The organism is Steroidobacter sp. (genome assembly GCF_036402275.1).
Classification (GTDB): Bacteria; Pseudomonadota; Gammaproteobacteria; order Steroidobacterales; family Steroidobacteraceae; genus Steroidobacter.
Map to the genome: position 1 here is coordinate 57,672 of NZ_DASWTF010000005.1, position 56,478 is coordinate 114,149.

The window sequence follows — 56,478 nt, forward strand, 5'->3', positions numbered from 1 at the left end:
GGTTCCAGATTCACGCCTATCAGTTCAGCGACGACCTTTCGACAGTCATCGTCGAGACGCGCGAAGAAACCTGGCAGGCGCACGGCCTCGATCGGGCGACCACCCAGCAGAGCATCGACTTTTGCGAGCGGCTGTTCGGTCGTTATCTCGACGGCCACGGCCTGATGAGCAATGCGAACCACCTGCGCGGCTCGGCCTGGCTCAACTTCAATCGGGTGCTCTGCAAGCGATGGCACACCGGCAACATCGTGTTGATCGGCGATGCCGCGCACACTGCGCACTTCAGCATCGGCTCCGGCACGAAGCTCGCGATGGAAGATGCCGCTTCGCTGGTCAAGCACGTGGCGCATGCCATCGACGTGCAGGCGGGGCTCGAGTCGTATCAAGCCGAGCGCAGCCTCGAAGCGCTGAAGCTGCAGAGCGCGGCACGCAATCGCATGGAGTGGTTCGAGAACGTCGCGCGCTATGTGCATCTCGAGCCGCTGCAGTTTGCCTATAGCTTGCTCACGGGGAGTCAGCGCATCGGGCATGACAATCTGCGCTTGCGCGACGGCAAGTTCGTCGATGTTATAGAGCGGGATCTCGCGCGCCGCGCCGGTGTAAGCGAGCCGCGGCCGCCGATGTTTCTCCCGTTCAAACTTCGCGGCATGGAGCTGATGAACCGGGTGGTCGTGTCGCCCATGGCGCAATATCTCGCCGTGGACGGCGTGCCCGGCGATTGGCACCTGATGCACTACGGATCGCGCGCCGCAGGCGGCGCGGGCCTGGTTGTGACGGAGATGACTTGTGTATCGCCGACCGGTCGTATCAGCCCGGGCTGCACCGGGCTATGGAACGAGACGCAGCGGGACGCGTGGAAGCGCATCGTCGATTTCGTTCACACGCACTCGGCGGCGAAGTTCTCTTTGCAACTCGGGCATTCGGGCCGCAAAGGCTCGACGCAACTCGGTTGGGAGCGCGCCGATCATCCGCTGCCCGACGGCAATTGGGAGATCATGTCGGCGTCGGCGTTGCCGTATCTCGAAGGCATCAGTCAGACGCCGCGCGCAATGACGCATCGAGACATCGAAGACGTCACGCGGCAGTTCGTCCATGCCGCGCAACTCGGGGTGGAAGCGGGCTTCGACATGCTCGAATTGCACATGGCTCACGGCTATCTATTAGCCAGCTTTCTGTCGCCGCTGACCAATCGTCGTAACGACGAGTTCGGGGGCGACATCGAGAATCGGATGCGCTTCCCTTTGATGGTGTTCGAGGCTGCGCGTGCTGTGTGGCCCGCGGACAAGCCCATGTCGGTGCGTATCTCCGCCCACGACTGGGCCGAAGGTGGATTAACCGAGCAGGATCTAGTGACGTTCGCGCGCGCACTTCGCGAGGCGGGCGCCGATCTGATCGACGTGTCGACCGGCCAGACCGTGCCGTGGCAGAAGCCCGTGTACGGTCGCATGTATCAAACTCCATTCTCGGATCTGCTGCGCAACTCGGTGGATATCGCCACCATCGCCGTCGGCAACATCTTCGAAGCGGATCACGTGAACTCGATCATCGCCGCCGGCCGCGCGGATTTGTGCGCGCTTGCTCGACCGCATCTGGCCGATCCGTCATGGACGCTGCATGCCGCTGCGGCTCAGAACTGGACCGAGCAGCACTGGCCGAAGGCTTATCTGTCCGGCAAGAGCCAGTTGGAACGAAACCTCGCGCGAGCCGCGCAAATGATTGGTGCAGTTTGAGTACGAATGCTCAACCTCTCGGGGGCAAGCACGCTTTGGTCACTGGTGCGAGCCGCGGCATCGGGGCTGCCATCGCTCAACGTTTGCTCGCCGAGGGCGCGCAAGTCACATTGCTCGGGCGGCAGCTTTCGACCGTCACAGAGATGGCCGCGAAGCTGAGCGACCGCAACGCTCATGCCGTCGCCGCCGACGTGAGTAACAGCGAGCAAATGCGCGCCGCCATCGAGGATGCGAGCAAGCGTTTCGGTCCCATCGACATTCTGGTCAACAACGCGGGCCAGGCCGCCAGCGCTCCCGTGCACAAAATGGAGGATGCGTTGTGGCACACGATGCTGTCCGTCAATCTCACCGGGACTTACTACGGCATTCGTCATGTCTTGCCGTCGATGATGCAACGAGACTTCGGTCGCATCGTGAACATTGCCAGTACCGCGGGACTGAAGGGCTATCCCTACGTGGCCGCATACAGCGCGGCGAAACACGGTGTCATCGGCCTCACTCGCTCGCTGGCACTGGAAGTGGCTGGGCGAAACATCACGGTCAATGCGGTGTGCCCTGGCTATACGGACACGGACATCGCTCGCGAAACGATTAGAAACATCCAGGCCAAGACCGGTCGCTCCGAGGTTGAAGCGATCTCTGTGCTGGTCGATCAGAACCCGCAGCGCCGCCTGATCCGTTGCGAGGAAGTGGCCAACGCGGTTGCGTGGTTGTGTCTGCCCGGCAGCGAGAGCATCACTGGCCAGAGCATTGCAATCGCCGGCGGCGAGGTCACGTAACACTGTTTTCGGCCGGCCCGGACGGCGGCCGATGGCGAGGACGCATGTCATTCACACAACTCAAGCTGTCCGGTTACCAGGCCAGGCATTTTCTGTGGCGGGTGGAGGAGAGCGTCGGATATGTCACGCTCAACATTCCTGAGCGCAAAAATCCTTTGACGTTCGAGTCGTATGCCGAGCTGCGCGATCTGTTTCGCGATCTGGTCTACGACAAGGACATTCGCGCGGTGGTGATCGACGGCGCGGGCGGCAACTTCTCCTCGGGCGGCGATGTGCACGACATCATCGGCCCGCTGACTCGCATGTCCATGCCCGAGCTGCTGACGTTCACTCGCATGACGGGCGATCTGGTCAAAGCAATTCGCGGCTGTCCTCAAGCGGTGATTGCGGCGGTGGACGGCGTCTGCGCTGGCGCCGGCGCGATCATCGCCATGGTGTCGGATCTGCGGATTGGGACGCCGGCAGCGAAGACTGCATTCTTGTTCACGCGCGTCGGGCTGGCCGGTTGTGACATGGGCGCGTGTGCCATTCTGCCGCGATTGATCGGGCAAGGCCGTGCGGCGGAGCTCATGTTCACCGGTCGGGCAATGACGGCGGAAGAAGGCGAACGCTGGGGATTCTTCAACCAGCTCGCGCCGGCCGATCAATTGCTCGCCGAAGCAACGCGCCTGGCGCGCAGCCTCGCGACCGGCCCGATGTTCGCGCATAGCATGACCAAGACCATGCTCAACCAGGAATGGAACATGAGCATCGAGCAGGCGCTGGAGGCGGAAGCGCAGGCGCAGGCCATCTGCATGCAAAGCGAAGATTTTCGCCGCGCCTTCGAGGCATTCTCGGCCAAGCGCAAGCCGGAGTTCGTGGGCAAATGAGCGTGCAGTTGGATCTGAGCGAACGACTCAGCTGGCCGTTCTTCGGGCCGGAGCATCACGCGCTGGCGAAGTTGGTCACGACGTGGAGTTCGAATCATTTGAGCGGCCCTGCGCATGGCGAGTCGCGCCCGGAAGTGGATGCGCAGGCTCGCAAGCTCGTCAGAGCGCTCGGTGAGGCGGGCATCACTCGTTACTGTGTGCGAGCCGAGCATGGCGGTGCGCTCGAGGATTTCGATTCGCGCGCTATCTGTTTGATTCGGGAAAGCCTGGCTTATCACGACGGCTTGGCGGATTTCGCCTTCGCCATGCAAGGGCTGGGGAGCGGCTCGCTGTCGTTGGCGGGTGAGGCGTCGCTTCAGCAGCAGTATCTGCCCAAGGTCGCCGCTGGCACGGCTATCTCGGCCTTCGCGTTGTCCGAGCGCGATGCCGGTTCCGACGTCGCAGCGATGCAAACATCGGCGCAGCTCGACGGTGAGCACTATGTGCTGAACGGCACGAAGACCTGGATTTCGAACGGCGGCATCGCGGATATCTACTGCGTGTTCGCACGGACCTCGCCTGGACAGAAGCGGGCCGATGGCACGGTAGGCGCGCAAGGCATCACTGCGTTTCTGGTCGAACCGACCGATCCCGGATTCAGCATCGAACAGCGCATCGATGTGATCGCGCCTCATCCGCTCGGAACGCTGCGATTCGATAATTGCCGTATTCCCGTGTCCCGTCGCATCGGCCTCGAGGGCGACGGGTTCAAGCTGGCGATGCGGACGTTGGATATTTTTCGGGCATCTGTCGCTGCGGCGGCGCTTGGGTTCGCACGGCGAGCGTTGGACGAGGCCGTGGCGTACTCGCGTCAGCGTGCGATGTTCGGTAAGACGCTCGCGGATTTTCAGCTGACTCAAGCCGCGATCGCGGAGATGGCGACTGCGATCGATGCTGCCGCCCTGCTCACCTATCGGGCCGCGTGGCAGAGAGACACGGGTCAGCCAGTAACCAAGAGCGCAGCTATGGCGAAGATGACTGCGACCGAGAGCGCGCAAATGGTGATCGATAGGGCTGTACAAATGTTTGGCGGTCGCGGCGTCGTTCATGGGGCGGTGGTCGAGCGGCTGTACCGCGATATCCGCGCGCTGCGCATCTACGAAGGCGCGACTGAAGTACAGAAGCTGATCATTGCGCGCGAGGTTTTGAAATGACCGTCGAAGTGCTGCAACCGGCGGGCTGGCCGCGCCCGAAGGGCTATGCGAATGGCATGGTCGCGGAAGGTCGCCAGGTGTTCGTCGCAGGGCAGGTCGGCTGGAATGAGCGGCAGGAGTTTCCGGCAACGCTGGCGGAACAAGTCCACCAGGCATTGAAGAATATCGTCGCTGTTCTAAACGAGGCCGGCGCGCGGCCGGAGCATCTCGTTCGCCTCACCTGGTTCATCACCAGTCGCGACGAGTACTACGCGGAGCTGCCACAGATTGGCGCGGCCTATCGCGAAATCCTGGGCCGTCACTTTCCGACCATGAGCGTCGTGCAAGTCGTCGCGCTGATGGAGCCAAAAGCCAAGGTCGAGATCGAAGCCACCGCTGTCATTGCATTATAAAAACTCGGGATCGGGCATCCTGCCACGACCCTCGTGCGATCGGCAAAAGGCGTGACTTTTGCCAATCGCTCGCCGCCTGTGGCGGCGGGGTACTTCCCTGTACCCGAATCTTTTGATGGCGGGTCAAGTTGCTACATGTCACAGGCGTCCGCTGTGCGGATCGCTTTGACGGTCAGCAAACGGGAACCCTATAGTCACTGCAGGTTCGAGCTGGCGAGTGACGACAATGAACACAAGAGTGAAGGTGGGGTCCCTGGAAGTCGCGGGTGTGCTGCACGGTTTCGTGCAGCAGGCGCTGGCGGGGACGGGCGTGCAGGAACAGACGTTCTGGAGCGGCCTGCAGCGCATCGTCAGCGAATTCTCACCTCGCAACGAGCGCCTGCTCGCCAGGCGAGACGAGTTGCAGGCGAGCATCGATGGTTGGTGGAAGGAGCAGCGGGGCAAGCCGCTGGACGTGGCCAGGCAGCGCCAGTTTCTCGAATCCATCGGCTATCTTGCCGCCGAGCCGGCCGCGTTCGAGGTCGACACCGATAAAGTCGATCGCGAGATCGCTCACATCGCCGGGCCGCAGCTGGTCGTACCGCTCAGCAATGCTCGATATGCATTGAATGCAGCGAATGCACGCTGGGGCAGCCTTTACGATGCGCTCTACGGGACCGATGCCCTGGAGGCGCCGCTGCCGGCGGGCTCGCCATACAACGCCGCGCGGGGCGCGAAAGTGATCGCTTATGCGCGGGCGTTCCTGGATCAAGTGGCGCCGCTCACCTCCGGCAAGCATGAGGACGCCACCAAATATGCGGTCGAAAGCGACAAGTTGGTGGTGTCGCTCAAAGATGGATCGCGATCGACGCTGGCCGTGCCCGCGACTCTCGAGGGCTGGCGTGGCGTGCCCGATCAGCCCCAGGCCATTCTGCTGCGTCATCACGGCCTGCACGTCGAGATTGTCATCGACCGCAAACATCCCATCGGTTCCACCGATGCGGCTGGCGTGGCTGACGTGATCCTGGAGTCAGCGATCACCACGATTCAGGACTGCGAGGATTCGGTCGCCGCGGTGGACGCGGAAGAGAAAGTGGCGATCTACAGCAACTGGCTGGGCCTGATGAAAGGCGATCTGCAGGCCACTTTCGCGAAGGGCAAAGGCACGATCAATAGAACGCTGAATGGCGATCGCGTGTACTCGACGCCCGGCCACAAGGAGCTGACGCTGCCGGGGCGCAGTCTCATGCTCGTGCGCAATGTCGGTCATCACATGCGCACCGACGCAGTTCTCCACGAGGGCAAGGAGATATTCGAGACGGTGCTGGACGCCATGGTCACGGTCGCCATTGCCTTGCATGACATTCGCGGTGCTGGCAGGAACAGTCGCACCGGATCGGTGTATGTCGTGAAGCCGAAGATGCACGGTCCGGACGAGGCCGCGCTAGCGAACGATCTGTTCGGTTGGGTCGAAGAAGCGCTGGGGCTGCCGCGGTACACGGTGAAGATCGGCGTCATGGACGAGGAGCGCCGCACGAGCCTCAATCTACGCGCCTGCATCGAGCAGGTGAAACATCGCATCGTGTTCATTAACACGGGCTTCCTCGATCGCACCGGCGATGAGATACACACGGCGATGCAGGGCGGCCCGGTGATGCGCAAGGAAGCGATCAAGACACAACCGTGGTTGGTTGCGTACGAGAAGCGCAACGTCGAAATTGGATTGCAGGCGGGCTTGCGGGGCAGGGCGCAGATCGGCAAGGGCATGTGGGCGATGCCGGACAAGATGGCCGCCATGCTGGCGGCGAAGTCGGGTCATCCACGCGCGGGCGCCAACACCGCGTGGGTGCCTTCGCCGACGGCCGCTACTCTGCACGCTTTGCATTATCATCAAGTCGACGTGCGAGCGGTTCAGAACGATCTGCAGCGGCATGTGCAGGCGGGGCAAACCACCGGCATCGACGATCTGTTGCGTGCGCCGCTCGCGGACTCGGGCTTTACTGCCGAAGAGATTCAGAAAGAGCTGGATAACAACATCCAGGGCATCCTTGGGTATGTGGTGCGCTGGATCGATCAGGGCGTCGGGTGCTCGAAAGTGCCGGATGTCCACGACGTCGGCCTCATGGAAGATCGCGCCACGCTGCGCATCTCCAGTCAGCACGTCGCGAACTGGCTGATGCACGGGGTTTGCACCGAAGCCAAAGTGAAAGAAACATTGGAACGGATGGCCGCGGTCGTGGACGAGCAGAATGCGGCCGATCCGTTATATCGGCCCATGTGCGCCAATTTGAAAGGCAGCATCGCCTTTCAAGCCGCCAGCGATTTGATCTTTCTCGGTCGCGAACAGCCAAATGGATATACCGAGTACATCCTGCATCGGCGTCGTCGCGAATTGAAAGCGAAGGGCTAGCTGAGCTTGGCGTCCAGCCACTCGACCCAGTGCCGCACCGGCGTCTGAGCGGCGCTGGCGAGGTGGGTGATGCAGCCGATGTTTGCTGAGAGGATCACGTCGGGCTGCTGAGCGTGTAAAGCTTCGAGCTTGCGATCGCGCAGTTGTTTGCTGAGCTCCGGCTGTAGCACCGAGTAGGTGCCGGCTGAGCCGCAGCATAAGTGGCTCTCGGCCAGAGGCAGCACCTCTGCGCCGAGGGTGCGGAGTAGTTGTTCCACCACGCCGCGGATCTTTTGACCGTGCTGCAGGGTGCAGGGCGGGTGGAACACCACGCGCTCGGCTGATCGCGAACCGAGTTTGTTAGCGAGCGTAGTGGCATGGGCGGGCAACAGTTCCGCCAGATCGCGAGTGAGCTCGACAATGCGGCGTGCCTTTTCCGCGTACGCCGGATCGTGGCGTAACAAGTGCGCGTACTCCTTCACCATCGCGCCACAACCGGATGCATTCATCACGATAGCTTCGACGCCCGCCTCGACGTGCGGCCACCAGGCGTCGACATTGCGACGAACCTCGACCAACGCCGCATCGTGATCGTTCAAGTGATGCTTGATAGCCCCACAGCAACTGGCCGGCGGCGTGATCACCTCGATCTCCAGCGCATCGAGCACGCGAGCCGTCGCTGCATCGATGCCGGGCGACATCGATGGCTGCACACACCCCAAAGGCAACAGCATCTTGCGCGCATGCGATCTGCGCGGCCAAACGCCCGCATCGCGACGTTCGGGAACCTTGGCTCGGATCGATTCGGGCAATAGCGATCGAACCGCCTGACCCGTCCTCATTGCCGGTCCAAACATCCTGCTGGTCAATCCGTGTTTCAGCGCCGAGCGAGTCACGCGCTCTCCGACAGGCCGTTCGATTTTCTCCTCGACGATGCCGCGCCCGATGTCGAGCAATCGCCCGTACTGCACGCCCGACGGACAGGTCGTCTCGCAAGCTCGACAGGTGAGGCACCGATCCAGATGTAATTGCGTGCTCGCCGTGGGCTCGACGCCTTCGAGCACTTGTTTGATCAGATAAATGCGTCCGCGCGGTCCATCCAACTCGTCGCCGAGCAGCTGATAAGTGGGGCACGTGGCAGTACAAAAGCCACAATGCACGCACCGGCGCACGATCTCCTCGGCCTCTTTGCCTTCGGGCGTGTCTTTGATGAAATCGGCGAGCTGCGTTCTCATGATGGCTCAGAGATCGGCGTACAGCCGACCGCGATTGAAAATGCCCGCAGGATCGAACTGCGCCTTCAAGCGCTGATGAATCGTGGCAAGAGAAGGCGACAAGGGCGTGAACACACCGGCCGACCGATCACCGCCGCGAAACAACGTCGCGTGGCCGCCAGCTTGTTTCGCACATCCGCGCACTTGCGCAGCGCTTTGATCCGTTCGCAACCACCGCAAAGCGCAGTTCCACTCCATGAGCTGCGGCGCGCGGATGGACAACGGCGCAGCGGTCGAAGGCACGGACACGCGCCACAGGGGCAGGTCGCCCGCAAAGAACGGATGCGCCTGCTCCCGAATGCTGATCCAAAACGCGTCCGCCTGCGCATTGTCGAGGTTCTCGCCGCCCAACAGATGACGTGCCGCTGAAACAGCTGCGGACGCGCCGGCGAGTCGCAAGTACAGAACACCTTCGTGCCAAGCCGATGCTGACAATGGCAAGGGCTTGCCCGCCCATGCATTCAGATTGTCGATGGCCTCTGGTTCCGTCATTTCAAAACGCAGCGTGTGATGCGACAGCGGCCGCGGCAGCACTTTGATCGACACTTCGACGATCACCCCGAGAATCCCCATCGAGCCGACGAGCAGTCGCGACACATCGTAACCAGCAACGTTTTTCATCACCGTGCCGCCAAACGTCAGCAACTCGCCGCGACCATCGATCAGCTTCGCCCCAAGCACGAAGTCACGAACGCCACCGTATGTCGGCCCTAAGGAAACACGACGCGGACCCGCGAGGCCCGCAGCGATACAGCCGCCAACGGTTGCGTCAGGACCGAAATGCGGTGGTTCGAAAGCCAGCATCTGTCCATTCTCGGCCAGCAATTGCTCGAGTTCCGCGAGCGGAGTCCCGGCGCGGGCCGTGAGTACCAACTCCGTCGGCTCGTAATCGACAATGCCAGCGACACTGCGCGGATCGAGCAATGTTCCCTGTGACACGTTGCCGTAGAAATCTTTGGTGCCACCCGCTCGGATTCGAATCGCAGTCCGCGACGCCGAAGCAGCGCGCACCGTGTCGCAAAGCTGGCTCAGTGCTGGATCCATCAGAAGCGTGGCAGCTCTGGAAAGGGCACATTGCCGCCGTGAACGCGCATGCGACCGTACTCGGCACAACGATGCAGGGTGGGCACAACCTTGCCGGGATTCAGCAGCCCCGGGGGATCGAACGCACTTTTCACTGCAAGGAACGCGTCCAGCGTGGGCCGGTCGAACTGTGAGCACATCTGATCCAGCTTCTCGACGCCGACGCCGTGCTCGCCCGTCACCGTGCCGCCCATCTGCACGCAAAGCTCCAGAATTTCGGCGCCGAACGCTTCGGCGCGCGCCACCGAATCCGGATCGGCATCGTCGAATAGGATCAACGGATGCAAGTTGCCATCGCCCGCATGAAACACATTCGGGCAACGCAGCCCATACTTCGGCTCCAGCGCCTGAATCGCCTTCAACACTTCGCCGAGCCGACGGCGAGGAATGGTGCCGTCCATGCAGTAGTAAGCAGGCGAGGCCCGACCGGCGGCGGGAAACGCATTCTTGCGGCCGGCCCAGAAGCGCAGTCGCTCGCTTTCGTTGTTCGACACTTGGATGCGAGTGGCGCGCGCCGCGAGCAACACGGCGATCATGCGTTCGATTTCTTCGGCGACTTCTTCGGGCGTGCCATCCGATTCGCACAACAACACCGCCGCGGCATCCAGGTCATAACCGGCATTCGCGAACGGCTCCACCAGCCGGCTGGCCGCTTGATCCAACATCTCCAGACCGGCGGGAATGATGCCATTGGCGATCAACGCGGCGACCGCATCGCCGGCCTCGCCGATGTCGGCGAAGCTGGCCATGATGCATCGGGCCGTTTGAGCGACAGGCACGAGCCGCACTGTTACTTCAGTCACTACCGCCAACATCCCCTCTGAGCCGATGACCAGCGCCAGCAGATCGAGGCCCGGCGCATCCGGTGCAAGACCGCCGAACTCGACGGCTTCGCCCTCAATGGTTAGACCCCGCACGCGCAGGACGTTGTGCACGGTCAGCCCATACTTCAAGCAGTGCACGCCGCCGGAATTCTCGGCGACGTTACCGCCGATGGTGCAGGCGATCTGGCTGGACGGATCGGGCGCGTAGTAAAGACGATGACGCGCGGCGGCTTCGCTGATTGCCAGATTGCGGACACCCGGCTGCACCGTGGCTGTGCGGGCCCGCGGGTCGATGGACAGGATTCGATTGAACTTGGCGAGCGACAGCAACAAGCCGGCATGGTGGGGCAGAGCACTGCCGGACAGGCCGGTTCCGGCGCCACGCGGCACGACCGGCACCTTGAGCTCGTGACACAGCTGAAGAGTGCGCCTGACCTGGTCCTCTGTTTCGGGCAGCGCGACGACCATGGGCAACTGCCGGAACAGTGTCAGGCCGTCGCACTCGTACGGGCGCGTCTCTTCCTCGCGAAACAGGACGGCGCTCTCGGGCAGGAAGGCGCGCAAGGCAGCGACGAGGCTGCGCTGTCGGTCGATATCCACCGGCAGCGAGCGCTCGGCTGGTGTCGATGTGGCTTGGGCGCTGGCCATGGCGCGAATCATAAAGGACTGGCGCTCCCGCCGCCCGCGTCCGATCGATCGGCTTATACTCCGGCGGCCCCTCGATCTACTCAGGCAAAAGGAAGCCGAGCATGACCACTCACAGCCGACGAGAAGTCCTCACCGCCGCTGCCGCGCTGGCCGGAGCGAGCGTAGCCGCCGAGAGCATTGCCGCCTCATCTTCAAGCAAGAGCCTGGCCGGCAAGGCCACGACGCCGCCGGTGGTCCATCACGTGTTCTTCTGGTTGAAGAACCCCAAGTCCAAGGAAGACCTCGATCGTCTGCTCGCGGGCCTGCGCACTCTGGCCGGCATCGAGACGGTGAAGGCGATTCATATCGGCGTGCCCGCCGAGACGGAGCAGCGCGGCGTGGTCGACGCCAGTTACAGCGCCTCGGAAATTTTGTTCTTCGACGACGTGGCCGGCCAGAACGCCTACCAGGTCCATCCCATCCACAAAAAATTCGTCGCCGACTGCGAGCATCTCTGGCAGCGCGTGGTCGTGTACGACGTGAAGCCTGCCCCGGCTTCATAGCCGAGGCTGGTGCGCCCCTCACACCCGCTGGCGCGCCTTAGGCAACCCCTTGGAGCGGCGGGATTTCATATAAACGGGGGATGACGGCAAATCGACGTGAGGCGCGACCGCGCTCGTTGACGATGGGTGTGGTGCTGCTGGCAGCGAGCGCAGCCGTGACGGCTGAGCCCGTCGTCGACGCCGCTTTCACCGTCAGCGAAGGCACATGGATGAGCGTGGATGTCAGCCCGGATGGCAACACGCTCGTATTCGATCTGCTCGGCGACATCTACGCGCTGCCCGCCTCCGGAGGCGATGCACGGCTGATCCATGGCGGGCCAGCCATGCAGGTCTTTCCCAGCTTCAGCTCGGATGGCGGCACGCTGCTGTATCAGAGCGACGCCGGCGGCTTCCATAACGCGTGGATATCGAATCTCGATGGTTCGAACGCGCGGCAGATTACTCACGAAGCCGCGAACACGCTGGGCGCACCGACCTGGGGACCGCACGACGATTCCATTGCCGCCGTGAAGGCGTCCGAGATTCGTCTGTTTGATCTGCGCGGCGGCGCTGGCGCAGTGCTGGTGGAGGCTGCAGCCAATCGACGCGATGTGCAGGAGCCGAGCTTCACGCCCGATGGTCGGTTCGTCTACTACACGCAGCGAATCACCGAGCCCAACATTTATATCAACGCCAATCACCCCAACTACGTGATCAAGCGACGCGAGCTGGCGTCGGGCGCGACTGAACAGCTGATGGGTGGATGGGGTAGCGCGACGTCGCCGCAGGTGTCGCGCGATGGTCGGAAGGTCGCGTTCGTCAGGCGCGTCAAGGAAAAGACGGTGCTGTTCGTCTATGACGTGGCCGCGCGCGCGCAGACTCCCGTGTTCGATGATCTGGATCGCGATCTGCACGCGGACTTCGTGCAGCAGAACGCTTATTACCCGCGCTACGACTGGTTCCCAGACAATCGCCACATCGCGATCTGGGGCAAGGGCAAGCTCTACAAGATCGATACGCAGACCAGCAGCGCGACCGAGATTCCGTTTCGAGTGCACGCGAGGCATCGCATCGCTCGCGTCCCGCAAATCGAGCACGATCCTGCGCCTGAGACTGTTTCGGTGCAGTCGATTCGGCAGATTGCGCCGGCTGCTGATGGCAAGCGTTTCATGTTCACTGCGCTCGGTCATCTGTGGAGTCAAAGCGATTCGGCTGCGCCTGTCAGGCTGAGCAAGGCGACAGCATTCGAATTCGATCCCGTCTTTTCGCGCGACGGTCGATTGTTTGCTTACGTCGAGTGGGATGACGAGCGTGGCAGCACGTTGAAGGTCGCCAACTCGAACGGACGAAATGTGCGCGGCGTGGCAGCCAGTCGCGGCGTCATTCGGAATCCTTCGTTCTCGCCGGATGGCAAGCTGATCGTGTATCGCATAGCCGAGTCGGACAAGGCCATGGGCGGCTATGGCACGCGACCGGGCATCTACGTCGTGTCTGCTGCCGGCGGCGAGAGCCACTTCGTCGTCGCTGGCGATGATTGGCCGATGTTTTCGCCCGACGGCGAACGCATCTACTTGGTTGAAGTGGCGCGAGGCAAAGGTAAGTTGGTCCATTCGTTGGTCAGCGTGACGCTGGACGGTCTTGGTCGCCGTGAGCACGCACACGCCCTCGATGCCGAAACGATCGAGCTGCGCATCAGTCCCGATCTGCGTTGGATCGCCTTTCGCGAGGCACAGCAGTACTACGTGATGCCTTTCCACGAGATCGGCTCGCCGCTGGTTGTGAGTGCACGTAGCAACGAGGTTCCCGTTCGTGCGTTGACGGAACTCGGCGGCAATTCGCTGGTTTGGTCTGGCGATTCAGCGACAGTACATTGGATGCTCGGCTCGTCGCTGTATCGCGCGGATGTTTCTAAGCAAGCTCCTGTTCAGCCGTACGGAAAGATCGATCTCTCGGTTCCGGCGGATGTGCCCACGGGCAAGCTCGCCTTCAAGAACGCCCGCCTCATCACCATGAAGGGCGAGGAAGTGATCGAGCACGGCTCGGTCGTCGTCGATCGCAATCGCATCGTCGCGGTCGGTCCAAGCGACGCAGTGACGATTCCCGCCGATGCAACAGTCATCGACGCTTCCGGCAAGACCATCATGCCCGGCCTGATCGACATGCACGGCCGCATCGATTGCTGCTCTGAAAGCGTCGTGACGCCGCAGAAGCAGCCGGCGCGGTACGCGGCGCTGGCGTTCGGTGTGACCACGAATTTCGATGCGGACTCGGACGAACGGCCAAATCACGAAACACGGGAGACCGATCTGGTCGGCATCACCGTCGGTCCGCGCCGAATTGGTTGGGGCTACATGCAGCATCGCCAGCGGGACTTCTACAACAGCATTTCAACGGTGCTCAGCGGTCACATGAACCTGGAGCACAACCTGCCCGTCGCCAACTATTACGATGACGTGGTGCAACTCATGAGCCGCGCCAGCACCTCGCACACACCGACACTGGTGGTGGCGCTCGGTGAGCTCTACGGCGAGAACTTCCTCTATCAGCGCGATCGCGCCTGGGAAGATCCGAAAGTAAAGGCGTTTGCTCAGGAAGCGGCCGCAAGTCGCGCCGCTCTGGAAGTGCCCGGCGGCGCGCCCGTGCATTCTCGCAATATGACCAGCATTCATGTGGCGGATGAGCTGTGGGACATTGGGTTCCGCTCGGTGGCGCGTTCCATCAAGAAGCTCGATGACGCTGGCGTGTCGATCAACGTTGGCTCGCACGGTCAGATCGCCGGCCTCGCCATGCATTGGGAGATGCAACTGCTCGCTCAAGGCGGCATGAGCAATCATCAAGTGCTGCGAGCGGCCACCTTGAACGGCGCTAAGACGCTCGGCGTCGACCGGCACCTCGGCTCGCTGGAAGCAGGCAAGCTCGCGGATCTGATCGTGCTCGACCGCAATCCGCTGGAGGACATTCGTAACAGCAACTCGGTGCGCTACACGCTGCTCAATGGCCGACTTTATGACTCGGCCAGCATGAATGAGATCGGCAACCATCCCCGGTCTCGCCGCCGGTTCTATTGGGAGATGGATGACTACAAAGGTATCGATTGGAACTCGGCGTGGTCGGGGCGGTAAGCGATGAGAACTGGAATCAGCGCGGTTGCATGGGTGGTGCTCTCAGGACTTACGACGTCGGCGGCCGCGCACTCCAATTGGAACGTAGAGAACACCGGCCAGCCTTCCTACGACGTTGAGTTCGAGGTGAACGAAGGCACCTGGATGAGCGTCACCGTCAGTCCCGACGGCCGCATGCTTGCGTTCGATCTGCTCGGAGACATCTATGTGATGCCCGCCTCGGGTGGCGAAGCGAAGCTGCTTCATGGCGGAGCCGCCATGCAACGCAATCCGCGATTCAGCCCGGATGGCCGACAGTTGCTCTACATCAGCGACGGCGGCGGCAGCGATAACTTCTGGATCTCGAACTCCGACGGTTCGAACGCGCATCAAGCGACGCATGAGACAGTTAGGCTGCTGAGCACGCCCGCTTGGAATGGCGATGGCACGTTGATCGCGGGGGCTCTCCAGTTCGCGACCGAGGACAAACATCACGCCGCCGAGTTGCGCATCTACGATCCACAGGGCGGTAGTGGGCGAGTGCTGGTGCCGGCCCCGACCAACGATGAGCCGGTCAACGAGCCACAGTTCTCGCGCGACGGTCGCTATCTCTATTTCACGGAGAAGGTCACTCCGGCATCTCCATCCCGCGCCTATGTCGACGCGAATCACAGCAACCTCGCCGTCATGCGCCGGGATCTCGCCAGCGGCGAAACGCAGCAACTGATTCGCGGCTTCGGTAGTGCCATCGCGCCGCAGTTGTCACCCAACGATCAGCGCATCGCCTTCGTGCGTCGCGTGCGTGAGAAAACGGTGCTGTTCGTTTATGACTTCGCCACCGGCAAGGAGCTGCCGGTGTTCGACGGGCTGGATCGAGACGAGCAGGCCGATTACAGCTGGATCGATGGTTATTATCCGGGGTACGGCTGGTTCCCCGATAATCGTCATGTCGCCATCTGGGGCAAGGGCAAGCTCTGGAACATCGACATGGATACGGGCGCGGCGAAGCAGATTCCCTTCAATGTTCGCTCCCGTCACAAGATCACGCAGGCGCTGCGGTTCACTCACGACCTCGCGCCGAAGTCGATCACTGTGCGCGCGATTCGACAGCTCGCGTATTCTCCCGATGACCGCATCGTCGTCTTCAATGCGCTCGGTCGCCTGTGGCGCAAGGAAGGTGAGGGCAAGCCAACTCGCCTGACACGTGCAAGCACATTCGAGTTCGAGCCGGCGTTCTCCCGAGATGGCCGCCGGATCGCCTATGTGGATTGGAACGATGAGAGCGGCAGCCGGCTCATGGTGGTCGACTCTCGCAGCGGCACGCCGAAGGCTATCTATAGCAGTGCGGGCGTATTGCGTACGCCGTCGTTCTCGTCGGATGGCAGTCGCATCGTGTTCACGATCGATGAGGGCGATCGCTGTCTCGGCGGCCGCGAAGCGCGCGTTGGTCTGTATTGGATCGATGCGAAAGGCGGTGACGCTCACTACGTCGCGCCGCCCGGCGAAGCACCCATGTTTTCACCCGATGGGCAGCGCATCTATTACTCGACCAAGAACTACATCGATCACGCGATGGTGGCGACGCTCGAGAGCGTCAACCTCGACGGCTTCGACAAGCGCATTCACGCCAAGACCTTGGATGCGGACACTTCCGAACCGCGTGTCAGCCCCGATCTGAAATGGATCGCGTTCCGCCATCGACAGCAGTACTACGTGACTCGATATCGAGAGACCGGCGTGCCAGTGACGCTCACGGTGGACGCTGACAGCGCCAATCCGGTCACGCGCCTCAGCGACATCGGCGGATATGCGCTGGTGTGGTCAGCTGATTCGAGGCGCTTGCATTGGGCTGTGGGCGATCAGTTGGTCACTGCGCCGGTCGAGAATACGAAGCCGCAGTTGCAACGACTCGCTGTTGGATTGGAAGCGCCCGTCGATTCTCCATCGGGAGACGTGGCATTCACCAACGGGCGCGTCATCACGATGGCGGGCGAGCAGGTGATCGAGCGCGGCACCGTGGTCGTGCGTGGCAATCGCATCGTAGCTGTCGGTTCAGTGGATGCAGTCACGGTTCCAGCAGGCGCGAAGGTGATCGATGTCAGCGGCAAAACTGTGATGCCCGGTCTCTTCGACATGCACGGTCACATCAACAATTGTTATTACACCTCATCCGGCTTGATGCCGCAGCGACAGTCCGCGCGTTACGCCGACCTGGCGTTCGGCGTGACGACGAACTACGACCCATACAGTCTGGAACTGCCGTCGTACACACAGACAGAAATGACGTTGACCGGTGACATGGTCGGCCCGCGTTCCATCGAGTCGGGCCTGATCGCCTTCGGGCGCATCGCGAAAGTGGACAGCGGCTACGTTCCCATTTTCAGCTACCAGGACGCGCAGGATTTCATGGCGCGCAAGCGGGCGCTCGGCGGCACCATCGTGAAGAGCTACCGGCAGCCGATGCGAAGCCAGCGGCAAATGCTTATCAAAGCGGGTCGCCAGGCAGGCGTCATGGTGGACGTGGAAGGCGAGAGCAACTTCTATGTCGATCTCACCGCGATCCTCGACGGCAACACCAACCAGCAGCACAACCTGCCGGTGGCGAATTATTACGACGACGTCGTGCAACTGTTCAAGCACGGCCAGACGCCGCACACGCCGACGCTGATCATGCTCAACGGCGAGTTGCTGGGTGAGAACTTCATCTACGAGAACCAGCGTGTGTGGGAGGATTCGAAGGTGCGCACGTTCGTGCAGGTCGTGACCAGCGGTTACAGTCCGCTGAGCACGCCGCACTACGCGCCACCTCATGTGCGTGCGATGACATCCATCAACGTCGCGGACGAGCTGTGGGATATCGGATTCCGTTCCGTATCCCGTTCCGTGAAGCAGCTGGACGACGCGGGCGTCATCGTGAACGCGGGCTCGCACGGCCACGTCGTCGGCCTGGCCCTGCATTGGGAAATGTGGCTGCTCGCTCAAGGGGGCATGAGCAACATGAACGTGCTGCGCACGGCGACCTTGAACGGCGCGAAGACGTTAGGTTTCGACAAGCAGCTCGGCTCGCTCGAGACAGGCAAGCTCGCCGACCTCATCGTGCTCGACAAGAACCCGCTGGAGGACATCCTCAACAGCAACAGCGTGCGCTATACCATGGTCAATGGACGTCTGTATGACTCCAGCACCATGAACGAGATCGGCAACTACGACCGGCCGCGCGGCAAGTTCTTCTGGGAAGCCAATCGGCCGCCCAACGATATCGATTGGGAGAAATCCTGGGCCGAGCAGTGACCTCAGTTGCCCGAGGTCGCTGCTTCCGGTGGCTCGCTGGCAATCCGAGTGTCGCCACGTTTGATCAAGTCAACGGTGGCGCGGGCGATGATGTCCAACGCGTTCGCGATGTCACGGTGATAGCGCACGCCATCTTCGGTCAGGACGCTGCCAGCGGCGGTTCGCTGGATCAACTTAGTACCAGTCCAGGTTTCGATTGCGCGCAAATGGCGACTGATGACAGCGTGGTCACGGCACAAGTACTGAGCCGCCTTACGCACGCCGCCCAGCCGGGCGATGGCGTCGAAGGCTCGCAACGTTTCGAAAGGGGGCAGGGCCCGGCGCGATATCAGCTGTGAGCTCGGCCGGCGCGCACGTATCGGCGCTTCGATTAACGACAAGTCCTCGTCGGACAATTCATTCTGGGAAGGGACGGGAGCGATGGAATCGGGTCGCACGGATCACCTCACCTCTCAGGGGCAATGTTGAAACCTCCCTGAAGTCTCGCGAAGCGTAGCCGGCAGCTGCGTATCCGTCGCTGGGCATGGTGCACATTCGTCCTGTCGGGTGCAAGGCTGTTTTGCGTGCCCGAGACCGGTCGTGTGCTCCTGTTGTGATTGCAATACCGAAGTTAGCGGTCACTTCGCTCACTTGTAGAGGTCGTACACGGCCGAGCCCGCGAGCAGCAGCGCGCCGACGCCGTAGAACTGAGTGTCCGACTTCGACACTTCCTCCGGCCGATCGCTCACTTGTTGGACCCAGCCGAGGCGACCGTCGGGATCGACGGCTGCTTCGAGCGCGTGCCATCCGCGCGCGACCGTGGGCTCGTAGGTGTCGCGATCGAGCAGACCTGCGTTGATGCCCCACGCGAGTCCATACACGAAGAAGCCCGTGCCGCTGGACTCCGGCGGTGAATTTTCGGGGCCGAGCAGCGAGCTCGGCCAATAGCCGTCCGGCTTCTGCAGCGTTTTCAACTTCGCGGGCTGCGCGTTTCCTCCCGAAATACCTTGATGGTGTCGACGGGTTCGAGGTGAGCGAGCTGCCAGTCGGCAGCCTTTTCCATCAGGGCTAGCGTCTCTGTGGCGTCGATCTTCGGTGTCTCTGCGACGGTGGGCAGTGTCGGGGTGAGCAGCAGGGCGAACACAGCCAGCAGGGACAGCGAGCGAGCAGGAGGATTCATGCAGCAGTCCTTTACCTTTTAGAATGCAAAATAGTGCATCTCGACGCTCAGGCCAACATGGACACGATCAGCATCGCTATCGCCGGCTTCTCCGTAGTGAGCGCGCTATTGCTCTTGCTGATCTACGCGTGCTTCGTCGACGTGCCGGGCAAGTCGCCCCACTCCATCGTCTGGTGCGCCTCGTTGTTGCTCGGACTGGCCGTCGTTCAGAGCTACCAGCTGCGGTACTTCATGGGGGGAACGCCCCCGCTGGACGAGTTCGTGTACCGGCTCGCCTTGTTCGCGCTGCCGGCGTCGTTCTTTTTCTTCGGCCGCTGGGCCCTGCAGCCCACCGAGCCGTTCCGTCCCGTGGCGCTGTTTCATCTGCTGCCGGTCGTGTTGCTGTTCGTCGCTCCGATCGAGATTGCGCTGCCTGTGCTGTTGTCGTTCGGCGCGGGGTACTCGATCTGGCTCGGGTCCTTCGTCTATGGGCTGCGGGCGCAGCGCAAGCAGTTCCGATTCGAGTTCTTTTATTTCATCGTCATGGCAGCGCTGGCGGTGCTGGTGTTGATTCTCGGCTTTGCATTGCCGTTCATGGACGATGCGTTTTTCTATCACTTTTACAGCAGCGCCATTGCCGTGGGCCTGGCGATCATGATCGTGGCGCTGATTGCCAATCCGACCTTGATTGGCGACTTGTCCGAAGCGGCGCGCGCCCGATATGGCACTTCGACCTTGGGCGGCATCGATGTGGATGCTTGCCTGAAGAAGCTGCACGAGACCATGGTCGTCGCCAAGGCGTACCAGAACGAGGGACTCAGTCTTGCCTCACTGGCGGAGGAACTGGGCATTTCCGGTCATCAGCTGTCGGAGCTGGTGAACACGCGGCTGGGCATGGGGTTCTCGCGTTATGTCCGGGAGTGTCGCGTGGAGGCTGCGAAATCGCTGCTGGTCTCGGCACCTTCGCAATCCATTCTGTCCATCAGCATCGACACCGGATTTCGATCGCAGTCGGCGTTCTATGCCGCCTTCAAGGAAGTGACGGGACAGTCGCCCGGCGACTATCGGAAGCGCGCTCGGAACTCGTCCACTCCGGAATGATCCTTGCGGCCTTTACTTTGCTGACGATCGCCACGCAAGGCGGTACTCCATGACTGCCGCGGTGCATGCAGTGCGCATTCGCGCGGAAGTCAGAGAGCTTCAGAAGGCATCAGCGGTAATCCCGTGCATTGAATGCGGGGCTGAGTACGACAACGACGGCGATGGCGACTTAGCAGATGCTCTCGCGGTTGTTCGCGCGCTTGTCTCCGCGGTATGCGCGCGCATCGTGCGGCACTTCCAAGAGATTCAAAAGCAGAACTGAGGGTGAGGGACCGAATTGAAGGCGGTCAATGAAGGGCCGTCCCGACGCTGGGGTCGGGCCGCGGCGACAACGTTCCCAAGGCACAACCCCAGAAAAAGGAAAGGGGCCCACCCGAAGGTTTAGCCCCTTTTTCCGCCGTCCGCAGCCCAGCGGGATGACGGCTTAATTATAGCCCCACATTCGGGAATTACCAGACCATGGCAACGGTTTCGTTTTACGTCGACGGATTCAACTTGTATCACGCCATCAATGGCCTACACCGCCCGCAGCTCAAATGGCTCAACCTTCGGGAACTGGCGATCTCGTTTCTTGAGAAGGAGGACACGCTGGCCGGTGTGACGTATTTCACGGCTCGAATGGTCTGGAATCCGCAGAAGCTTCAGAGGCACCGTGAATACATCAATGCGCTTATCGCCCACGACGTTGCGGTGGTCGAGTCCAAATTCCTGAGAACGAACAAATACTGCAACGGTTATGAGCGGTACTGCGATTTCTACGAAGAGAAACAAACCGATGTCGCAATAGCAGTGCGCGTGCTGAGCGATGCGCATGCCGGTTTCATGGAGCGAGCGGTGCTCGTGACGGCGGACAGCGATCAAGTGCCGCTACTCCGCGAGCTCGCGAAAACGTTCCCTTCCTTGGAAGTCCACATCGCCGCGCCACCTCGCCGCATGCGCGAGGCTCGCGAACTATGCAGCATTGCAACTCGCCATTCAGAGATCTCCGCCGGTCGGTTGTCGGCCTGCCTAATGGCTCGTAGCGTCGTTGATCACAGCGGCCGCGTAGTTGCTCGATGTCCGGCGAGTTATCTACCCGCTGGCGATGCCGAGCCGTAATGGTTCACGCCGATCGCGCGGCTCGCTAGCGCGCCTCAAGAAGGTTGTCCAAGGAAAAGAATCGACGGCGTCGCCTCGATTGTGCCGTAATGGTCGAGTGCAAGAGCTGCGCAATAACCGGCGGCGTTCGTTGCGACATATCTGGCTCGCAGCTCTCATTGGAACTAGGCGGACATCGAACGCGCGGACTTGGTATCGATATTTTGCAGATTGTTTAGCGCCGGCGCATTGCTCGGGTCGAGCGAATATTCCCTGACGACGCGGGCATCGTCGTAATCCGTCTGCGTTGCAGGCATCCCCAAAGCAGCTTCCGACCAGGCAGAGCTGCGCAGCCAACGACCTGTGGTCCTGACGCATCACTCGGGCGCTGTCGCTTTTCTTCTCCGAACCGCTGTCCAGCGACGTATTCGGGAAACGCTGGCTCGGTGGCAGCGTGAGTTACAGGAACGCGGGTCCGTGCGTGTGATTTCAGGTACTAAGGGCGGCGACCGCGAGCTGTGCGACCGGTGCAGATCGAGCGAGCTCTGGCAGCGCTGAAAGTGCTCGACACTACTGGAAGTCAGGGGACTGCGTTATCTTTTGACGCGCGTCGATGGCGCCGTCTCGGGATTAGAACAGGCGAGTGGTGTTTATAGAAGAGTGTGCTATCGCGCCGGCATTCAAAGTCACTTGGCTCGTTATATGCATTCGCACATGAGCGCATGCGGGCTTCGCGAAGACGTTATAGCGAGCGAGAGGCGAGAGGGGCAACGTATTTAGAGGGTCGCGGCGACGGCGCGGGCGTTATGTCACGAGCGTTTATGCGCGCGGCGTTTGAGGAATCCGCTTCCTGAGCCCATGGGCATTTGCAGCTCTGAATCGCTGGCACAGCATCACGCTGCGGAAGTCTTGACGATTCGGTCGAGCTTACGGGAAGCTCCCTATCCTGGGCTTTGCTATCTATAAGATCGTGTTCTACGCGACAATACTTACAATAGAGGCACCGCGGGTCGGCGTGAATTACGTCACTTCGGTCGTCTATATCCGAATTCGACTTGAGAATACCGTAGGTGTTGAGATGAGCGAGGAGAAGCCACGGGCGGTAGTCGAGGAAACTGCAACATCGCTATTTCATCTTGCAGCGAATCTGCAAAGCAGAGCCAATGCTGGTGAGGCATTCCCGAAAGAGGAAATGCTCACCCTTGCGAAGCGTTTGCAAGACCACGCTGCCGACCTCCAGCTTGCTGCAAGTCGAATGACCGAAAAGTAGCAGAAATATAGAAATGGGGGGCTATGAGGAGTTCAGTCTTCGTCTTGGCGGTGTTCATCATTGGGGGTACCGTTAGTCTCGCTAACGGCCAGAACCTGACCTGTGGTTTGAAACCTCTCCCAAACTTGGGATGCCGCATCGGTCGTTGCGTAAACGGAGCTTGGGAACAGATCTGCGATCAGAATCCCGCACTGTCCTGCGGTCTTAAACCCCTTCCTGCCCTGGGGTGTCGCGTTGGCCGCTGTGTCGACGGTGTTTGGGAGCAAATCTGCGACCGGAATCCCGGGCTCTCTTGTGGTCTCAAGCCACTGCCTGCGCTTGGTTGCCGCATTGGGCGTTGTATTGACGGTGTCTGGGAGCAGGTATGCAACTAACGGCGCCCAACAAGGTAATCCACGCGTGCGCAGGCGCACGCGCGTGATGGCCGGCGCTGGGGCTTGGGAGACAATGTGAGAAAAGTTCTTCTGCTCGTTGCACTGGTGATGGTGCCCGTATCTATTGCCGCGCAGGTCGACACTTCCGTCGCTCCGGTGGTCAGCCATGCAACGGAAGAGCTGCAGGTCCTAAAGGTGCAACTTGCAACGATTCAAGATTATCAGGACCAGTTCGTTTCAATGGTACAGTGGTCTTTGGGGGCGGTGCTCGCAATGGCGCTCGGCCTGGCCGCCTTCAACTGGTATAGCAGTAAAGCTTCGTACGAACGAGACATCACATCGCTTCGACAAGAAAATAAGGCCCTGCACGCCGAACTTACTGCGATGATAAAGGCCGAAGCTGACGCATCCGCAAAGAGGCTAGTTGAGGCACTTTCTGAAAGACAGAAGGAGATTCAAGCAGCAGTCGCGAAATCGCTAGATCCGAAACTGCAGAAGCATTCCAGCGACATTGCAGACTTAGTAAATGATGTGCTTGAGTTGCAATACGAACGAACAAAACAGAACGCCGAGGAGGCTGCAAAGAACGAGCGCTACGCTTGGGCCATTTATGAGTACTGTGATCTTTTAGATCTATCGGTCAAAAATCACTCCGATCACTACCAAGTCGGCGATATTCTGGATGAGATTCAAAAACTTCTCGGAAACCCAAAGACCTCGCTGTCCGCTGACGATGTGACCCATGCCACGGAGAGTCTGAAACGCCTGCCCCAGCGATATCAAGCCGCCGCTCAGAACCTCATTCCAAAGATTAGTCGGGCTCACAAGTGACCACGATAAGCTCGGCCGGGGGTCGTTCCGATTCGCACCGCTGAGGCTCGGGTGCTCGCGGCACGGCGGCGGCTTTAGACAGCAAGAGAGACATGGAAATCAGAGACGCATTAGAAGTCGGTTCTGTGGTCATCGCTTCCTTGGGTGGCGGGGCTCTACTGATCTTTGCCATGTCCAACTGGCTGGGTCGCGTCTGGGCGGATAGATTGATGCAGGCTGAGCGCGCGAAGCACGACGCGGAACTCGAACAATTGCGTGCGCAACTTCATACCAAGACGTCCAACGAGATTGAGTTAGTAAAGCGGCGGCTGGATATCGCTACGACATCTCACTTGCGCGAAGTCCAGGAAAAGATCGCCATTTACCGGTCCGTCATTGATCTTGTCTCCGAAATCCTCGGAGACTTCGACCGTACCTATCTAGATGGGAAACTGTCCCCTGATGCACAGACGCGCTATGACCGATTCAACAGAGGCAGAATGAAAGCCTACGGATACATGGCCATGCTCGCTCCGCAGGCGGTGATGGACTCCTTCGATGCCGTCGTTGATCATTTGATGATGATATGGAACGGAAGTGAGCCCTATGAATGGACAAAGGTCCGGACGCTTGCCATCGCGATGATAAATGCAATACGTCAGGATATTGGCCTAGACAAAGCACCCATCGAGTATCGCGGTAAGCTGTGACCGCCGCTAACAAAACGCTTGCGCGCGACGCCCAGCGGGCGCACGGCAATGCTGTCGCTATGCATAGGAGGGGCAATGGAACTAAAAGAATTCATTCGAGAGACGCTCTCGCAAATCGTGTCCGGCGTGGAGGCGGCGCAGCTTGAAGTCAGGGAGGCTGGCGGATTCGTCAATCCCGCGCATCGTGCCGGAAAGCAGGAGGCCGAGAAGTCACACTTCGGTGTTCTCACGTCCGGTCAGAATATTTTCCTCGTCCATTTCGATGTGACCGTGTCGGTGGTCGAAGGAACTGAGACTGACGGCAGAGCGAGATTGAACGTAGCGGGCTTCTTGAACTTAGGCACAGGCGGACAGTCCACCGCTTCGAGTACCGCGACAAATAGGATCAGCTTCAAAGTGCCCCTGGCGATGCCGGTGGATACAGTCTCCGCTGAGGAACTGAAGAAGCAAGACGAGGAGACCGCCGAGAGGCGCCGTAGGCGGGCTGAAGCAGGCAGCCACGGTCAAAGATCCAGAAGGTGGATGGGTGCATAAAAGGCAGGTGGTTTTGACTCGCGCCGGCGATGCGCCGGCGTTCACGCCACAGCGGCGGCGTTGGGCAATGGAGTACAAGTGAACGAAGTCGCAACGCTACTCCAGGCGATCGCTGCACTACTGTGGCCGCTCTTTGCGTTTACAGCGCTGTTTGTCTTCCGGCCGCAGATTGCTGACCTCGCGCGGCGCCTCAAGAAAGGAAAGTTGTTAGGCCAAGAGATTGAGTTGGACGCGTCGTTGAAGCGGCTCGATCAATCTGCGGCATCGGTTGAGCAAGAAGTGGCCGCGCTCCCTCCGCCAGATCCGGTTGCCAGAGAGACACAAGAGGAGGCGGTTGTCGAAGAAGGTGCGGTGTCAAAGATCGTTTCAGAAGCTGGACGGTCACCCAAGGCTGCGCTCATCCTTCTTGCAAGCGAGCTTGAAAAGCTGGCCCGTCAGCTTCTGGCGAGCACAGGGCATCTGGAAGGCCGCAAGTTCGTCCCTTTGTCCCAAGCGATCGCGGAATTGGACAAGCAGTTCGGATTACCGAAACACGTGACAAGCTCGTTGAAGCATTTCTGGGAGGCTAGAAATCGCTTGATACATGGGGGAGAAGGCACTGATGCCGACATTCTTCGTGCAGTGGATTCTGGGTTGACGATCCTCAAAGCTCTTCAAGCCCTGCCGCGTGAAATCAACATTGTCTTTGCGCCACACACCGACCTATTTTCTGACGCCGAACTGAGAACGCCAATACCCAATGTGAAAGGGATAATCTTGGAAACGCACGCCCCTGGCGGAACATCCAAGACATTTCGGATATTCCCGACCACCCAGCAGCATTTCGTCAAGGGGCGACAGGTTGCGTGGGAGTGGAACATGCAAAAGATCTTTGGAGCGGCTTGGTATCGGTCGCCCGATACCGGGCAACCCGCGCAAGCATGGCTACAATCGGCCGAGTTCGTGGGTCGCCATCTGGACGATCTCTAGGAGTGTCACGTATGAGGACGCACATGATTGATGGCAGCCGCTGGGCTTGTGATTCTCATTCTGCTGGTCGTCTCGCGCGCGTGATGGCGGCGTCGGTGGCGTTAGTGCCGACTAGACGCAGAATCTGGCTGATCAGAAGCAACTACAACAACGAGGGCATGGAATGGCAATGCAACCGGTGTATCTGGTCTCGGTAAAGAATTTGGCGAGGTTCCTGGAGGCATTACGTCACGCGCAAGCACCTGAGAAAGTGGCCTTGCGTTTCGTCGAGGAACTGGGGTTCACCAGTACCAACGATCGGCTGTTCATACCGTTGTTGAAGGCCATGAAGTTTCTGGACGAGGGTGGGAAGCCGACCGCTCGCTATCACTCCTTCCTTGATGACACGCAGTGGAAGCAAGTTCTATCGGAAGGAATTAAGGACGCCTATCCAGATCTGTTTCGCGTCAATCGGAATGCGCACACACTTCCGAAGGAACAGATTTCAGGAAAGATTAAGAGCCTCGCCGAAGGCAAGTTGTCCCCTGCAGTTCTCGGAAACGTCACCAGGACCTTCATGGAGTTGGTCAAGCTTGCGGATTTCAGTGGTGCATCAAATGAGCAGGCGCGCGCTGAAGATGTTTCCGAAGAACATCCGGTGGCGGATTCAACCATCTCGCTCACTGAAAGCAGCCGTGACAATGGAGGCAGAGATCGCGAGCGGCTTATAAGCCAGGAGAGCGGCGGTGGACCTACACTGGTCTACAGAATCGAGATTGTACTGCCCGCGGTGCGAGATCAAGCGATCTATGACGCGATATTCAGAAGCGCAAAGGAGCACTTGCTCAAATGAGTGGACAACTCGACCTATATTCCTTCGTCTACAGAGGCGTCTTAGCAGAAGAATCGCTGCGCCGATCGATCCCTTCATCTGATAACGATCCGAACGAGCCCGAAGAGGACGTGCGTAGGCGCATGCCGCTGGAGTCAATAGACGATGGTCTCGTGCTTGCTGCTCGAAAGATGGCATGGATCTATGTCGCTATAGCCGCCTTTGAGAATTCGGTGCGTGTTTTTGTGGGAGAGCGGCTGCTAGAAAAGGTTGGAGAGGATTGGTGGGACTCTGTTGTTTCGAACGAGATCCGGACCCAAGCCGAGAAGCGGAAAAAGGACGAAGAGCAGATTCGGTGGCACGGAGCTCGCGGAACCTCGCCACTTTCATATGTTCAACTTGGGGATCTGGCATCGATCATCCAGAACAATCACATCGCCTTCAAGGAGCTTATCCCGAGTGTCGAATGGGCACGGGAGATCTTTCGAAGCCTTGAACGTTCTCGAAATGTGATCATGCATAGCGGTCAACTCAAGATGGGCGATGTCGAGCGAGTGGCCATGAACATTCGCGATTGGCTAAGACAGGTCGGCGGCTAGAGCTTCCATCGGCAGACGGATTGCGAGCGCGCGCAAATTGTGCGAGTCGGCGCGCGAGATGCATGCGGCTCAACAACGGCGCGCCTATAGATGAAGAACAAAATGAGAACGATGTTACTCGCTCTTGTATTTCAAGGTATTGTCCCGGCCCAGCGTATGGCGCTCATCGATTACGACCGCCCAAGTTTCGAGCGGCGGATTGATGCATTCTTGAGTGGACTGGGAATCGCTGAATAGGCATCTCATTCACCGCCCACGAGTCAAATGCGTGCGCTGACTCCAGCAACTTCGAGCGGTGTAGTTGCGAGCTGTATTGGATTCGATGCTGCGACACATCCAGCCGCTTCACTTCTTTCTGATGTCGTTTCAGTTCCCTGATTTCGAACCTTCGCAAGGGACAGCGAACGCTTATAGTGACGCCCGCCACGCAGCTCCATCGCAACCGATAGCGGATCATGCATACCCACGAAGGCAACCAATGACGGGGCCCACTATGACTGCAGCCATGATTTCGCCGGAGCCCGGCGTGCACGACGGGAGGTTCGCGGGCCACCGGTTCGCGCAGATTCGTTGCGCCTCGTTTGTTTTGCTGATGATGCCTCTTGCAGCCTGCGGCGCCGAATATCGGCGCCTGGACATCGCTCCGAGCAGTCCGGACTCGACGAAGAATTTCGTCGGCGGTCAGGGCCGAGTCAAAGTTCATTTTGAAAACTATAACGGGCGCGCGGACGTCGAGGTCTTCCCGGAGCCGCCGCTGACCATTCAAGCTGGCGATGGCCGCTGCGATGTCGATGGCGGCGTCTGGGTACGCAGCTCGGTGCATCTCAGCAGCAGCGGGCGGGTGTTGATGGTGCAGGAGTACAGCGGTTCGGCCGATGAGCTGGTCTTCTACTCAACGCAGACTTGCAAGCAAGAGCTGCGCATCGATGTGTCGGGAGCGAAGTGGGCGATGTCCGGCGAGCGGCTCCTCATCGGCAGGAGCTGTACTTCGGACGCCGTCGCAAGCTGTCCTAAGGTCGTGACGTACGAGCTGGACGAGAATGAGCTGCCTTCGCCGGCGAAGACTTCCAACGGAAATCCATAAAAGGGAATCAGCGACCGCGTGCGTCAGCAGCAGTTGCCGCCGCAGGTTCCTCAAGGCGCCGTATGCCTGACGCTGCCATATCTAACTAATTGTTTTTATAGGCAGCATTGCGCTGGTGCCGGTGGAGGGAATCGAACCCACACGCTTTTAAGGGCGGCGGATTTTGAGTCCGCTGCGTCTACCAGTTCCGCCACACCGGCCCGGGGAAGCGAAGGGCGGCGATTATAGCGGAATGTCGTTGGCCGGCCGCAACGTCTTTTTTTGCGACCTTTTTACCGGCCGGCGCATCAAACCAGCCGATGTCGCACTTTCAGGGTATCGAGGTCGCCGCTGAAGTGGTCCGGGCTGCCCAGGCGGGCGAGCCGCGGGCCCACGAGGCCATTTATCTGGCCTGTCGCCGGCCTATCTACACCCTGATCCGCCGCCTGGTGGTGCGGGCGGCCATTGCCGACGAGCTGTTCCAAGAGACCTTTGTCGAGGTGCTGCGGAACATCCGCGCTTACACGGGCGAGGGGGCGTTCGGCGGGTGGGTGCGCAGTATCGCGGTGAGCAAGTGCTTGATGTACCTGCGTTCGCCGTGGCACCGGAGCCTTCTGTACCTGGACAACGACGAGGAGTCGGCGACGCCGGTGGTGTTGCTGGACGGGGCCTCGCATCCGGATGCGCAGGCGATGGCGAGCGCGGATGTGGAGCGGGCGTTGGCCATGTTGCCCGCGCTCACGCGCAGCGTCGTGTGGCTGCACGACGTGGAAGGTTACACACACGCGGAGATTGGACGCCTGCTTGGACGCACGGCGAGTTTTTCGAAGTCGCAGTTGGCGCGGGCGCATGTCCGCTTGCGCGAGCTACTGGAGCAACCGGCGGGATCATCGTCATGCACGCACGCATCGAGCACTTGTTAGGTCTTCGGGACGGTGAGCCGGTCCCGGCGGAAGTGTCCACGCATGTCAGGGCATGCCCGATCTGCACGGGCGAATTGGAGCGCCTGTCCGCGGTCCGCGCCGAGATGCAGTCGCTGCCGCAGCTGGAACCAGCCGAAGGCGCGTGGGAGCGGATCCGCGACGCGATTCCGGAGCGCAGTCATGGGCTGCGGCCGCGCAAGGTCGGGCTAGCGGCTGCGGCCGCCGCACTGATCACGGTTTCAGTCATCGCCCTGATCGCGAGTCATGCGGATCGGCGCAGCACTGGAGCGGCCTCCGAGCTGGTCAACGCGGAGACGCCGGTGGAGCAGGTGATTCCGCACGTCGATGAGCTGGTCGCGCAGTCGCAGGAGCTCGAGCAGCTGCTGCGGAAGTTGCCGGAGCGTCCGCGGATCGAACGCGTGTCCACGGCCGCGACCATCGACACCATCGAGCAACGCATTCAGTGGCTGGATTTCCAGATCACGAACGTCCCCGAAGGGACGTTGAGCCAGGAACAGTCGCGCCAGTTGTGGCGCGAGCGGGTGGAATTGATGGATTCGCTGGTGAAGGTCCGATACGCCGAGGCCGGCGCGCTCTGGTTTTAAACATGGGAGTACAGGTTATGAACGGTAGGTTGCGTGCGGGACTGCACGTCGCGTTAGTCGCCGTTGCAGCGGCGGTCGCGACGGCGTCGGTTACCGCAGCCGAAGTGGAAAAGAAGTCCGCGGAATCGCAGGCTGAGATCGAGAAGAAGCTCGAAGACGCCCGGCGCAGGCTCGACGTCGCCGCGCGCGAAGTGGCGGAGCTGAGCATGTCCATGTCCGACCATGCAGTGCCGGCGATTCGGCACATCACCGGCTTCAGCTCGCCGCGTGCGATGTTGGGTATCAATCTGGGTCCGCGCGGCGAAGATCTGCCAGAAGGAGTCGCGGTGGTCAGCGTCAGTCCGGGTGGCGCGGCTGAAAGCGCGGGATTGAAGGCAGGCGACGTCTTATTGGCGATCGGTGAGAAGCAACTCAAGCGCACCGAAGACCTGTCTGCGCGCGAGGTCCTCATGCAGGAAATGGGGAATGTGAAGCCGGGCGAGAAAGTGAAGCTGCGCTATCGCCGAGACAACAAGGTCGCGACCGCGACGGTGACGGCGCAGGCGGCGGATCGCCTGTTCGCCGTACCGTCCGTAGCAGCAGTGCGCGGAAAATTCGCCGCGCCCGGATTCCCGTTTCCGCCGCTGGTGGCGCTGCGCGCCGCCGGTGTATTCGGTTCGGCTGAACTGGTGCCCCTGACGCCCAAGCTCGGGCAGTACTTCGGGACCGAGAAAGGGCTGTTGGTGGTGCGCGCTCCGGCGGACAGCCGCTTCAAGCTGGAGGACGGTGACGTCATCGTCGACATCGACGGGCGCACGCCGTCGAGTCCGTCGCATGCGTTCCGCATCCTCGGCTCCTATCAGGCCGGAGAGAAGCTGACACTGAACGTGTTGCGCCAGAAAAAGAAGATGTCGTTCGACATCACCGTCCCGGACGAGCCGTCCGCGGGGCGCACCGAGCCCTTCATGTTCCACGAGGAGTTCGAGGGGCCGGAACGGGGCTTCACGGACTTCGTGATCCGCCCCGCGCCCGGCGCGATGCCGGTGCCGCCGCCCCCGCCGGGTGGGCCGGAGCGGGTCATCAGCATCATGGACGAGCCGGCCTGATTCCCCTCTAGGGGCGCGACGGCGCCCCGATTCAGCCGCCGGCGCTTCTGCGCCGGCGGCGCTCTTCTGCTACCTTGCGCGCCGCATGCGGCGCACCGACTTCGCTTACGACCTCCCGGTCGACCTGATTGCTCAACATCCACCGCTTCACCGGGCGGGCGGCCGGCTGCTGCACGTCCCGAAGGCAGCGCCACTGCAGGACCTGAAATTCACCGACTTTCCGGAGCTGCTGCGCGCCGGCGACCTGCTGGTTTTCAACGACACCCGAGTCATCCCCGCACGTGTGCATGGGGTGAAGCCGACGGGTGGGCAGGTGGAAATCCTGCTCGAGCGGGTGCTCGATGGAAATCGGATCCTCGCGCATGTCCACGCCAGCAAGCCGTTGCGGCCCGAAGCGCCGGTCGCGCTGCCCGGCGGTGTCGAAGCGCGCTTCATTCAGCGACACGACGATCTGTTCGAGCTGCAGCTGAGCGCCGAGCCGCTCGCTTTCTTCGAGCAGTACGGCGCGATGCCGTTGCCGCCTTATATAGAGCGTAACGCCGAAGCAGACGACGCCACGCGCTATCAAACGATTTACGCACGCGAGCCGGGCGCGGTCGCCGCGCCGACAGCCGGGTTGCACTTCGATGACGAGACTCTCGCTCGTTGCCGGAGCAAGGGCATCGAGACGACGTTTGTGACCTTGCATGTCGGCGCCGGCACGTTTCAAAACGTTCGCGTCGATGATTTGCAACAGCACCGCATGCACGCCGAGCGCATCAGCGTGAGCCCTCAGGCATGCGAGTCGATCGCTGCAACCAAGGCGCGCGGCGGACGAGTGGTCGCGGTAGGAACGACGGTCGTGCGCACGCTCGAATCGGCAGTGCAGTCCGGAACGTTACAGCCCTATGAAGGCGAGACGCGTTTGTTCATCACGCCGGGCTATGACTTCCGTGTCATCGACGCGTTGCTCACGAACTTCCATTTGCCGGAGTCGACCTTATTGATGCTGGTGAGCGCCTTCGGTGGCTTCGACGAAGTCATGGCCGCGTACCGGCACGCCGTCGCGCAACGCTATCGTTTTTTCAGTTACGGTGATGCAATGTTTCTGGAGCGCCGCTAGCTCATGGCGATGAAGTTCGATCTGCTCACAACCGACGGCGGCGCTCGTCGCGGTCGTTTGACGTTTCCGCGCGGCGTGGTCGAGACGCCCATCTTCATGCCCGTGGGCACATACGGAACCGTGAAAGCGATGACGCCGGAAGAGCTCGTCGGCATGGGCGCGCAGATCGTCCTCGGCAACACTTTTCATCTGATGCTTCGCCCCGGCATGCCCGTGATCCGTGCTCACGACGGCTTGCATCGGTTTATGCATTGGGAAAAGCCGATCCTCACCGATTCCGGCGGCTTCCAGGTGTTCAGCCTGGCGACCATGCGCAAGATCACCGAAGAGGGCGTGAACTTCCGTTCGCCCATCAACGGCGACGCCGTGCTGTTGACGCCAGAGCGGTCGATGCAGGTCCAGCGCGATCTGGATTCTGACGTAGTGATGATCTTCGACGAGTGCACGCCGTATCCGGCGACGGAAGCCGAAGCGCGCCGCTCGATGGAGCTGTCCTTGCGCTGGGCGCTGCGCAGTCGCGCCGAGTTCGATCGGCTGCAGAATCCCAACGCGCTGTTCGGCATCGTCCAGGGCGGCATGTACACAGCGCTGCGCCAGGAGTCGGCGGCGGGCTTGCAGCAGATCGGTTTCGATGGCTACGCCGTCGGCGGTCTGGCGGTAGGCGAGCCGAAAGAGGAGCGCGAGCGCATGCTCGACGGCATCATTCCGCATCTACCGACCGACCGGCCGCGCTACCTGATGGGTGTGGGCACGCCGGAGGATCTGGTCGAAGCGGTGCGCCGGGGCGTGGACATGTTCGATTGCGTGATGCCGACGCGGAATGCACGCAACGGGCACTTGTTCACGAGTACCGGTGTCGTGCGGATCCGCAATGCTCAATACGAGACCGACACCCGGCCGCTCGATGAAGCATGTTCGTGTTACACCTGCACGAATTACAGCCGTGCTTATTTGCGACACCTGGATCGCTGCGGCGAAATTCTGGCCGCCCGGCTCGGCAGCATTCATAATCTGCACTTCTACCTGTCCCTGATGCAGTCCATGCGCGCTGCCATCGAGGAGCATCGCTTCGAGGCCTTCGTCGCGGATTTTTATGCCCGCCGGTCGCGGAGCGACGCGAGCGAATAAATGCGCCGACCGCGTCCGACCTAGCCACGCACCACCAGCATGCTCGCCGATCTGCCTACCGCGCCCTGGTTTCGCCGTCTGCTCGTTTCCGGACTGATCCTGGGCATTCTGCTGCTGACCTTCTCGGTCCTGCAGCCGTTCATCGTGCCGCTGATCTGGGGCGCAATCCTCGCGTACGTCGCATGGCCGATGCATCTGCGCATCTTGAAGGCGGTCGGCGGCCGCAGCCCGGTGGCGTCGCTGATCACCACTTTCATCGTCACCGTGATCATCGTGGTGCCGCTGGTCTGGCTGATCCTGATGTTGCGCGTGGAGGCGGTGGCCGCCTATGCCGAGATCCAGGATTTTCTGGCCACGAAACCGATGCTGCCGCAAGCAATTCGCGACTTGCCGTATGTGGGCGCCCAGGCGCAGGAGATACTGAATCAGATCGCCGCCGATCCCAAGGCGCTGCGCGGTCAGTTTCTGCTGATGATGGAACAGTCGTCGGTGGAGATGACACGGCTGATCGGCGGCGCGGGGCGCAACATCGCCAAGCTGTTTTTCGCCGTATTCTCCATGTACTTCCTGTTGCGCGACGGGCCGCGTCTGATGCGCGAAGCACGGGCCGTGCTCGAGGGAATATTGGGGCCGCGTGTGCATGATTACATCGATGCCGCCGGCTACACGACGCAGGCGGTCGTGTATGCGTTGATGCTGGGCGCGCTCGCACAGGGCGCGGCGGCGGGCATCGGCTACTGGATCTTCGGTGTCGAAGCGCCGGTGTTGATGGGCGCCGTCACCGTGATCATCGCGCTGATTCCCTTCGGCGCGCCGATGGTGTGGGGCAGCCTCGCCACGTGGGCGCTGGTCCGCGGCGAGATGGTCAACGGCGTCGGCCTGATCCTGTGGGGCCTGGTCCTGGTCAGCTGGGTGGACAACATCGTGCGTCCGCTGGTGATCTCGAACGCGACGCGCATGCCGTTCCTGCTGGTCGTGTTCGGCGTGCTCGGCGGCGTGCTGGCGTTCGGCCTGGTGGGTCTGTTCATCGGCCCGGTGTTGCTGGCGGTGTCGCTCGCCATCTGGCGCGAGTGGCTGGAAGAACATTCCACCAAGGATGAGCCGCTCATCGTGACGCCCGGCGCCGCCACACCCATATCAAAGAGGGCCGAGACGCCTTAAACGCCGGGCTGCTTGCGCAGCAGAATCTTATCGATGCGCACGCCGTCCATGTCGACGATCTCGATCTTCAGATCGCGCCAGGTGAGCGTGTCGCCGGCCTTCGGAATACGGCCGAGACGGCCGAGCACGAAGCCTGCGACGGTGTGATAGTCGCGCCCGCCCATGTCACGGCGGCCCAAGCGCTGCTGTAGCTCTTCGATGGGCATGTGCCCGTCAACGAGGTACGAACCGTCCTCGCGCTGAACCCATTCAGCGCGCTCGCGGCTGCCCAGGTCAGGCAACTCGCCGGCGATGGCTTTCAGAATGTCGATGGGCGTGGTGATGCCTTCGATCTCGCCATATTCGTCGGTGACCACCGCCAGGTGGGTGCTGGAGCGCTGGAACTGATCCAGCAGTTGCAGGACCGAGATCGAGTCGGGAATGTGCAGCGGCGGATCCAGATCCTTTTCCAGATCCAGCTCGCCCCGGTGCAGCGCCTCGCTGAGGTCCGCGAGCGTGATCATGCCGAGCAGGTTGTCGAACTTTCCGCGCGCCACCAGGAAGCGTGCGTGCCCGCTTTCCTTGGCCCGTTGCCAGAGCACCTCCATGGGCTCTTCCGCGTCCAGCCAGATCACGTCCTGTCGCGGAATCATGATGGAGCCGACCTTGCGGTCGGCCAGCGCCAGCACGCCTTCGAGCAATCGTCGCTCCGAAGCTAGAAATACGCCGGCGGTGGTGCCTTCAGCCACGAGGGCGCGCACATCGTCTTCAGTCACCGCAGCCTGAGGGGCGGAAGAGACCGGCAGCAACTTGAGTAGCGCGTTCACCGTCACGCGCAACAACCACACGAACGGCACCATGGCGATGGCGAACAGGCGCATGACGGGCGCGACGAAGGTCGCCAGCGATTCGGCGTGCAGGAGCGCAACGCGCTTGGGTATCAGCTCGCCGAGGACCAGCGATACGAAGGTCACCACCAGCACGACCACGACGTAAGCGGTTTCTTCGGCTAGCGAAGCGTGCAGGCCCAGGTCGACCAGCTGCCCGGCGAGCGGATCGGCGAATACATTGGTGCTGTAGACACCATTGACGATCGAGATGATGGTGATGCCGATCTGAATCGCCGACAGCAGCGAGGTCGGATCCTCCATCAGCGCCAGGGCCGATTTGGCGCCCGACCGGCCCTGGTCGGCGGCGGCCTGCAGGCGCACGCGCTTGGCGGCGACCAGCGCCATTTCCGACAGCGCGAAGAATCCGTTCAACAGAATCAGCAGCAGCAGGATCAGGACATCACGGGAAAGCATGCGGCGGTGTCGGCCTCGCCCAACAACCCAGGGGTCGCAGAGTGTACGGCAGCCAGCCCGCCTCTGGGTCGCCGGAAGGGCCGACGGGGCAGGCCGCCGGGCGTGTGGATAGTGGCCGGAAGGGCGGTGTGTATAATGCGCCGCTCTTTGCCGACCCCGGCGGCTGCCGGGCGGGCGCGTGCTGCGCCGGCAGATACGGTTCTATAGGTTTTTCCCAGGGTTTTTCCCAGTTTTCGGGGGCATTGCAAGATGGATTGGTTGATCTCCACCGCTGCCGCACAGGCGACCGGCGCCCCGGCCCAGCCCAGCGCGCTCATGCAATTTTTGCCGCTGGTGCTGATTTTCGTCGTGTTCTATTTCCTGCTGATCCGTCCGCAGACCAAGCGCGCCAAGGAACATCGCGCCATGGTGTCGGCCCTGGAAGTGGGCGCCGAGGTGGTCACCAACGGCGGCATCCTGGGCAAGGTCACCGAGGTGGGCGAGCAGTTCATCACCATCGAAGTCGCCGCCGGCGTCAATATCAAGCTGCAGCGGCATGCCGTGGCCCAAGTGCTGCCGAAAGGCACGTTGAAAAGCGTCTAACCAGGATGGTCGGCGTTCGGGCCCGGTCCGGACGCCCCGCCGCGAACCTTCCCCGACATTCCCATGTATCAATTCGCCAAGTGGAAATACTGGCTGGTCATCATCGTGATGGTGGTCGGCACGCTGTACGCGTTACCCAACGTGTTCGGCGAAGGGCCGGCGCTGCAGCTGTCGCGTAACGACCGGCAGGCCATGGATCAGGCCAACACGGACAAGGTCATCGGCCTGTTGACCGCCGACAGCGTGCCCGTCGAAGCCTCGTATATCGAAAAGGACCGGCTGGTCCTGCGCTTCGCCGACCCGGCCACGCAGACCAAGGCCCGTGAAACCATCGCCAAGAAAGGCGAGGGCGAATACCTGGTCGCGCTTTCCACGGCATCGCGCGCTCCGGACTGGATGCGAACGATCGGCCTGAAGCCCATGAGCCTCGGCCTCGATCTGCGCGGCGGCGTGCACTTCGTTTATGAAGTGGACACGGTAGGCGCGGTGGCGCAGGCCATCGACCGCCTGGAGCGCGATACCCGCGCCACGCTGCGTGACCAGCGCATTCCTTATGGCGCGGTCACGACGGTGAACGAGGTCGTGCGCGTCACGCTGCGTAGTTCCGAAGATCTGGACAAGGCGACCGAAGCCCTGCGCACGCCCGATGGCAGCATTCAGCTGACCACCTCGCAGAGCGCCGAAGGTCCGGTCATCGAAATGAGCATGACGCCGGCCGAAGTGAAACGGCGTCAGGACATCGCCGTTCAACAGAACATCACCACGCTGCGTAATCGCGTCGACGAGCTGGGTATCTCCGAGCCCATCGTGACCCGTCAGGCAGTGAACCGCATCGTCGTGCAGTTGCCCGGCGTGCAGGATCCGAACGAAGCGATCCGCGTGCTCGGCGCCACTGCGACGTTGGAGTTCCGGCTCGTGGACGAGAACAACAACCCCTACGAAGCCGAGCAGACCAAGCGCGTGCCCATCGGCTCGAAGCTGCTCAAGTCGCGCGATGGCCGCCCGATTCTGGTGAAGCGCGACATCATCGCCACCGGCGAGCAGTTGTCCGACGCCGCTTCCGGCTTCTCCGAAGGCGCCCCCGAAGTGAACATCACCCTCGACGCGCGTGGCGGTCAGGCGATGATGGAAGCCACTCGTGACAACGTCGGCAAGCGCATGGCCGTCGTCTACATCGAAAAGAAACAACTGGCCGAAGGCGAGCGCTGCGAAGGCGTGCGTAACGGCGCTGTCTGTACCGAAGAAGAAGTCATCAGCGACGCGACTATTCAAAGCGTGCTGTCGTCCCGCTTCCGTATCACTGGCTTGCAAGCGACCGAAGCGCGCGAGCTGGCGCTGTTACTGCGCTCCGGCGCATTGGCTGCCCCGCAGACCATCGTCGAGCAGCGTTCGGTCGGTCCGAGCCTGGGTCAGGACAACATCGATCGCGGGATTCGCGCCATGGCCATCGGCCTGTTGCTGACGTTCGCGTTCATGGCGGTGTACTACCGCGCGTTCGGCTGGATCGCCAACCTGGTGCTGCTGTCGAACCTGATCCTCACCGTCGGCTTGCTGTCGATGTTGCAGGCGTCGTTGTCCTTGCCGGGTATCGCGGCCGTCGTGTTCCACATGGGTATCGCGGTCGACGCGAACATCCTGATCTACGAACGCATCCGAGAAGAGCTGCGCAACGGCAACTCGCCGCTGCAGTCGATCAACGTGGGCTTCGAAAAAGCCTTCGCCACCATCGCCGACTCCAACGTCACCACGCTGATCGCCGGCGTGGTGCTGTTCGCGTTCGGCACCGGCACGATCCGCAGCTTCGCCATCGTGATGACCCTCGGCATCATCACCTCGCTGTTCACGTCGGTTGTCGGCAGCCGCGCCCTGGTCCATGCGATCTGGGGTACCCGCCGCAAGCTCGACCACCTGTCCATCTAAGGAAGTAACGCCATGGAGTTCTTCCATAAGGTCACCAAGTACCCGTTCATGCACACCCGCAAGGTGTGGTACGGGGTGTCGGGCGCGGCCATCATTGCGTCCATCGTTCTGCTGTTCGTGCACGGCCTGAATCTGGGCATCGACTTCACCGGCGGCGTGGTGCTGGAGTTCGCGTATCCGAAGACAGCGAATATCGAGCGCACCCGCGCGGCGCTGGGCGAAGCGGGCTTCCACGAAGCTCAAGTGCAGAATTTCGGCGACGATCGCAGCATCGCGGTGCGCCTGCTGCCCACCGAAGGGCAAGACGTGAACCAGGTCAGCAGGTCGGTGACCGAGGCCTTGCGGAAGATCGACCCGGACGTCGAGCTGCGTCGTGCCGAGGTGGTCGGTCCGCAGGTGGGCGAGGAGCTCACCAATCAGGGCGGCCTCGCGATTCTGTTCACCTTCGTGCTGATCGGCATCTACACGTGGTGGCGCTTCCAATGGAAGATGGGCGTCAGCGCCATCATCGCGACCCTGCACGATCCGTTGATCATCCTGGGCTTTTTCGCGGTCTCGGACATTCCTTTCGATCTCGCCGTGCTGGCCGCGATCCTGGCCGTCATTGGTTACTCGCTGAACGACACGGTCGTGGTGTTCGACCGCGTGCGTGAAAACTTCCAGTCCATGCGCCGGGCGTCGCCGGAAGAGGTCATGGACGCGTCCATCAACCAGACGCTGTCACGGACCATCATCACGTCGGGCGCCACCCTGCTGGTCGTGGTCGTGCTGCTGATCGAAGGCGGCGAGACGCTGCGCGGTTTCTCCTGGGCGCTGACCATCGGCATTCTGGTGGGTACGTATTCCTCGATTTACGTGGCCGGCGCGCTGGCGCTGGACATGAATCTGTCCGCGCAGGATCTGATCGAGCAGAAAAAGGACACTTCCGAGCTCGATGCCATTCCGTAACAAGAACTGGCCCTGACAGGAACTTGCAAGGCTCATGGCGGATACCGCAATAACAGCAGCAACAGCGGGAATGCCATGAGCTTGATGGTCTGGGTCGTCTTCTTCGCGCTCTATCTCGGCGTCCTGGCGCTGGACCTCGTGGTCCTGCACCGGGAGTCGAAGGCGATGAGCGTGAGCCAGGCGCTCGGCTGGACCGTCGTCTGGATTGTCGTCGCGCTGTCGTTCTCCGGCCTGGTGTACGGCGTTTACGAGCATCACTGGTTCGGCTGGCGCGTCACCCCGGACGCGCCGCGCGGCGCCGAGGCGATGATCCAGTACATCACCGGCTATCTGCTCGAGTGGACCCTGTCGGTCGACAACATCTTCGTGATCGCCATCATCTTCACTTACATGAAGATCCCGGCGCAGTTTCAGTATCGCGTGCTGTTCTGGGGCATCGTCGGGGCCATAGTGTTACGTGGCGCGATGATTGCGGCGGGCGCGGCGCTCATCCATGCGTTCGACTGGATGTTCTACGTGTTCGGCGCGATCCTGCTGCTGTCCGCGGCACGCATGTTGAAGAGCGAGGAAGAGCAGTTCGATCCCGGAAAGAGCGTGCTGGTGCGCCTGGCGCGTCGGGTCTATCCCGTCACCGACAAGCTCGACGGCGAACGTTTCTTCACGATGGTGAATGGCGCGCGCGCCGCCACGCCACTGTTCGTCACCTTGCTGCTGGTCGACTTCGCCGACGTGGTGTTCGCGGTCGACTCCATTCCCGCCATTTTCGCCGTGACCCAGGAACCGTTCATCGTGTTCACTTCGAACGCGTTCGCCATCCTGGGCCTGCGCTCGATGTACTTCGCCATCGCCGGGCTGATGATGATGTTCAAGTACATCAAGTTCAGCCTCATCTTCATCCTGGGCTTCGTCGGCGTGAAGATGATGCTGCATCATCATCTGGAAATTCCGCATGCCATTTCGCTGGGCGTGATCGTCGCGTTCCTGGCCATCGGCATCGTCGCGTCGCTGTGGGTGTCACGCCGCGAGAACGCGACCGGCGCCGTCGACCTGCGCAACGATTGAGCGACGGCAACTGAATATTCGTATGAGGAGTGAATCTTGGAATTCTTGACCGATCCCCAGGTATGGCTGGCGTTCGTGACGCTGACGGCCTTGGAGATCGTCCTCGGCATCGACAACATCATTTTCATTTCCATCCTGGTCGGGCGTCTGCCGCCCGAGCAGCGTTCCCGCGGTCGGACCTTCGGCCTGGCGCTGGCGATGATCACGCGCATCCTGCTGCTGCTGTCGATCACGTGGGTGATGGGGCTGTCGGAGGAATTGTTCTCGATCATGGGGCGCGGCGTTTCGGGACGCGACCTGATCCTGTTCGGCGGCGGTCTGTTCCTGATCGCCAAGAGCACGCTGGAGATTCATTCCAGCCTCGAAGGCGAAGGCGAGACCGGGCAGCGCGAAGCCAAGGGCAGCGCCACCTTCCTGTCGACCATCATTCAGATCTCCATCATCGACATCGTGTTCTCGCTGGACTCGGTGATCACGGCGGTAGGCATGGCCGATCACGTCGAAGTGATGATCGCGGCGGTGATCGTCGCGGTGCTGATGATGATGTTCCTGGCCGGCCCGATCGGCGACTTCGTCGATCGTCATCCAACCATCAAGATGCTGGCGCTGTCGTTCCTGATCCTGATCGGCGTGGCGCTGGTCGGCGAGGGCCTCGGCTTCCACATTCCGAAGGGTTACATCTACTTCGCGATGGCGTTCTCGGTCATCGTGGAGATGCTGAACATGCAGGTGCGCAAACGCATGAGCAGGGCTCCTGTCGAGGAGCCGCTCAAGCTGCGCAAGCGGGTCGAGGAAGAATAGGAGCGCGCGTCGCGCCGCGTTCAACCGAGCGCGGCGAGACGTTTCCGATTCTTGCTATCCAGATATAAGTTGTAGAGAGCGACGAACAGCGGGAAAAGGTTGGACATGACTCCGACCGAGTCGTTCTTGCCGAAGATGAAATAGCACAGCAGCAGCACGCTGCCGAGGGCGCTCATGTACCAGAACAGGGTGGGCATGACCGGCTTGCCGGAGGCCTTGGAGGCAGCCAGCTGCACGAACCAGCGGCCGGCGAACAGAAAGACGCCGGTGTAACCGATTAATTTCCACGGCGTCACCGTGACGCCGAACAACACGATCAGTACATCATTCATGGGCGCGACCAGACTCTGGACCAGCAAACGGGAAGCGGCACTTTACCGATATTGGCCCGGTTTTGGTGCTCGCCGTCGCTCTGGCGGGCCAGGGCAGTGCGGGCGCGCTCCTGCCACAGGTTGGATGACGTTCGCTAGCGGATGTGCCTATGATCCGCACCGCGCGGGCTACCTGCGGGTACCCAAGCGTGCGGCGAGCCCTTGATTGCGGTCTTAACACCAGCGGAATTGCAGACCCGAGGAAACCGACATAATGAATTGGCGTATCAAACCCCTCGCCGAAATTCTGGCGAGCGCCGAGAAAAAATCGCTGACGCGCACCCTGGGCGCGTTTCAGCTGACCATGCTCGGCATCGGCGCCGTGATCGGCACCGGTATTTTCGTGCTGACCGCCGAAGCCGCACAGAAGGCCGGTCCCGGCATGATGATGTCCTTCGTGATCGCCGGCTTCGTCTGCGCGGTGACCGCGCTGTGCTATGCCGAGCTGGCCGCCATGGTGCCGGTCTCGGGCTCCGCCTACACGTATTCGTACGCCGTGCTCGGTGAAGTAGTCGCATGGATGGTGGGCTGGGCCCTGATCCTCGAATACGCCGTCGCTGCGAGCGCGGTGTCGGTGGGATGGTCGAATTATTTCGTCGGATTGATGGAAAGGTCCTTCGACATAGACATACCGGCGGCCTTTACCAGCGGCATGCACGTCGGCGGCATCATGAACGTGCCAGCCGCCGTGATCGCATTGCTCGTCACCTCGTTGCTGGTGCTCGGTACGCGTGAGAGCGCGACCGTGAACGCTATCCTGGTCAGCATCAAAGTTGCGGCGCTGACGTTGTTCATCTTCCTGGCCGTGCCGGTGATGAACATGGAGAACTTCGAGCCATTCTCGCCCAACGGTTTCATCGGCGAGATTTCCGGCATGGGCATCGCGGGCGCCGCGGCTTCCATCTTCTTTGCTTACGTCGGCTTCGACGCGGTCTCGACGGCGGCGGAAGAAACCAAGAACCCTCAACGCAACATGCCCATCGGCCTGATCGGCAGCCTCGTGATCTGCACCATCTTCTACGTGCTGGTCGCCGCCGGCGCGGTGGGCTCCATCGGCGCGCAGCCGGTGATCGACCCGGCCACCAACCTCGCGTACGAGCCGGGCAGCGCCGATATCGCCATCGCCTGCCGTCAGCCGGACAATGACGACAAACTGGTGTGCAGCGGCGAGCCGCTGGCGCACGTGCTGGATCAGATCGGCTGGAAGAAAGTGTCGCAGCTGATCGGCCTGGCGGCGTTCCTCGCGCTGCCTTCCGTGATTCTAATGATGTTGTTCGGCCAGACGCGCATCTTCTTCGCCATGGCGCGTGACAAGCTATTGCCGTTCAACGAGTCGCTGACGCGCATTCATCCGAAGTTCCACACACCGCACGTCGTGACTATCGTCACTGGTTTGGCGGTGACCGTCTTCGCCGCGTTCTTCCCGGTCGGCGTGCTCGCCGATCTTTCCAACAGCGGCACGTTGTTCGCCTTCCTGACTGTGTCCGCCGGTGTGATGATCCTGCGCAAACGCGAACCCGAACGTCATCGCCCGTTCCGCGCCCCCGGCGTGTGGATCGTCGCGCCGCTCGCGATGGCCGGCTGCGCCTTCCTCATGTTCTCCCTGCCGCTGCGCACGCAGCTCACGTTCTTCTTGTGGGCGGGCTTGGGGTTGGTGGTGTACGCGCTGTACGGCTACCGCAAGAGCCCGATCGGCAACGGCGTAACCGAAAACCAGTAAGTTCGATTACGAACGCGGCGCTTCTCTTTAGGAGAGGCGCCGCGTTTTTATTTCAGGCCAGAAGACCTCGAGCGATCAAGTCAGCTCGGCGGGTACGTGAGGGGCGAGCAACTCCAGCAACGGTGCGTGGACCTTGGGGGTGCCGGCGAGGATGTTGCCGCCTTGTTTGTATTCCGTGCCCTGAAGCGAGCTCACCAGGCCGCCGGCTTCGGTGATGAGAAGGGTGCCGGCCGCGGTGTCCCAGGGGGAGAGGCCGAATTCCCAGAAGGCGTCGAGGCGGCCGGCGGCGACGTAGGCGAGATCCAGAGCGGCGGCCCCGGGGCGGCGGATGCCGGCGGTGGCTTGGGTGACGGCCTTGAACATGGCCATGTAGTTGTCGAGCCAATGCAGATTGGTGCGATAGGGAAAGCCCGTGCCGATCAGCGCGCGCTCCAGGCCGACGTGCGGGCTGACGCGAATGCGCCGTCCATCCAGCTGCGCGCCTTCGCCGCGCGAAGCTGTAAACAGTTCCTGCCGCATCGGATCGTAGACCACCGCATGTTCCATGCGACCACGCCGCTGCACGCCGATGGAAACGGCGAATTGCGGGAAGCCATGCAGGTAGTTGGTGGTGCCGTCGAGCGGATCGATGATCCACACGAACTCGCTATGGATCGAGCCGCCGTGCGAGCCGCTTTCCTCGGCTAGGAAGGCGTGATCGGGATAGCTCTTGCGCACCGTATCGATGATTTCCATCTCGGCCTGGGTGTCGATCTCCGAGACGAAATCGTTCTGCCCCTTCTGGCGGATATCGAGGCGATGCACGCGGTTCATGCCACGGACGATGACTTCACCGGCGCGACGGGCGGCACGGACGGCAATATTGAGCAAAGGCTGCATGTAACAACGACCTCGAAAAAATCGGCTCCCCCATAATCACAACTGGGGCGATCGGGGTGGGGCAGGAATGGTAAAGAGCGGGGCGGCGTTCCAAAGAAGGAACCAGGGGCCGGCCGGGGGGCGCTAGAATAGCGCATTACGATGAGTATTCGTGTCGTCCTGGTCGATCCCAAGCACCCCGGCAATATTGGCGCGGTGGCGCGCGCCATGAAAAACATGGGGCTCACTGAGCTGCACCTGGTCCGCCCTAAGGCTTTCCCGGATGCGGAGGCCACCGCTCGCGCCTCGGGCGCCGACGACGTGCTGGACGCCGCCCGGGTGCATGAGGAATTCGAGGACGCCATCGCCGATTGCGGTCTGGTGGTGGGCACCAGCGCGCGCCAGCGCTACCTCACGTTCGACCTCGTCGAGCCACGCGAGTGCGCGCAACTGGTCGCCGAAGCTGCGCAAGTCGGCAATGTCGCGCTCGTGTTCGGCTCGGAAAAGTACGGGCTGCTCAACGTCGAGCTGGCGCGCTGCCACCGGCTCGTCACCATTCCGACGGCGGGCGACTACGCATCGCTGAATCTCGCCATGGCGGTGCAGGTCATCGCGTACGAGGTCTTGTTGGCCACGCGGCCCGGCGCGCCTACGCCGCCCGCGCCCGACGTTCCGTTCGCGACTGGCCGTGAGATGGAGCTGCTGTACGAGCACTTCGAGCGAGTGCTGGAAGAAATCGAGTTTCGCGACCGCACCGGCGGCGGTCACCTGATGGCGCGCATCCGTCGTCTATTCAACCGCGCGCGCCTCGATCAAAATGAAATGAATATTCTTCGTGGCGTCCTGACCGCTGTCCAAGCGCGGCGACGCCACGCCGGAACGAAGTGACTACTGACTAATGAATAGCACGAGCAGCTCGGCGAAAGCTTCGCCTGCCATTTATCTCGACTACGCGGCCACTACGCCCGTGGACCCTCGCGTCGCCGAGGTGATGATCGAATGCCTGAAGCCGGAAGGGCCGCACGGCAATCCGTCGTCGATGGGCCACGACTTCGGTCGTCGCGCTCGCGCGATGGTGGAGAAGGCGAGGCAGCAAGTGGCTGCCTCCGTCGGTGCACGTCCTGAGTGCATCGTCTGGACGTCCGGCGCGACTGAATCGGACAACCTCGCAATCCTCGGTGTCGCACGCTTCCACGCCGATCGTGGCCGTCATGTGATCACTGCCCGCACCGAGCACAAAGCCGTGCTCGACGCGTTCAAGCAGCTCGAGAAGGAAGGCTTCGAAGTGACCTGGCTCAAGCCGGGCACCGACGGCATCGTGCGGCCCGAGCAGGTGCGCGACGCGCTTCGGCCGGATACGCAGCTGGTTTCGCTCATGCACGTCAACAACGAGACCGGTGTGATCCAAGACGTCGCCGCCGTGGGTGCGATCTGCCGCGAACGCGGCGTGCCATTCCATGTCGACGCCGCACAGAGCGCGGGCAAACTGCCGCTGAACGTCGAGACGATGAATATCGATCTGCTGTCGTTGACGGCGCACAAAAGCTACGGGCCCAAGGGCATCGGCGTGCTGTACGTGCGTCGCAAGCCGCCGCTCGGCTTGAAGCCGTTGTTTCATGGCGGCGGTCAGGAGCTGGGCCTGCGTTCCGGCACGTTGCCGACGCATCAGATCGTCGGCATGGGCGAGGCTTTCGAGATCGGGGAGCGTGACCGCGAGTCCGACGTTGCTCGCATCGCCGTCCTCCGTGATCGGCTCTGGCAGGGCCTCGCGGCGATTGGCGGAGTGGAGCTGAACGGCCATCCGACCGAGCGCGTGGCTGGCGTGCTCAACGTTTGTTTCCACAATGTCGAAGGCGAGAGCCTGCGCTTCGCGCTGCGCGAGCTTGCGATCTCCTCCGGCTCCGCCTGTTCGTCGGGATCGGACGAGGCGTCGTATGTTCTACGCGCGCTTGGTCGCAGCGATCAGCTGGCGCAAAGCTCGATTCGCTTCAGCCTCGGCCGCTTCACTACACCGGACGACGTGGATCGAGCGATCGCCATCGTCGGCCGCGAAGTCGCGCGGCTGCGTGCCCTGACTCCAACGTCCACATAATGAGCGTTGCTTCCCCTGAAGGGGGAAGCAACTATTTCAGTCATGGAACCTGAATACTCGCCCACCGTCGTCGACCACTTCGAGCATCCGCGGAACAGCGGACACTTCGAAGCGGGCGAGGGCGTCATCAAGGGAACAGCGGGCGATATCGACCAGGGCACGATGTTCGCTCTCAGTGCGCGCATCGCCGGCGATCGGATCGAAGCGGTGCGCTTCGAAGCGTACGGCTGTCCTCACTGCATCGCCGCCGGCTCCTGGCTGAGCGAACGACTGGTGGGGCTGACCCGACAGGAGCTGCGCGCCTGGCGCTGGCGCGACGCCGACCAGGCGCTGCGATTCCCGATGGAAAAGCGTGGGCGACTTCTCATTCTGGAGGACGCCGTACGCGCTTTGAGTGAAGCCTGGGGCCGGCTCATTCCATAATGACGCCCTGTCATAGCCACATTGGCATGACCCTCGCACTTGATTCAGCGGGCCGCCGCCATCACGCTTGTACACGCTATGAGCATCTCACTGACTCCCGCCGCCGCCGATCGTGTCCAGTCTTTCCTCACACGCAGGGGCCGTGGCCTGGGCCTGCGCCTCGCGGTCAAGAAGACTGGCTGTTCAGGTTTCGCCTACGTGGTGAACTATGCCGACGACATCGGCTCGAACGACGTGGTGTTCGAGGACCGGGGCGTCAAGGTCATCGTCGACCGCGACAGCCTCGACTACATCAACGGCACCGAGGTCGACTTCGTGAAGCAGGGCCTGAACGAAGCCTTCCGCTTCCGTAACCCCAAGGCCAAGGGCGAATGCGGCTGCGGTGAGAGTTTCTCGGTGTAAGGCGTAAGCCTCTGGCCTAACTCCGCGTCCCGACTCATTTTCTTGCTGCTCCCGGCCATGCCGGGTAGACTGCGCGCGCGCAATTGCCGCCGCCCGGCGACAAGATCTCGGGCTGGCGTCGCAAACTCTTTCCAATTCATTGATTAACGGGACGATTCCATGGCGGTCGAACGCACTTTCTCCATTGTCAAACCCGACGGCGTGCAGAAGAACGTGATCGGTGAGGTGTACCGCCGCTTCGAGCAGGCCGGCCTCAAGATCATTGCCGCCAAGATGATCCAGCTGACCCAGGCCCAGGCCGAAGGCTTCTACGCGGTCCACAAGGAACGCCCGTTCTTCAAGGACCTGGTCAAGTACATGATCTCCGGCCCGGTGGTCGTGCAGGTGCTGGAAGGTGAAAACGCGGTGGCCAAGAATCGCGAGCTGATGGGCGCCACCGACCCGAAGAAGGCCGATAAGGGCACGATCCGCGCGGATCTCGCCACCAGCATCGAAGAGAACACGGTGCACGGCTCGGACAGCCTCGACAACGCGAAGATCGAGATCGCATACTTCTTTGCGACCTCGGAACTGTGCCCGCGCACGCGTTAATCGCGACTGCAGGCATCTCATGAACGCGACGACCGCCAAGACGAATTTGCTCGGCCTGACACGGACCGAGCTGGAGGCGTTCGTCGCGAACATGGGCGAGAAGCCGTTTCGCGCCAGGCAACTGATGAAGTGGCTCTACAAGCGCCACGTCGCCGACTTCGAGCAGATGACCGATCTGGCGAAGAGCTTCCGCGCGAAACTGAGCGAAGTTGCCGAAGTCGTCGTGCCAGAGATCACGATGACGCAGGTGTCCACGGACGGGACCCGCAAATGGCTGCTCGCGATGAACACGAGCGAGGGCGTGAAGCAGGGCATCGAGATGGTGTTCATCCCGGAGCCCGGCCGCGGCACGCTGTGCATTTCCAGTCAGGTCGGATGTGCGATGGACTGCACGTTTTGCTCAACTGCCCAGCAGGGCTTCAACCGAAACCTCACCGCCGCCGAAATTGTCGGTCAGGTGTGGCTCGCGAACAAAGAACTGGGCTATCAGCATGGCGGCGATCGCGTCGTCACCAATATCGTGTTCATGGGCATGGGCGAGCCGCTGGCGAACTATCGCAACGTGGTGCCGGCCACCGAGATTCTCATGGACGATCTGGGCTTCGATATTTCCCGTCGCCGTGTAACGGTGAGCACGTCCGGCCTCGTGCCGCAGATGTTGAAGCTCGCCGAAGAGACCAACTGCGCGCTCGCGGTTTCGTTGCACGCGCCGAACGATACGTTGCGCGACGAGCTCGTGCCCATCAACCGCAAGCACAAGATCGCCGAGCTGCTGGACGCCTGCTGGGTCTACGTGAACAAGCAGAACGCGCGCAGCATCACTTTCGAATACGTCATGCTCGACGGCGTCAACGATCATCCCGAGCATGCGCACGAGCTGGTCGCCTTGTTGAAAGGCCGGCCGGCCAAGCTGAACCTGATTCCGTTCAATCCTTTTCCGGGCACGCGCTACAAGCGTTCCAGTGCCGCTGCCATCGAGCGCTTCCGTGACATCCTCAATGCGAACGGAGTGATCGCGACCACGCGTCGTACGCGCGGCGACGATATCGATGCTGCCTGCGGACAGCTGGTCGGACGCGTGCACGATCGAACAACGGTTCGTCTGGGCTCGAAGCTGATCTCAGTGGCGGTGCAATGATGAAGCTCGCAGCGGTGGGTTTGTCGGTGGTCGTGCTGGCCGCTCTGAGCGGGTGCGAGAGCACCAGGGATACGCTGGGCACGCCCGACGCCGTGCGCGCGGCCGAAATCAATTTGCAGATCGGCACCGACTACCTGCGCAAGAACAATCTGGCGCAGGCCAAGGAAAAGATCGACAAAGCCATCGAGCAGAATCCACGCAGCTCGCAAGCGCAGATCACCGCCGGCCTGCTGTACGAGCAGCTCGGCGACAGCGACAAGGCCGAGTCGCACTTCGCCAAGGGCCTGGCGCTCGATCCGGAGAATCCGGAAGTGCAGAACAACTACGGCGCGTATCTGTGCCAGAAGGGCAAACACGAGCGCGGCGAGAAGCTGATGCTCCAGGCCGCCGCCAATAAGTTGTATCGCACGCCCGAAGTGGCGTACCTGAATGCCGCGAACTGCGCGAGCGCCGGCGGCGACGTTAAGCGCGCCGAGGCGAATCTTCGCAAGGCGCTGGCGGTGCGGCCGAAATTCGGCGAAGCGCTGTACCAGATGGCCGATCTGCAATTCAAACAAACCGACTATCTGTCCGCTCGTGGGTTCCTCGAACGGTACACGGAAGTTGGCCGCACCAGCCCGGCGACGCTGTGGCTGGGCGTGCGTATCGAGCGGGCCCTGGGCAATGCCGCGGCCGCGAAGAACTATGCGGAGCGATTGAAACTGGAATACCCGAGGGCTGCTCAGACCAAGGAGTTGATCGAGTCCGAGCGGAATCCTGGATGAATGCAGCTGGCGATAGCAGCGAACGCCCCGCGGCCGAGACCGCACCGGCCGACTCTCCCGAGCCGGCTGCCGAGTCGCTGACGCCTGGCGAACTGCTACGACGCGAGCGCGAACGGCGCTCGATTCCTCAGCTGCACATCGCCGAAGAGCTGCATCTGGACATCCGCATGGTCGAGGCCATCGAGGCGAATCGCTTCGCGGAGCTCGGCGTGCCGGTGTATGCGCGCGGGCATTTGCGACAGTACGCGGCGCTGCTCGGACTGTCGCCGCAGCTCATCATCGAGCGTTACGAAGCGCTGACCGGTCGGCAGGAAGTGCCGGTGCCGATTCCTGCGTCCGTCGCCGTTGGCAGCTCGGTGGCCATGCAGCGGCCGTCGCTGGCCGGCCCGTTGTGGCTGGGCGTGGCCTTGATCGCGGCGGCGGTGGGTTGGTGGGTTTGGGCGACGGTGGCGACGCCGGGCGATCCAGTGCAGGCTGCGCTGGACGAACAGATCGCTGCCGAGGAGTCGGATGCGAGTAGCGAGACGGTGCAGACGCCGTCGCAGCCAGAAGTTGTTCCGGCATCGCCGGCGCCGAGTGCCGTGCAGCCCGCGCCAGCGACGAGCTCTACGACGACGCCGGCAGCGGGCGCTGTGCGAGTGCGGCTCGAGTTCAGCGACGCATCGTGGACCGAAATCTACGACGCCGCGGGCAAACAGTTGATGTTCGGTCTCGGGGAGAGCGGGCGCGTGCGCACTATCTCCGGCACGCCGCCATTGCGAGTGACGCTCGGCAAGGCGTCCGCGGTCACGGTTCAGGTGAACGACCAGCCCGTGGTGGTGCCGCGCAGAGCGGGGAAGGACGCGGCGAAATTCGTGATCGCCGCCAGCGGCGCGGTCGAGATGATGAGTCAGCAGACGACGACGGGTGAGGTTTCGGGCGAGTGAGCCAGCAGCAGATCCAGCCGCCTCGCGGCATGAACGATATTTTGCCGGTGGACATGGCGGCCTGGCAGCGCCTGGAGAATCTGGCGCGCGAGATTTTCGCGTCCTACGCCTACCAGGAAATCCGCGTGCCCATCGTCGAGCACACGAACCTGTTCAAGCGCTCCATCGGCGAGTTCACCGACGTCGTCTCCAAGGAAATGTTTACTTTCCAGGATCCGGGCGGCGACTCGCTGACCCTCCGTCCGGAAGCGACGGCCGGCATCGTGCGCGCCATGATCAGCAACGGCCTGCTGCACAATCAGAAGCAGCGCGTGTGGTGCGCCGGTCCGATGTTCCGTCACGAGAAGCCGCAGCGTGGCCGCTTCCGTCAGTTTTATCAGCTCGATGTCGAGGCCTTCGGTTATCCCGGTCCGGACATCGATGCGGAAGTGATTCTGCTCAGCTCGCGTCTGCTGACCAAGGCGGGCGTGCAACGCATCGAGCTGAACTTGAATTCGCTCGGCACGCCGGCATCGCGCCGCGTGTATCGCGAGAAGCTGGTGGAATATTTCAACGCTTATAAGTCCAAGCTGGATCCCGACAGCCTGCGCCGGCTCGACGGCAATCCGCTGCGCATTCTGGACAGCAAGAACCCCGAGCTGCAGGACATCATCAAGAACGCGCCGATGCTCACCGAGCATCTCGATGAAGAGTCACGCCGCCACTTCAGCGGGCTGTGCCGTCATCTCGATGCGTTGGGCATCAAATATGTTTTGAACCCGTTGTTGGTGCGCGGCCTGGATTACTACTCGCACACGGTGTTCGAGTGGGTCACCACCGAGCTGGGCTCGCAGGGCGCGGTGTGTTCGGGTGGACGTTACGACGGTCTGGTCGAGCAGTTGGGCGGCAAGGCCACGCCGGCGATCGGTTGGGCGCTGGGTCAGGAACGTATCGTGGAGCTGCTCCGCGTGCAGGCTGGCGAGGTGCGGGCGACTGCGCCGGATGTTTACTTCGTGATCGCGGGCGAGCGGGCCGAAGCCGAAGGGCTGCGCTTGGCCGAAACGCTGCGCGATCAGGTGCCGCGCATCCGCGTCGAAATGAATTGCGGCGGCGGCAGCTTCCAATCACAGCTCAAGCGGGCCGACAAGAGCGGCGCGACGTACGCATTGATTCTGGGCGACGCGGAAACCGACAAACGCGTCGCCGGTCTGAAGTCCTTGCGGGTCGAGGCGCCGCAGATGGAAATCGCCTGGGAGCGATTGGTCGAAGAGCTGCGCTCACGGCTGGCCCAAGGCAATAACCAGAGCCTGAATGGACTTCAGGCTTAGCCCTTTCACTACTTACTACAATCAAGACACAAGTCATGGTCGAAGAGTATCTGACCGATCGCGATCAGGAAGAGGCGCTGCGCAACTGGTGGCGTGAGAACTGGACCTGGATCCTCGGGGGCATCGTGCTCGGCCTGGTGTTGCTGGGCGGCTGGCAGTACTGGAAGGTCCGCACCGCGAATACCGCCGCGGCGGCCGCCAAGCTGTACGAGGATTTTCGTGGCGCCCTGGAACGTAACGAGCTGGAGGCGGCGAATCGTTCGCTCGGCACGCTGGCGGCCGACCACGCGACGTCGCCGTACACGCAGCAGGGCCGGTTGCTGCTCGCCAAGAAGCACGTCGACGAAGGCAAGTTCGACGAGGCGGTGCCCTTGTTACAAAGTGTTGCAAACGAATCGAGCGACGCCGAACTGGCGTGGGTCGCGCGCCTGCGCGTCGCCCGTCTGCTCATTCAGCAAGGCAAGCACGACGAGGCGCTGAATCTGCTGGATCCGGAGAAGGCTGGAGCGTTCGCCGCGCAGGTTCGCGAGATCCGTGGCGATGCGCAGGTTGCGAAAGGCAATCCTGACGCTGCGCGAGCCGAGTATGCAGCGGCATTGACCGCTAACATCGGCGGTGGCGCGGATCGAATGATCGACCGCAGCTTGCTCGAAATGAAACTGCAGGATGTGGGTGGCGACAAGAAAGCCCCCGAGCCTGCGGCCAACCCGGCGCCGGCCGAGGGTCAACCATGATTGAAACAAAGACTTCCTTGACGCGTCTGTATCGGGGTGCGCGCATTGCCGCTGCCGCGACGGCCTTGCTGGTCATGCTCGGCTGTGACAACGATAAGGAAGTCGATCCGCCAGCGGAGCTCACCGACATCACGACCACGCGTGACGTGCGCCGTGTCTGGACGGTGGGACTCGGCGGCGATTCCGAGCGGCTGCGTCTGGCGCTGAAGCCGGTCGTCGCGGACGGTGTGGTCTATGCCGCTTCTCACGATGGCGAAGTCGTCGCGATGGCGGCCGACACCGGCAAGCGGAATTGGCTGGTCAAGACCAAGCTGGCGCTCTCGGCGGGACCGGAAGTCGGTGGTGGCCTGGTGGTTCTGGGTTCGAGCGATGGCGACATCATCGGGCTCGACGCCAGCAACGGCGCGCAGCGCTGGCGCAAGTCCATCGCGAGCGAAATTCTGGCGCAGCCGCTGCTCGTGAACGACACCGTCGTGATCCGCACCGTCGATGGTCACATCGAAGGTTTGTCCGCGGCCGATGGCTCGACCAAGTGGGCTGTCGACGAGCAAGTGCCGAGGCTGACTTTGCGTGGCACCGCGCCGCCTGTGCTGGCGGGCGATCGCATCATCGCCGGCTTCGACAGCGGCAAAGTGCTGGCCATCGATCCGCGTAACGGCGATGTGCTGTGGGACACGATTGTGAACGCGCCCCGCGGCCGTACCGAGCTGGAACGTCTCACCGACATCGACTCGCCCGCGCGCGTTTCGGGTGATGACATTTTCGTGGTCGGCTTCCAGGGCCGCGTCGCCATGTTGGCGCGCGACTCGGGCCAGATCTGGTGGGCGCGCGATGCTTCGAGCTATCGCGGCTTCACGATGGATGAACAGAATCTGTATCTCACCAACGCGGATAGCGTCGTGATCGCCATGCGTCGCAGTGACGGCGCCGTGCAGTGGGAGCAGGACACGATGAAACGTCGCGGCCTGACCGCGCCCGCCATCGATGGCGACGCGCTGGTGGTGGGCGACTTCGAGGGTTATTTGCACTGGCTCGACAAAGCCACGGGCAACATCGTGGCGCGCCAGAAGACCGATGGCGAGCGCATCTCCAACTCCGCAGTTAGCGACAACCAACGCGTGTTCGTCCAGACGGACTCGGGCAAGTTGCTGGTGTTTCGCAGCGGCGCTCGCGAAGTGAAGACTGCCGACAGCGGCCAATAACGGCCGCTGCACGGGCAGCGCGCCGCAACGATATTCGTCATTCCCATCATGCTGCCTGTCATTGCTCTGGTCGGTCGCCCCAACGTCGGCAAGTCGACGTTGTTCAACTTCCTGACGCGCACTCGCGACGCGCTGGTCGCGGATATGCCCGGTCTGACCCGCGACCGTAACTACGGCTACGGCAAGGTCGGTTCGATTCCCTATGTGGTGGTCGATACCGGCGGTCTGGTCGTCGACGCTCGCGGCGTCGAGCAGCAGATGGTCAAGCAGGCGTTGCGTGCGGTGGAGGAGGCCGACCGAGTTTTGTTTCTGGTCGATTCGCGCGCTGGCGTCACGCCCGACGATCACTACATCGCGCAGACGCTTCGCAAGCTCAACAAGAAAGTGTTTTTGTTGGCGAACAAGGCGGAAGGCGTCGACTCGGCCACGGCCGGTGCGGATTTTTATGCGCTCGGGTTAGGCGAGCCGCATGCAATCTCCGCCGCGCATGGCGACGGCGTGAAGGCGTTGATGGATGAGGCGTTGGAAGGCATCGAGCTGGCGGAAGGCGCGGCTGCCGCGGGTGGTCAGGACGATATTCGCGTCGCTGTCATCGGACGGCCCAACGTCGGCAAGTCCACGCTCATCAATCGTTTGCTCGGGGAAGAACGTTTGATTTCGTTCGATCAGCCCGGCACTACGCGTGACGCGGTGTTCGTGCCGTTCGAGCGCGACGGCCATAACTACATGTTGATCGATACCGCCGGCGTGCGCCGTCGCGCGCGCGTCGAGGAAGCGATTGAGAAGTTCAGCGTCATCAAGGCGCTGCAGGCGGTGGATTCTGCGAACGTCGTCATCGGCGTGATCGACGCGCACGATGCCGTTACCGAACAGGATGCGAGTTTGTTCGGCATGGTCGCAGAGCGAGGGCGTGCGCTGTTGATCGCCGTCAACAAGTGGGACGGCATTCCTTCCGACAAGCGCGACGAGATTCGCGCCGGTTTGGATTTGCGCCTGCCGTTCTTGGATTTCGCGCCGGTGCATTTCATTTCAGCTCTGCACGGCACTGGCGTGGGCGAGCTGATGCGCGGCGTGAAGCATGCATTCGACGCTTCGATGCGCGAGATGGCGACACCTGAGCTGACTCGCGTGCTGGAGACGGCCATGATGCAGCACCAGCCGCCGTTGGTCCGCGGCCGTCGCATCAAACTGCGCTACGCCCACCAGGGCGGCCGCAACCCGCCCATCATCGTGGTCCACGGCAACCAGATCCAACACATCCCGGACGCCTACAAGCGCTACCTGGCCAACGTGTTCCGCAAGAACTTCCGCCTCGAAGGCACGCCCGTGCGCATGGAATTCCGCACCGACGAAAACCCCTTCAAAGGCAAACGCAATCCTCTGACCCCCCGCCAACGCCGCTCGCGCCAGCGGCTGATGAAGCGGGTGAAAAAGAAAGGCTGAAGCCGGTCCCGGCCGCTGGAGTTACCAGCGATGCTTTCCGGATCCGACCCTGGAAAAAAATAAAAACCCCTTCCCCTCCCGTGCACGGGAGGGGCGGGGTGGGTCTTCCGGCCAGTTGGCAGACCCAGTGGGGCATTTGCATATAGCAGCCAGCAATGTTGGACTGCCGCAGCTAGGTATTACACTCCCGGTGACACTCCGGTCCTGAACAGGCTCACACCGTACCTCATGGCTTCAGCACGCAAACTTCTCAAGCTCGACCGCCCGTTCCCCATGCGGCGCGGTGGCGCGCTGCAGAATGTGCAGATCGCTTACGAGACCTGGGGCGACCTGAATTTCTGCAACGACAACGCCATCCTGATCTTTACGGGGCTGTCGCCCTCGGCCCACGCTGCATCATCGACCGAGGATCCCGCGCCGGGCTGGTGGGAAGACATGATCGGCCCGGGCCGTCCCATCGACACTCGCCGTTTCTTCGTGATCTGCGTGAACTCGCTCGGCAGTCCGTTCGGCTCGACGTCGCCGGCATCGATCAATCCCGCGACCGGACAGTGTTATCGACTGACATTCCCGGTCCTGACCGTCGAGGACATCGCACGCGCCGGCCATGAAGTCGTCGCATCGCTCGGGATCAAGAAGCTCGCCGCCGTCGTGGGCCCGTCGCTCGGCGGCATGACGGTGTTGGCGTACTGCGCCTTGTTTCCAGAAGGAGCTCGAGCGCTGGTCTCCATCTCGTCCGCCGCTCGCTCCACACCGTTCGCCATCGCCTTGCGCTCTCTCCAGCGTGAGATGATTCGTCGCGATTCAGCCTGGCTGGACGGCAACTATCCGCCCGATGCGATTCCAGTGCAGGGGATGCGCCTCGCCCGCAAGCTCGGCATGATCACTTATCGCTCGGCAAAAGAATGGCTGCAGCGTTTCGGCCGCGAACGCGCCAACGCCGAACGCAAACCCGGCGATCCGTTCGGCATCGACTTCGAAGTCGAGTCGTACCTGGAGAACCACGCCGTCAAGTTCATCGGCCAGTTCGACCCGAACTGCTATTTGTATATTTCACGCGCCATGGATTTGTTCGACCTCGCCGACCACGGCGGCTCAGTCGCCGAAGCCCTGCGCCGCTTCACCGTCGAGCGCGCCCTCATCATCGGCGTGGAAACAGATCTGTTGTTCCCCATCGAACAACAACAGGAACTCGCCGACGGCCTCAGCAACGGCACCCGCACCGTCCAATTCGCCCGCCTGCCGTCCATCCAGGGCCACGACTCCTTCCTCGTCGACATGGACCGCTTCCGCCCCGTCGTCGCCGACTTCCTCGCCGACCTGAAGCTCGCCAATCCCTGATTTCGTAGGCTGGAAGACCCATCCCCTAATCCCCTCC

Annotated in this window: 54 protein-coding genes, 1 tRNA gene and 1 pseudogene (1 of these 56 cut by a window edge); 45 read left to right on the plus strand and 11 right to left on the minus strand. The window is 61.9% G+C overall.

Translation table 11 applies throughout. The annotated features are described in order from the left end of the window. From VGD45_RS01830 to VGD45_RS01855, 6 genes are all read left to right on the plus strand, one after another. Window positions 1-1,730 carry the 3' portion of a bifunctional salicylyl-CoA 5-hydroxylase/oxidoreductase gene (locus VGD45_RS01830; protein ID WP_331153556.1) on the plus strand. It extends 553 nt beyond the left edge of the window, so the window shows 1,730 of its 2,283 coding nt (coding positions 554-2,283); its start codon lies off the left edge, out of view; the stop codon is at window positions 1,728-1,730. Next, on the plus strand, window positions 1,727-2,509 hold the full coding sequence (locus VGD45_RS01835) for an SDR family NAD(P)-dependent oxidoreductase (protein WP_331153557.1): 783 nt from the start codon (window positions 1,727-1,729) through the stop codon (window positions 2,507-2,509). Before VGD45_RS01830 ends, VGD45_RS01835 begins: the two co-directional genes overlap by 4 nt. 44 nt (window positions 2,510-2,553) lie before the next feature. Then, window positions 2,554-3,378 carry an enoyl-CoA hydratase family protein gene (locus VGD45_RS01840; protein WP_331153558.1) on the plus strand — a complete coding sequence of 275 codons (825 nt, stop codon included), beginning with the start codon at window positions 2,554-2,556 and terminating at the stop codon, window positions 3,376-3,378. An 8-nt stretch (window positions 3,379-3,386) separates the two neighbouring features. After that, window positions 3,387-4,571, plus strand: a complete 1,185-nt coding sequence (locus VGD45_RS01845) for an acyl-CoA dehydrogenase family protein (RefSeq protein ID WP_414717549.1) — start codon at window positions 3,387-3,389, stop codon at window positions 4,569-4,571. Next, on the plus strand, window positions 4,568-4,963 hold the full coding sequence (locus VGD45_RS01850; protein WP_331153560.1) for a RidA family protein: 396 nt from the start codon (window positions 4,568-4,570) through the stop codon (window positions 4,961-4,963). The genes VGD45_RS01845 and VGD45_RS01850 overlap by 4 nt, the downstream gene beginning before the upstream one ends. Window positions 4,964-5,189: 226 nt before the next feature. After that, window positions 5,190-7,352: a malate synthase G gene (locus VGD45_RS01855; protein ID WP_331153561.1), complete on the plus strand. Its 2,163-nt coding sequence runs from the start codon at window positions 5,190-5,192 to the stop codon at window positions 7,350-7,352. Here the strand turns inward: VGD45_RS01855 and glcF are convergent. From glcF to VGD45_RS01870, 3 genes are read right to left on the minus strand one after another with little or no spacing between them, the layout of a single operon-like run. Further along, window positions 7,349-8,566: a glycolate oxidase subunit GlcF gene (gene glcF / locus VGD45_RS01860; protein ID WP_331153562.1), complete on the minus strand. Its 1,218-nt coding sequence runs from the start codon at window positions 8,564-8,566 to the stop codon at window positions 7,349-7,351. The genes VGD45_RS01855 and glcF overlap by 4 nt on opposite strands. Before the next feature lie 6 nt (window positions 8,567-8,572). Further along, on the minus strand, window positions 8,573-9,649 hold the full coding sequence (gene glcE, locus VGD45_RS01865; protein WP_331153563.1) for a glycolate oxidase subunit GlcE: 1,077 nt from the start codon (window positions 9,647-9,649) through the stop codon (window positions 8,573-8,575). After that, on the minus strand, window positions 9,649-11,160 hold the full coding sequence (locus tag VGD45_RS01870; RefSeq protein WP_331153564.1) for an FAD-linked oxidase C-terminal domain-containing protein: 1,512 nt from the start codon (window positions 11,158-11,160) through the stop codon (window positions 9,649-9,651). Before VGD45_RS01870 ends, glcE begins: the two co-directional genes overlap by 1 nt. Window positions 11,161-11,261: 101 nt before the next feature. On the opposite strand from VGD45_RS01870, the gene VGD45_RS01875 reads away from it, so the two are divergent. From VGD45_RS01875 to VGD45_RS01885, 3 genes are all read left to right on the plus strand, one after another. Then, the gene (locus VGD45_RS01875; protein WP_331153565.1) at window positions 11,262-11,702 is read left to right on the plus strand and encodes a Dabb family protein; all 441 of its coding nucleotides are present in this window, start codon (window positions 11,262-11,264) and stop codon (window positions 11,700-11,702) included. 80 nt (window positions 11,703-11,782) lie between these two features. Further along, on the plus strand, window positions 11,783-14,803 hold the full coding sequence (locus VGD45_RS01880; protein ID WP_331153566.1) for an amidohydrolase family protein: 3,021 nt from the start codon (window positions 11,783-11,785) through the stop codon (window positions 14,801-14,803). A gap of 3 nt (window positions 14,804-14,806) precedes the next feature. Further along, a complete protein-coding gene (locus VGD45_RS01885) occupies window positions 14,807-18,073 on the plus strand; it encodes an amidohydrolase family protein (protein WP_331153567.1) in 3,267 nt (1,088 codons plus the stop codon). 2 nt (window positions 18,074-18,075) lie between these two features. Here VGD45_RS01885 and VGD45_RS01890 read toward each other — a convergent pair whose 3' ends face one another. The 3 genes and pseudogenes from VGD45_RS01890 to VGD45_RS01900 all read right to left on the minus strand — a co-directional run bounded on the left by VGD45_RS01890 (window position 18,076) and on the right by VGD45_RS01900 (window position 19,232). Continuing rightward, window positions 18,076-18,510: a LysR family transcriptional regulator gene (locus VGD45_RS01890; RefSeq protein WP_331153568.1), complete on the minus strand. Its 435-nt coding sequence runs from the start codon at window positions 18,508-18,510 to the stop codon at window positions 18,076-18,078. Between the two features lie 189 nt (window positions 18,511-18,699). After that, window positions 18,700-19,032: pseudogene (locus tag VGD45_RS01895) on the minus strand (glycoside hydrolase family 88 protein); the annotation flags it as partial. Then, entirely contained in the window at window positions 19,023-19,232 is a 210-nt protein-coding gene (locus VGD45_RS01900; RefSeq protein ID WP_331153570.1) for a hypothetical protein, read from the minus strand. The pseudogene VGD45_RS01895 and the gene VGD45_RS01900, both read right to left, overlap by 10 nt. A 33-nt stretch (window positions 19,233-19,265) precedes the next feature. On the opposite strand from VGD45_RS01900, the gene VGD45_RS01905 reads away from it, so the two are divergent. The 3 genes from VGD45_RS01905 (at window position 19,266) to VGD45_RS01915 (ending at window position 21,410) form a co-directional block, all read left to right on the plus strand. Next, window positions 19,266-20,312: a helix-turn-helix domain-containing protein gene (locus tag VGD45_RS01905; protein WP_331153571.1), complete on the plus strand. Its 1,047-nt coding sequence runs from the start codon at window positions 19,266-19,268 to the stop codon at window positions 20,310-20,312. 49 nt (window positions 20,313-20,361) lie between these two features. Continuing rightward, complete coding sequence (locus tag VGD45_RS01910; protein ID WP_331153572.1) at window positions 20,362-20,574, plus strand: hypothetical protein; 213 nt, start codon at window positions 20,362-20,364, stop codon at window positions 20,572-20,574. 197 nt (window positions 20,575-20,771) lie between these two features. After that, window positions 20,772-21,410 carry an NYN domain-containing protein gene (locus tag VGD45_RS01915; RefSeq protein ID WP_331153573.1) on the plus strand — a complete coding sequence of 213 codons (639 nt, stop codon included), beginning with the start codon at window positions 20,772-20,774 and terminating at the stop codon, window positions 21,408-21,410. A 164-nt stretch (window positions 21,411-21,574) separates the two neighbouring features. Here VGD45_RS01915 and VGD45_RS01920 read toward each other — a convergent pair whose 3' ends face one another. After that, window positions 21,575-21,706, minus strand: a complete 132-nt coding sequence (locus VGD45_RS01920) for a hypothetical protein (protein WP_331153574.1) — start codon at window positions 21,704-21,706, stop codon at window positions 21,575-21,577. A 698-nt stretch (window positions 21,707-22,404) separates the two neighbouring features. On the opposite strand from VGD45_RS01920, the gene VGD45_RS01925 reads away from it, so the two are divergent. The 8 genes from VGD45_RS01925 (at window position 22,405) to VGD45_RS01960 (ending at window position 28,550) form a co-directional block, all read left to right on the plus strand. Continuing rightward, window positions 22,405-22,659 (plus strand): hypothetical protein, encoded by a 255-nt coding sequence (locus tag VGD45_RS01925; protein WP_331153575.1) that lies wholly within the window; start codon window positions 22,405-22,407, stop codon window positions 22,657-22,659. A 449-nt stretch (window positions 22,660-23,108) separates the two neighbouring features. Beyond that, entirely contained in the window at window positions 23,109-23,864 is a 756-nt protein-coding gene (locus tag VGD45_RS01930) for a hypothetical protein (protein ID WP_331153576.1), read from the plus strand. Window positions 23,865-23,956: 92 nt separating this feature from the next. After that, the gene (locus tag VGD45_RS01935; protein ID WP_331153577.1) at window positions 23,957-24,553 is read left to right on the plus strand and encodes a hypothetical protein; all 597 of its coding nucleotides are present in this window, start codon (window positions 23,957-23,959) and stop codon (window positions 24,551-24,553) included. Window positions 24,554-24,628: 75 nt separating this feature from the next. Beyond that, entirely contained in the window at window positions 24,629-25,087 is a 459-nt protein-coding gene (locus VGD45_RS01940) for a hypothetical protein (protein ID WP_331153578.1), read from the plus strand. Between the two features lie 78 nt (window positions 25,088-25,165). Continuing rightward, window positions 25,166-26,056 carry a hypothetical protein gene (locus VGD45_RS01945; protein ID WP_331153579.1) on the plus strand — a complete coding sequence of 297 codons (891 nt, stop codon included), beginning with the start codon at window positions 25,166-25,168 and terminating at the stop codon, window positions 26,054-26,056. 163 nt (window positions 26,057-26,219) lie between these two features. Further along, on the plus strand, window positions 26,220-26,888 hold the full coding sequence (locus tag VGD45_RS01950; RefSeq protein ID WP_331153580.1) for a DUF5343 domain-containing protein: 669 nt from the start codon (window positions 26,220-26,222) through the stop codon (window positions 26,886-26,888). After that, on the plus strand, window positions 26,885-27,466 hold the full coding sequence (locus VGD45_RS01955; RefSeq protein WP_331153581.1) for a Swt1 family HEPN domain-containing protein: 582 nt from the start codon (window positions 26,885-26,887) through the stop codon (window positions 27,464-27,466). The genes VGD45_RS01950 and VGD45_RS01955 overlap by 4 nt, the downstream gene beginning before the upstream one ends. 493 nt (window positions 27,467-27,959) lie before the next feature. Further along, on the plus strand, window positions 27,960-28,550 hold the full coding sequence (locus VGD45_RS01960) for a hypothetical protein (RefSeq protein WP_331153582.1): 591 nt from the start codon (window positions 27,960-27,962) through the stop codon (window positions 28,548-28,550). A 113-nt stretch (window positions 28,551-28,663) separates the two neighbouring features. Here the strand turns inward: VGD45_RS01960 and VGD45_RS01965 are convergent. Next, window positions 28,664-28,750 (minus strand) — tRNA-Leu (locus VGD45_RS01965). A 99-nt stretch (window positions 28,751-28,849) separates the two neighbouring features. On the opposite strand from VGD45_RS01965, the gene VGD45_RS01970 reads away from it, so the two are divergent. The 6 genes from VGD45_RS01970 to VGD45_RS01995 all read left to right on the plus strand — a co-directional run bounded on the left by VGD45_RS01970 (window position 28,850) and on the right by VGD45_RS01995 (window position 34,533). Beyond that, window positions 28,850-29,452: an RNA polymerase sigma factor gene (locus VGD45_RS01970; protein ID WP_331153583.1), complete on the plus strand. Its 603-nt coding sequence runs from the start codon at window positions 28,850-28,852 to the stop codon at window positions 29,450-29,452. Further along, window positions 29,425-30,057, plus strand: a complete 633-nt coding sequence (locus VGD45_RS01975; protein WP_331153584.1) for a hypothetical protein — start codon at window positions 29,425-29,427, stop codon at window positions 30,055-30,057. Before VGD45_RS01970 ends, VGD45_RS01975 begins: the two co-directional genes overlap by 28 nt. Window positions 30,058-30,074: 17 nt before the next feature. Then, a complete protein-coding gene (locus tag VGD45_RS01980) occupies window positions 30,075-31,142 on the plus strand; it encodes a PDZ domain-containing protein (RefSeq protein WP_331153585.1) in 1,068 nt (355 codons plus the stop codon). 85 nt (window positions 31,143-31,227) lie between these two features. Then, the gene (gene queA / locus VGD45_RS01985) at window positions 31,228-32,244 is read left to right on the plus strand and encodes a tRNA preQ1(34) S-adenosylmethionine ribosyltransferase-isomerase QueA (RefSeq protein ID WP_331153586.1); all 1,017 of its coding nucleotides are present in this window, start codon (window positions 31,228-31,230) and stop codon (window positions 32,242-32,244) included. A 9-nt stretch (window positions 32,245-32,253) separates the two neighbouring features. Beyond that, complete coding sequence (gene tgt, locus VGD45_RS01990; protein WP_331153645.1) at window positions 32,254-33,372, plus strand: tRNA guanosine(34) transglycosylase Tgt; 1,119 nt, start codon at window positions 32,254-32,256, stop codon at window positions 33,370-33,372. 39 nt (window positions 33,373-33,411) lie between these two features. Then, complete coding sequence (locus tag VGD45_RS01995; RefSeq protein WP_331153587.1) at window positions 33,412-34,533, plus strand: AI-2E family transporter; 1,122 nt, start codon at window positions 33,412-33,414, stop codon at window positions 34,531-34,533. On the opposite strand, the gene VGD45_RS02000 is transcribed toward VGD45_RS01995, so the two are convergent. After that, window positions 34,530-35,816 carry a hemolysin family protein gene (locus tag VGD45_RS02000; RefSeq protein ID WP_331153588.1) on the minus strand — a complete coding sequence of 429 codons (1,287 nt, stop codon included), beginning with the start codon at window positions 35,814-35,816 and terminating at the stop codon, window positions 34,530-34,532. The two genes, VGD45_RS01995 and VGD45_RS02000, sit on opposite strands and share 4 nt — an antisense overlap. Window positions 35,817-36,065: 249 nt before the next feature. On the opposite strand from VGD45_RS02000, the gene yajC reads away from it, so the two are divergent. The 5 genes from yajC to VGD45_RS02025 all read left to right on the plus strand — a co-directional run bounded on the left by yajC (window position 36,066) and on the right by VGD45_RS02025 (window position 41,129). Continuing rightward, a complete protein-coding gene (yajC, locus tag VGD45_RS02005) occupies window positions 36,066-36,398 on the plus strand; it encodes a preprotein translocase subunit YajC (protein WP_331153589.1) in 333 nt (110 codons plus the stop codon). 63 nt (window positions 36,399-36,461) lie between these two features. Beyond that, the gene (gene secD, locus VGD45_RS02010) at window positions 36,462-38,318 is read left to right on the plus strand and encodes a protein translocase subunit SecD (RefSeq protein ID WP_331153590.1); all 1,857 of its coding nucleotides are present in this window, start codon (window positions 36,462-36,464) and stop codon (window positions 38,316-38,318) included. 12 nt (window positions 38,319-38,330) lie between these two features. After that, complete coding sequence (gene secF / locus VGD45_RS02015; RefSeq protein ID WP_331153591.1) at window positions 38,331-39,266, plus strand: protein translocase subunit SecF; 936 nt, start codon at window positions 38,331-38,333, stop codon at window positions 39,264-39,266. Window positions 39,267-39,341: 75 nt separating this feature from the next. Beyond that, entirely contained in the window at window positions 39,342-40,328 is a 987-nt protein-coding gene (locus tag VGD45_RS02020) for a TerC family protein (protein WP_331153592.1), read from the plus strand. A gap of 36 nt (window positions 40,329-40,364) precedes the next feature. Further along, a complete protein-coding gene (locus VGD45_RS02025; protein ID WP_331153593.1) occupies window positions 40,365-41,129 on the plus strand; it encodes a TerC family protein in 765 nt (254 codons plus the stop codon). Between the two features lie 20 nt (window positions 41,130-41,149). Here VGD45_RS02025 and VGD45_RS02030 read toward each other — a convergent pair whose 3' ends face one another. Further along, window positions 41,150-41,461 (minus strand): lipid-A-disaccharide synthase N-terminal domain-containing protein, encoded by a 312-nt coding sequence (locus tag VGD45_RS02030; RefSeq protein WP_331153594.1) that lies wholly within the window; start codon window positions 41,459-41,461, stop codon window positions 41,150-41,152. Between the two features lie 253 nt (window positions 41,462-41,714). On the opposite strand from VGD45_RS02030, the gene VGD45_RS02035 reads away from it, so the two are divergent. Further along, on the plus strand, window positions 41,715-43,220 hold the full coding sequence (locus VGD45_RS02035) for an amino acid permease (protein ID WP_331153595.1): 1,506 nt from the start codon (window positions 41,715-41,717) through the stop codon (window positions 43,218-43,220). A gap of 75 nt (window positions 43,221-43,295) precedes the next feature. Here the strand turns inward: VGD45_RS02035 and VGD45_RS02040 are convergent, their stop codons facing one another. Beyond that, a complete protein-coding gene (locus VGD45_RS02040) occupies window positions 43,296-44,099 on the minus strand; it encodes an inositol monophosphatase family protein (RefSeq protein WP_331153596.1) in 804 nt (267 codons plus the stop codon). A 141-nt stretch (window positions 44,100-44,240) separates the two neighbouring features. Here VGD45_RS02040 and VGD45_RS02045 point away from each other — a divergent pair, with 141 nt between their 5' ends. The 13 genes from VGD45_RS02045 (at window position 44,241) to metX (ending at window position 56,441) form a co-directional block, all read left to right on the plus strand. Further along, the gene (locus tag VGD45_RS02045) at window positions 44,241-44,966 is read left to right on the plus strand and encodes an RNA methyltransferase (protein WP_331153597.1); all 726 of its coding nucleotides are present in this window, start codon (window positions 44,241-44,243) and stop codon (window positions 44,964-44,966) included. Window positions 44,967-44,976: 10 nt separating this feature from the next. Next, entirely contained in the window at window positions 44,977-46,170 is a 1,194-nt protein-coding gene (locus VGD45_RS02050; protein ID WP_331153598.1) for an IscS subfamily cysteine desulfurase, read from the plus strand. 42 nt (window positions 46,171-46,212) lie between these two features. After that, window positions 46,213-46,593 (plus strand): iron-sulfur cluster assembly scaffold protein, encoded by a 381-nt coding sequence (locus VGD45_RS02055; RefSeq protein WP_331153599.1) that lies wholly within the window; start codon window positions 46,213-46,215, stop codon window positions 46,591-46,593. Window positions 46,594-46,671: 78 nt separating this feature from the next. Beyond that, the gene (gene iscA, locus VGD45_RS02060; protein ID WP_331153600.1) at window positions 46,672-46,995 is read left to right on the plus strand and encodes an iron-sulfur cluster assembly protein IscA; all 324 of its coding nucleotides are present in this window, start codon (window positions 46,672-46,674) and stop codon (window positions 46,993-46,995) included. A 159-nt stretch (window positions 46,996-47,154) separates the two neighbouring features. Then, the gene (ndk, locus tag VGD45_RS02065; protein ID WP_331153601.1) at window positions 47,155-47,586 is read left to right on the plus strand and encodes a nucleoside-diphosphate kinase; all 432 of its coding nucleotides are present in this window, start codon (window positions 47,155-47,157) and stop codon (window positions 47,584-47,586) included. Between the two features lie 19 nt (window positions 47,587-47,605). Next, entirely contained in the window at window positions 47,606-48,724 is a 1,119-nt protein-coding gene (gene rlmN, locus VGD45_RS02070; RefSeq protein ID WP_331153602.1) for a 23S rRNA (adenine(2503)-C(2))-methyltransferase RlmN, read from the plus strand. Continuing rightward, window positions 48,721-49,488, plus strand: a complete 768-nt coding sequence (gene pilW, locus VGD45_RS02075; protein ID WP_331153603.1) for a type IV pilus biogenesis/stability protein PilW — start codon at window positions 48,721-48,723, stop codon at window positions 49,486-49,488. The genes rlmN and pilW overlap by 4 nt, the downstream gene beginning before the upstream one ends. Next, window positions 49,485-50,414 (plus strand): RodZ domain-containing protein, encoded by a 930-nt coding sequence (locus VGD45_RS02080; RefSeq protein ID WP_331153604.1) that lies wholly within the window; start codon window positions 49,485-49,487, stop codon window positions 50,412-50,414. The genes pilW and VGD45_RS02080 overlap by 4 nt, the downstream gene beginning before the upstream one ends. Beyond that, entirely contained in the window at window positions 50,411-51,721 is a 1,311-nt protein-coding gene (gene hisS, locus VGD45_RS02085; RefSeq protein WP_331153605.1) for a histidine--tRNA ligase, read from the plus strand. The genes VGD45_RS02080 and hisS overlap by 4 nt, the downstream gene beginning before the upstream one ends. A gap of 35 nt (window positions 51,722-51,756) precedes the next feature. After that, window positions 51,757-52,455 carry a YfgM family protein gene (locus VGD45_RS02090; RefSeq protein ID WP_331153606.1) on the plus strand — a complete coding sequence of 233 codons (699 nt, stop codon included), beginning with the start codon at window positions 51,757-51,759 and terminating at the stop codon, window positions 52,453-52,455. After that, on the plus strand, window positions 52,452-53,657 hold the full coding sequence (bamB, locus tag VGD45_RS02095; protein WP_331153607.1) for an outer membrane protein assembly factor BamB: 1,206 nt from the start codon (window positions 52,452-52,454) through the stop codon (window positions 53,655-53,657). The genes VGD45_RS02090 and bamB overlap by 4 nt, the downstream gene beginning before the upstream one ends. Before the next feature lie 48 nt (window positions 53,658-53,705). Continuing rightward, window positions 53,706-55,100, plus strand: coding sequence for a ribosome biogenesis GTPase Der (der, locus tag VGD45_RS02100; RefSeq protein WP_331153608.1), 1,395 nt, complete (start codon window positions 53,706-53,708; stop codon window positions 55,098-55,100). Window positions 55,101-55,328: 228 nt separating this feature from the next. Next, a complete protein-coding gene (gene metX, locus VGD45_RS02105; protein WP_331153609.1) occupies window positions 55,329-56,441 on the plus strand; it encodes a homoserine O-acetyltransferase MetX in 1,113 nt (370 codons plus the stop codon). Window positions 56,442-56,478: the final 37 nt, after the last annotated feature.

Excerpts from the sequence above, each read along its gene's own strand:
- VGD45_RS01935 (WP_331153577.1), top strand. The coding sequence starts at position 23,957 with ATGGAAATCAGAGACGCATTAGAAGTCGGTTCTGTGGTCATCGCTTCC.
- VGD45_RS01915 (WP_331153573.1), top strand. The coding sequence starts at position 20,772 with ATGGCAACGGTTTCGTTTTACGTCGACGGATTCAACTTGTATCACGCC.
- VGD45_RS01875 (WP_331153565.1), top strand. The coding sequence starts at position 11,262 with ATGACCACTCACAGCCGACGAGAAGTCCTCACCGCCGCTGCCGCGCTG.
- VGD45_RS01855 (WP_331153561.1), top strand. The coding sequence starts at position 5,190 with ATGAACACAAGAGTGAAGGTGGGGTCCCTGGAAGTCGCGGGTGTGCTG.
- secF (WP_331153591.1), top strand. The coding sequence starts at position 38,331 with ATGGAGTTCTTCCATAAGGTCACCAAGTACCCGTTCATGCACACCCGC.
- VGD45_RS01850 (WP_331153560.1), top strand. The coding sequence starts at position 4,568 with ATGACCGTCGAAGTGCTGCAACCGGCGGGCTGGCCGCGCCCGAAGGGC.
- VGD45_RS02030 (WP_331153594.1), bottom strand. The coding sequence starts at position 41,461 with ATGAATGATGTACTGATCGTGTTGTTCGGCGTCACGGTGACGCCGTGG.
- pilW (WP_331153603.1), top strand. The coding sequence starts at position 48,721 with ATGATGAAGCTCGCAGCGGTGGGTTTGTCGGTGGTCGTGCTGGCCGCT.
- VGD45_RS02080 (WP_331153604.1), top strand. The coding sequence starts at position 49,485 with ATGAATGCAGCTGGCGATAGCAGCGAACGCCCCGCGGCCGAGACCGCA.
- VGD45_RS02020 (WP_331153592.1), top strand. The coding sequence starts at position 39,342 with ATGAGCTTGATGGTCTGGGTCGTCTTCTTCGCGCTCTATCTCGGCGTC.
- VGD45_RS02040 (WP_331153596.1), bottom strand. The coding sequence starts at position 44,099 with ATGCAGCCTTTGCTCAATATTGCCGTCCGTGCCGCCCGTCGCGCCGGT.
- secD (WP_331153590.1), top strand. The coding sequence starts at position 36,462 with ATGTATCAATTCGCCAAGTGGAAATACTGGCTGGTCATCATCGTGATG.
- VGD45_RS02050 (WP_331153598.1), top strand. The coding sequence starts at position 44,977 with ATGAATAGCACGAGCAGCTCGGCGAAAGCTTCGCCTGCCATTTATCTC.
- VGD45_RS02035 (WP_331153595.1), top strand. The coding sequence starts at position 41,715 with ATGAATTGGCGTATCAAACCCCTCGCCGAAATTCTGGCGAGCGCCGAG.
- metX (WP_331153609.1), top strand. The coding sequence starts at position 55,329 with ATGGCTTCAGCACGCAAACTTCTCAAGCTCGACCGCCCGTTCCCCATG.
- bamB (WP_331153607.1), top strand. The coding sequence starts at position 52,452 with ATGATTGAAACAAAGACTTCCTTGACGCGTCTGTATCGGGGTGCGCGC.
- VGD45_RS02045 (WP_331153597.1), top strand. The coding sequence starts at position 44,241 with ATGAGTATTCGTGTCGTCCTGGTCGATCCCAAGCACCCCGGCAATATT.
- glcE (WP_331153563.1), bottom strand. The coding sequence starts at position 9,649 with ATGGATCCAGCACTGAGCCAGCTTTGCGACACGGTGCGCGCTGCTTCG.
- VGD45_RS01885 (WP_331153567.1), top strand. The coding sequence starts at position 14,807 with ATGAGAACTGGAATCAGCGCGGTTGCATGGGTGGTGCTCTCAGGACTT.
- VGD45_RS01975 (WP_331153584.1), top strand. The coding sequence starts at position 29,425 with ATGCACGCACGCATCGAGCACTTGTTAGGTCTTCGGGACGGTGAGCCG.
- rlmN (WP_331153602.1), top strand. The coding sequence starts at position 47,606 with ATGAACGCGACGACCGCCAAGACGAATTTGCTCGGCCTGACACGGACC.
- tgt (WP_331153645.1), top strand. The coding sequence starts at position 32,254 with ATGAAGTTCGATCTGCTCACAACCGACGGCGGCGCTCGTCGCGGTCGT.
- VGD45_RS01920 (WP_331153574.1), bottom strand. The coding sequence starts at position 21,706 with ATGCCTGCAACGCAGACGGATTACGACGATGCCCGCGTCGTCAGGGAA.
- iscA (WP_331153600.1), top strand. The coding sequence starts at position 46,672 with ATGAGCATCTCACTGACTCCCGCCGCCGCCGATCGTGTCCAGTCTTTC.
- VGD45_RS01940 (WP_331153578.1), top strand. The coding sequence starts at position 24,629 with ATGGAACTAAAAGAATTCATTCGAGAGACGCTCTCGCAAATCGTGTCC.
- yajC (WP_331153589.1), top strand. The coding sequence starts at position 36,066 with ATGGATTGGTTGATCTCCACCGCTGCCGCACAGGCGACCGGCGCCCCG.
- VGD45_RS01960 (WP_331153582.1), top strand. The coding sequence starts at position 27,960 with ATGACTGCAGCCATGATTTCGCCGGAGCCCGGCGTGCACGACGGGAGG.
- VGD45_RS01970 (WP_331153583.1), top strand. The coding sequence starts at position 28,850 with ATGTCGCACTTTCAGGGTATCGAGGTCGCCGCTGAAGTGGTCCGGGCT.
- VGD45_RS02000 (WP_331153588.1), bottom strand. The coding sequence starts at position 35,816 with ATGCTTTCCCGTGATGTCCTGATCCTGCTGCTGCTGATTCTGTTGAAC.
- VGD45_RS01955 (WP_331153581.1), top strand. The coding sequence starts at position 26,885 with ATGAGTGGACAACTCGACCTATATTCCTTCGTCTACAGAGGCGTCTTA.
- ndk (WP_331153601.1), top strand. The coding sequence starts at position 47,155 with ATGGCGGTCGAACGCACTTTCTCCATTGTCAAACCCGACGGCGTGCAG.
- VGD45_RS01880 (WP_331153566.1), top strand. The coding sequence starts at position 11,783 with ATGACGGCAAATCGACGTGAGGCGCGACCGCGCTCGTTGACGATGGGT.
- VGD45_RS01950 (WP_331153580.1), top strand. The coding sequence starts at position 26,220 with ATGGCAATGCAACCGGTGTATCTGGTCTCGGTAAAGAATTTGGCGAGG.
- VGD45_RS01900 (WP_331153570.1), bottom strand. The coding sequence starts at position 19,232 with ATGAATCCTCCTGCTCGCTCGCTGTCCCTGCTGGCTGTGTTCGCCCTG.
- VGD45_RS01980 (WP_331153585.1), top strand. The coding sequence starts at position 30,075 with ATGAACGGTAGGTTGCGTGCGGGACTGCACGTCGCGTTAGTCGCCGTT.
- VGD45_RS02090 (WP_331153606.1), top strand. The coding sequence starts at position 51,757 with ATGGTCGAAGAGTATCTGACCGATCGCGATCAGGAAGAGGCGCTGCGC.
- glcF (WP_331153562.1), bottom strand. The coding sequence starts at position 8,566 with ATGAGAACGCAGCTCGCCGATTTCATCAAAGACACGCCCGAAGGCAAA.
- queA (WP_331153586.1), top strand. The coding sequence starts at position 31,228 with ATGCGGCGCACCGACTTCGCTTACGACCTCCCGGTCGACCTGATTGCT.
- VGD45_RS01840 (WP_331153558.1), top strand. The coding sequence starts at position 2,554 with ATGTCATTCACACAACTCAAGCTGTCCGGTTACCAGGCCAGGCATTTT.
- VGD45_RS01995 (WP_331153587.1), top strand. The coding sequence starts at position 33,412 with ATGCTCGCCGATCTGCCTACCGCGCCCTGGTTTCGCCGTCTGCTCGTT.
- VGD45_RS02055 (WP_331153599.1), top strand. The coding sequence starts at position 46,213 with ATGGAACCTGAATACTCGCCCACCGTCGTCGACCACTTCGAGCATCCG.
- VGD45_RS01870 (WP_331153564.1), bottom strand. The coding sequence starts at position 11,160 with ATGGCCAGCGCCCAAGCCACATCGACACCAGCCGAGCGCTCGCTGCCG.
- der (WP_331153608.1), top strand. The coding sequence starts at position 53,706 with ATGCTGCCTGTCATTGCTCTGGTCGGTCGCCCCAACGTCGGCAAGTCG.
- VGD45_RS01910 (WP_331153572.1), top strand. The coding sequence starts at position 20,362 with ATGACTGCCGCGGTGCATGCAGTGCGCATTCGCGCGGAAGTCAGAGAG.